The sequence below is a fragment of the Echinimonas agarilytica genome (genome assembly GCF_023703465.1).
Taxonomy (GTDB): Bacteria; Pseudomonadota; Gammaproteobacteria; order Enterobacterales; family Neiellaceae; genus Echinimonas; species Echinimonas agarilytica.
In genome coordinates, this window is the sequence record NZ_JAMQGP010000004.1 from 230687 (window position 1) to 288357 (window position 57671).

At 47.4% G+C, this 57671-nt stretch carries 50 protein-coding genes (2 of these 50 running past the window's edge); 30 read left to right on the forward strand and 20 right to left on the reverse strand.

The window, feature by feature from the left end; all coding sequences use genetic code 11:
- From NAF29_RS11085 to NAF29_RS11100, 4 genes are all read right to left on the reverse strand, one after another.
- Positions 1 to 179, reverse strand: the 5' end (the start) of a protein-coding gene (locus tag NAF29_RS11085) for a BMP family ABC transporter substrate-binding protein (protein WP_251261630.1). It extends 892 nt beyond the left edge of the window; 179 of the gene's 1071 nt are visible here — the first part of the coding sequence; the start codon lies at positions 177 to 179; its stop codon lies beyond the left edge, outside the window.
- Between the two features lie 77 nt (positions 180 to 256).
- A complete protein-coding gene (locus NAF29_RS11090; protein WP_251261631.1) occupies positions 257 to 1177 on the reverse strand; it encodes an ABC transporter permease in 921 nt (306 codons plus the stop codon).
- Positions 1177 to 2280 (reverse strand): ABC transporter permease, encoded by a 1104-nt coding sequence (locus NAF29_RS11095; protein ID WP_251261632.1) that lies wholly within the window; start codon positions 2278 to 2280, stop codon positions 1177 to 1179. Before NAF29_RS11095 ends, NAF29_RS11090 begins: the two co-directional genes overlap by 1 nt.
- Positions 2270 to 3769: an ABC transporter ATP-binding protein gene (locus tag NAF29_RS11100; protein ID WP_251261633.1), complete on the reverse strand. Its 1500-nt coding sequence runs from the start codon at positions 3767 to 3769 to the stop codon at positions 2270 to 2272. Before NAF29_RS11100 ends, NAF29_RS11095 begins: the two co-directional genes overlap by 11 nt.
- Positions 3770 to 4007: 238 nt before the next feature.
- On the opposite strand from NAF29_RS11100, the gene xdhA reads away from it, so the two are divergent.
- Genes xdhA through NAF29_RS11145 form a run of 9 tightly spaced genes read left to right on the forward strand, consistent with a single transcriptional unit; the run spans position 4008 to position 13330 of the window.
- Complete coding sequence (gene xdhA / locus NAF29_RS11105; RefSeq protein ID WP_251261634.1) at positions 4008 to 5444, forward strand: xanthine dehydrogenase small subunit; 1437 nt, start codon at positions 4008 to 4010, stop codon at positions 5442 to 5444.
- Complete coding sequence (gene xdhB, locus NAF29_RS11110) at positions 5437 to 7788, forward strand: xanthine dehydrogenase molybdopterin binding subunit (RefSeq protein ID WP_251261635.1); 2352 nt, start codon at positions 5437 to 5439, stop codon at positions 7786 to 7788. The genes xdhA and xdhB overlap by 8 nt, the downstream gene beginning before the upstream one ends.
- Positions 7785 to 8627 (forward strand): xanthine dehydrogenase accessory protein XdhC, encoded by an 843-nt coding sequence (gene xdhC / locus NAF29_RS11115; protein WP_251261636.1) that lies wholly within the window; start codon positions 7785 to 7787, stop codon positions 8625 to 8627. The genes xdhB and xdhC overlap by 4 nt, the downstream gene beginning before the upstream one ends.
- Complete coding sequence (locus NAF29_RS11120) at positions 8627 to 9151, forward strand: 2-oxo-4-hydroxy-4-carboxy-5-ureidoimidazoline decarboxylase (protein ID WP_251261637.1); 525 nt, start codon at positions 8627 to 8629, stop codon at positions 9149 to 9151. The genes xdhC and NAF29_RS11120 overlap by 1 nt, the downstream gene beginning before the upstream one ends.
- Positions 9148 to 9486, forward strand: a complete 339-nt coding sequence (gene uraH, locus NAF29_RS11125; protein ID WP_251261638.1) for a hydroxyisourate hydrolase — start codon at positions 9148 to 9150, stop codon at positions 9484 to 9486. Before NAF29_RS11120 ends, uraH begins: the two co-directional genes overlap by 4 nt.
- Positions 9487 to 9498: 12 nt before the next feature.
- Positions 9499 to 10821, forward strand: a complete 1323-nt coding sequence (gene guaD, locus NAF29_RS11130; protein WP_251261639.1) for a guanine deaminase — start codon at positions 9499 to 9501, stop codon at positions 10819 to 10821.
- A gap of 2 nt (positions 10822 to 10823) precedes the next feature.
- Positions 10824 to 12035 carry a urate hydroxylase PuuD gene (locus NAF29_RS11135; protein WP_251261640.1) on the forward strand — a complete coding sequence of 404 codons (1212 nt, stop codon included), beginning with the start codon at positions 10824 to 10826 and terminating at the stop codon, positions 12033 to 12035.
- Positions 12032 to 12343 (forward strand): DUF1330 domain-containing protein, encoded by a 312-nt coding sequence (locus NAF29_RS11140; protein WP_251261641.1) that lies wholly within the window; start codon positions 12032 to 12034, stop codon positions 12341 to 12343. The genes NAF29_RS11135 and NAF29_RS11140 overlap by 4 nt, the downstream gene beginning before the upstream one ends.
- Positions 12344 to 12364: 21 nt before the next feature.
- Positions 12365 to 13330: an alpha/beta hydrolase family protein gene (locus NAF29_RS11145; protein WP_251261642.1), complete on the forward strand. Its 966-nt coding sequence runs from the start codon at positions 12365 to 12367 to the stop codon at positions 13328 to 13330.
- Here the strand turns inward: NAF29_RS11145 and NAF29_RS11150 are convergent.
- On the reverse strand, positions 13294 to 13827 hold the full coding sequence (locus NAF29_RS11150; protein ID WP_251261643.1) for a cupin domain-containing protein: 534 nt from the start codon (positions 13825 to 13827) through the stop codon (positions 13294 to 13296). The two genes, NAF29_RS11145 and NAF29_RS11150, sit on opposite strands and share 37 nt — an antisense overlap.
- A gap of 71 nt (positions 13828 to 13898) precedes the next feature.
- A complete protein-coding gene (gene puuE, locus NAF29_RS11155; protein ID WP_251261644.1) occupies positions 13899 to 14828 on the reverse strand; it encodes an allantoinase PuuE in 930 nt (309 codons plus the stop codon).
- Between the two features lie 317 nt (positions 14829 to 15145).
- On the opposite strand from puuE, the gene NAF29_RS11160 reads away from it, so the two are divergent.
- The 14 genes from NAF29_RS11160 to NAF29_RS11225 all read left to right on the forward strand — a co-directional run bounded on the left by NAF29_RS11160 (position 15146) and on the right by NAF29_RS11225 (position 31778).
- Positions 15146 to 16618 (forward strand): adenosine deaminase family protein, encoded by a 1473-nt coding sequence (locus tag NAF29_RS11160; RefSeq protein WP_251261645.1) that lies wholly within the window; start codon positions 15146 to 15148, stop codon positions 16616 to 16618.
- A gap of 227 nt (positions 16619 to 16845) precedes the next feature.
- Complete coding sequence (locus NAF29_RS11165) at positions 16846 to 19296, forward strand: TonB-dependent siderophore receptor (RefSeq protein ID WP_251261646.1); 2451 nt, start codon at positions 16846 to 16848, stop codon at positions 19294 to 19296.
- A gap of 59 nt (positions 19297 to 19355) precedes the next feature.
- On the forward strand, positions 19356 to 20111 hold the full coding sequence (locus NAF29_RS11170; RefSeq protein WP_251261647.1) for a DUF3450 domain-containing protein: 756 nt from the start codon (positions 19356 to 19358) through the stop codon (positions 20109 to 20111).
- Positions 20112 to 20122: 11 nt separating this feature from the next.
- A complete protein-coding gene (locus tag NAF29_RS18420; RefSeq protein WP_251261648.1) occupies positions 20123 to 21502 on the forward strand; it encodes a MotA/TolQ/ExbB proton channel family protein in 1380 nt (459 codons plus the stop codon).
- Positions 21503 to 21519: 17 nt separating this feature from the next.
- Complete coding sequence (locus tag NAF29_RS11180) at positions 21520 to 22035, forward strand: MotA/TolQ/ExbB proton channel family protein (RefSeq protein ID WP_251261649.1); 516 nt, start codon at positions 21520 to 21522, stop codon at positions 22033 to 22035.
- A gap of 38 nt (positions 22036 to 22073) precedes the next feature.
- Positions 22074 to 22481 (forward strand): ExbD/TolR family protein, encoded by a 408-nt coding sequence (locus NAF29_RS11185; RefSeq protein WP_251261650.1) that lies wholly within the window; start codon positions 22074 to 22076, stop codon positions 22479 to 22481.
- On the forward strand, positions 22481 to 23113 hold the full coding sequence (locus NAF29_RS11190; protein ID WP_251261651.1) for an energy transducer TonB: 633 nt from the start codon (positions 22481 to 22483) through the stop codon (positions 23111 to 23113). The genes NAF29_RS11185 and NAF29_RS11190 overlap by 1 nt, the downstream gene beginning before the upstream one ends.
- 45 nt (positions 23114 to 23158) lie before the next feature.
- Positions 23159 to 24445, forward strand: a complete 1287-nt coding sequence (locus NAF29_RS11195; protein ID WP_251261652.1) for a tetratricopeptide repeat protein — start codon at positions 23159 to 23161, stop codon at positions 24443 to 24445.
- Positions 24446 to 24517: 72 nt separating this feature from the next.
- Positions 24518 to 25600, forward strand: a complete 1083-nt coding sequence (locus NAF29_RS11200; protein WP_251261653.1) for a purine nucleoside permease — start codon at positions 24518 to 24520, stop codon at positions 25598 to 25600.
- Positions 25597 to 26817 (forward strand): amidase, encoded by a 1221-nt coding sequence (locus NAF29_RS11205; RefSeq protein WP_251261654.1) that lies wholly within the window; start codon positions 25597 to 25599, stop codon positions 26815 to 26817. Before NAF29_RS11200 ends, NAF29_RS11205 begins: the two co-directional genes overlap by 4 nt.
- A complete protein-coding gene (locus NAF29_RS11210; protein ID WP_251261655.1) occupies positions 26810 to 28399 on the forward strand; it encodes a gamma-glutamyltransferase family protein in 1590 nt (529 codons plus the stop codon). Before NAF29_RS11205 ends, NAF29_RS11210 begins: the two co-directional genes overlap by 8 nt.
- Positions 28399 to 29235, forward strand: a complete 837-nt coding sequence (locus NAF29_RS11215) for a sulfite exporter TauE/SafE family protein (protein WP_251261656.1) — start codon at positions 28399 to 28401, stop codon at positions 29233 to 29235. The genes NAF29_RS11210 and NAF29_RS11215 overlap by 1 nt, the downstream gene beginning before the upstream one ends.
- Before the next feature lies 1 nt (position 29236).
- Positions 29237 to 30499, forward strand: a complete 1263-nt coding sequence (locus tag NAF29_RS11220; protein ID WP_251261657.1) for a pyridoxal-phosphate-dependent aminotransferase family protein — start codon at positions 29237 to 29239, stop codon at positions 30497 to 30499.
- A 10-nt stretch (positions 30500 to 30509) separates the two neighbouring features.
- Entirely contained in the window at positions 30510 to 31778 is a 1269-nt protein-coding gene (locus NAF29_RS11225) for an allantoate amidohydrolase (RefSeq protein WP_251261658.1), read from the forward strand.
- Between the two features lie 86 nt (positions 31779 to 31864).
- Here the strand turns inward: NAF29_RS11225 and NAF29_RS11230 are convergent, their stop codons facing one another.
- Positions 31865 to 35125, reverse strand: a complete 3261-nt coding sequence (locus NAF29_RS11230) for an alkaline phosphatase family protein (RefSeq protein WP_251261659.1) — start codon at positions 35123 to 35125, stop codon at positions 31865 to 31867.
- A 617-nt stretch (positions 35126 to 35742) separates the two neighbouring features.
- Here NAF29_RS11230 and NAF29_RS11235 point away from each other — a divergent pair.
- From NAF29_RS11235 to NAF29_RS11250, 4 genes are all read left to right on the forward strand, one after another.
- A complete protein-coding gene (locus NAF29_RS11235) occupies positions 35743 to 35988 on the forward strand; it encodes a YfhL family 4Fe-4S dicluster ferredoxin (protein ID WP_251261660.1) in 246 nt (81 codons plus the stop codon).
- Between the two features lie 83 nt (positions 35989 to 36071).
- Positions 36072 to 36464, forward strand: a complete 393-nt coding sequence (crcB, locus tag NAF29_RS11240) for a fluoride efflux transporter CrcB (protein WP_251261661.1) — start codon at positions 36072 to 36074, stop codon at positions 36462 to 36464.
- A gap of 2 nt (positions 36465 to 36466) precedes the next feature.
- Positions 36467 to 36880 (forward strand): universal stress protein, encoded by a 414-nt coding sequence (locus tag NAF29_RS11245; protein ID WP_251261662.1) that lies wholly within the window; start codon positions 36467 to 36469, stop codon positions 36878 to 36880.
- Between the two features lie 130 nt (positions 36881 to 37010).
- On the forward strand, positions 37011 to 37691 hold the full coding sequence (locus tag NAF29_RS11250) for a DUF3313 family protein (RefSeq protein WP_251261663.1): 681 nt from the start codon (positions 37011 to 37013) through the stop codon (positions 37689 to 37691).
- 61 nt (positions 37692 to 37752) lie between these two features.
- Here NAF29_RS11250 and NAF29_RS11255 read toward each other — a convergent pair whose 3' ends face one another.
- Entirely contained in the window at positions 37753 to 39441 is a 1689-nt protein-coding gene (locus tag NAF29_RS11255; protein WP_251261664.1) for an NAD-dependent malic enzyme, read from the reverse strand.
- 491 nt (positions 39442 to 39932) lie between these two features.
- Here NAF29_RS11255 and NAF29_RS11260 point away from each other — a divergent pair, with 491 nt between their 5' ends.
- On the forward strand, positions 39933 to 42605 hold the full coding sequence (locus tag NAF29_RS11260) for a TonB-dependent receptor plug domain-containing protein (RefSeq protein WP_251261665.1): 2673 nt from the start codon (positions 39933 to 39935) through the stop codon (positions 42603 to 42605).
- An 86-nt stretch (positions 42606 to 42691) separates the two neighbouring features.
- Here the strand turns inward: NAF29_RS11260 and NAF29_RS11265 are convergent, their stop codons facing one another.
- The 4 genes from NAF29_RS11265 to NAF29_RS11280 form a co-directional block, all read right to left on the reverse strand.
- The gene (locus tag NAF29_RS11265; RefSeq protein WP_251261666.1) at positions 42692 to 43168 is read right to left on the reverse strand and encodes a response regulator; all 477 of its coding nucleotides are present in this window, start codon (positions 43166 to 43168) and stop codon (positions 42692 to 42694) included.
- Positions 43155 to 44525: an ATP-binding protein gene (locus NAF29_RS11270; protein ID WP_251261667.1), complete on the reverse strand. Its 1371-nt coding sequence runs from the start codon at positions 44523 to 44525 to the stop codon at positions 43155 to 43157. Before NAF29_RS11270 ends, NAF29_RS11265 begins: the two co-directional genes overlap by 14 nt.
- Before the next feature lie 205 nt (positions 44526 to 44730).
- A complete protein-coding gene (locus NAF29_RS11275; RefSeq protein WP_251261668.1) occupies positions 44731 to 45705 on the reverse strand; it encodes an aldo/keto reductase in 975 nt (324 codons plus the stop codon).
- A gap of 88 nt (positions 45706 to 45793) precedes the next feature.
- Positions 45794 to 46615, reverse strand: a complete 822-nt coding sequence (locus tag NAF29_RS11280; RefSeq protein WP_251261669.1) for a mechanosensitive ion channel family protein — start codon at positions 46613 to 46615, stop codon at positions 45794 to 45796.
- A gap of 396 nt (positions 46616 to 47011) precedes the next feature.
- Between NAF29_RS11280 and NAF29_RS11285 the strand changes: the two genes are divergently transcribed.
- Both NAF29_RS11285 and mepK read left to right on the forward strand, forming a co-directional pair.
- Entirely contained in the window at positions 47012 to 48445 is a 1434-nt protein-coding gene (locus NAF29_RS11285; RefSeq protein ID WP_251261670.1) for a L,D-transpeptidase family protein, read from the forward strand.
- A gap of 66 nt (positions 48446 to 48511) precedes the next feature.
- Positions 48512 to 49075 carry a peptidoglycan L,D-endopeptidase MepK gene (gene mepK / locus NAF29_RS11290; protein WP_251261671.1) on the forward strand — a complete coding sequence of 188 codons (564 nt, stop codon included), beginning with the start codon at positions 48512 to 48514 and terminating at the stop codon, positions 49073 to 49075.
- Positions 49076 to 49140: 65 nt separating this feature from the next.
- Here the strand turns inward: mepK and NAF29_RS11295 are convergent, their stop codons facing one another.
- The 8 genes from NAF29_RS11295 to NAF29_RS11330 all read right to left on the reverse strand — a co-directional run.
- Positions 49141 to 49734, reverse strand: a complete 594-nt coding sequence (locus NAF29_RS11295; protein ID WP_251261672.1) for a TetR/AcrR family transcriptional regulator — start codon at positions 49732 to 49734, stop codon at positions 49141 to 49143.
- A gap of 182 nt (positions 49735 to 49916) precedes the next feature.
- Positions 49917 to 51176 carry a glutamate-5-semialdehyde dehydrogenase gene (locus NAF29_RS11300; protein WP_251261673.1) on the reverse strand — a complete coding sequence of 420 codons (1260 nt, stop codon included), beginning with the start codon at positions 51174 to 51176 and terminating at the stop codon, positions 49917 to 49919.
- A gap of 20 nt (positions 51177 to 51196) precedes the next feature.
- Positions 51197 to 52309: a glutamate 5-kinase gene (proB, locus tag NAF29_RS11305; protein WP_251261674.1), complete on the reverse strand. Its 1113-nt coding sequence runs from the start codon at positions 52307 to 52309 to the stop codon at positions 51197 to 51199.
- A gap of 126 nt (positions 52310 to 52435) precedes the next feature.
- Positions 52436 to 53749 carry a sensor domain-containing phosphodiesterase gene (locus NAF29_RS11310; protein WP_251261675.1) on the reverse strand — a complete coding sequence of 438 codons (1314 nt, stop codon included), beginning with the start codon at positions 53747 to 53749 and terminating at the stop codon, positions 52436 to 52438.
- 173 nt (positions 53750 to 53922) lie between these two features.
- Positions 53923 to 55161 carry an alpha/beta hydrolase gene (locus NAF29_RS11315; RefSeq protein WP_251261676.1) on the reverse strand — a complete coding sequence of 413 codons (1239 nt, stop codon included), beginning with the start codon at positions 55159 to 55161 and terminating at the stop codon, positions 53923 to 53925.
- Between the two features lie 19 nt (positions 55162 to 55180).
- Positions 55181 to 55663, reverse strand: a complete 483-nt coding sequence (gpt, locus tag NAF29_RS11320; RefSeq protein WP_251261677.1) for a xanthine phosphoribosyltransferase — start codon at positions 55661 to 55663, stop codon at positions 55181 to 55183.
- Between the two features lie 19 nt (positions 55664 to 55682).
- A complete protein-coding gene (locus tag NAF29_RS11325; RefSeq protein WP_251261678.1) occupies positions 55683 to 56978 on the reverse strand; it encodes an NCS2 family permease in 1296 nt (431 codons plus the stop codon).
- Positions 56979 to 57088: 110 nt separating this feature from the next.
- Positions 57089 to 57671: the final stretch of a M17 family metallopeptidase gene (locus NAF29_RS11330; protein WP_251261679.1), read on the reverse strand. The gene runs 971 nt beyond the window's last position; only the last 583 of its 1554 coding nucleotides appear in the window; its start codon lies off the right edge, out of view — the gene reads right to left on this strand; it ends in the stop codon at positions 57089 to 57091.

Below are 57671 nucleotides of genomic sequence, written 5' to 3' on the forward strand. Positions count from 1 at the left end.
ATCTTGTCGCCAAATTCTTCTGCAACTTGGAGTCGTCCTTTTTCATGCATATATGTCCATCCTGCATCTCCAATCGGACTAACATACACAAAACCAACTTTAAGAGGCTCTGCCGCTAAAGCTCCAGCAAACACCAGCGCAGCCAACCCTATTACACTCTTTAATTTGCTTAACTTCATTGTGATTCCCTCATTCTTATGTTGCCGTTATGGCCAAATTCTTATGTGTGACATGTTATCAAATCGCCCATTTCCCTTTAGCGGCTTGATGAGAATGGTTGTCCTAATGATCGCGGCGCATCGCTTTGTCCATGCTTTCGTTGCATCATCACTAACACAACAATGGTCACCACGTAGGGCAACATGGCCAATAGGTTTGGACTAATGGAATAGCCAGAACCTTGTAGCAATAAGTGCAAAATACTGGCAAAGCCAAACAGCCACGCCCCCAACAAAACACGCGTTATACGCCAACTTGCAAACACCACCAGCGCCAAGGCTATCCACCCTCGCCCTGCAGCAATCCCTTCGGACCACATCGGGGTATACGCCAACGACAAATAAGCGCCCGCCAATCCGGCCATTGCTCCGCCAAACAGCACCGCAACATATCTAATTTTTAATACGGGGTAGCCTAATGCATGGGACGCTTCTGGGTTCTCACCCACCGAACGGATGATCAACCCAAGACGTGTGCCTCTCATCACCCACCACAACAATCCAAACAAACCAAACGCCAAGTACACCAATACATCTTGCGCAAATAGAGCTTTGCCAATGAGTGGAATAGAACTCAGCAACGGCAGTTCAACCGGCGCTAATCCAATCATGGAATACCCCACATAGTCAGCACCTATAAAAGCACTCAAACCGGTTCCGAAAATGGTTAATGCAAGGCCTGTAGCAACTTGATTGGCCATCAAATTTAACGCGACAAACGCAAATAATACCGACACCAACATTCCAGCAAATGCGCCTGCCAATACACCCAACCCCATATGAGACGTAACATAAGACGCCATAAACGCCACTGCCGCGCCCATCAAAACCATGCCTTCCTGCCCTAAATTCAATACTCCAGCACGTTCCGACATCATGGCTCCCAAGGCGACCAACAATAGCGGTGTAGCAGTTCTGACTGTGGCGAACAAAACGTTTTCGATCAGTGTGATATCCATTATTCAGCCACCTTTGTAGATGTTGGCGTATGCATCGTTGGTGAAGTGCTCCAACGGTCGAAGACCACTCGATAATGAATGAATAAATCGCAGGCCAAGAGGAAAAACAGCAGCATGCCTTGGAACAAACCAATAATTGATTTGGGCATGCCTTGTTCAATTTGAACCATTTCTCCGCCTACATAGGTCAGCCCCAATAAGATACTGGCAAGTAGAATTCCCAGCGGATGCATGCGTCCCATAAACACCACAATGATCGCTGCGTAACCGTACCCAAGATTCAGTGTTGGAATCAGCTGCCCTACGGGACCATTGATTTCAGACACCGCTGCGATACCTGCCATTGCTCCACTAAAGAGCAACAACAACCAAATCAAACGGTGTTGATTAAATCCAGCAAACTTTGCTGCGGAGGCACTCTCACCCAAGACTCGAATTTGAAATCCAAAAAGTGTTTTACTCAATAAAAACCAAACCACAGCCAGCATGAACAGCGCAATAAAAATGGCAGCCGTCACCCGATAATCTTCAGATAACAATGGCAATAAAGTGTGTTCTGAAAATAAGGCAGACTCAGGAAAGTTATATCCATCAGGGTCCTTGAGTGGACCATGCACACCCCATAGCAATAAATTCAGGGCAACATAATTGAGCATAATGGTGGTTAAAATTTCATTGGCACCAAATTTAGTTTTAAGCACAGCGGTCACGCCCGCCCAGGCCATACCGGCCAATGCTCCACTGAGAAGAATCACAGGTATGACCCAAAAGCCCTCAACGTCAGCTAGCTCAAGCGTCACCATTCCTGCCATTAAAGCCGCAAACAAAAACTGCCCTTCAGCACCAATATTCCAAACTTGCCCTTTAAAGCACAGCGTTAAACCAATGGCGCAAAGTAATAATGGAGTTACCTTGACCAACAACTCCGTTAAGCCATACATATCGCTCACGGGGTTAATAAAATAGTTATAGAGACTTTCGCCCGGAGGATGACCCAATAATTGAAACAATGCGGCACCGGCCAGCAAGGTTAAAACCACCGCCAACACAGGCGACAAATAGATCATGTGTTTAGATGATTGAACTCGTTTCTCAATACGCATGTTGGTTCTCCTGATGTTCAAAAGAACCTGCCATCCATTGGCCTAGTTGCTCCAGTGATACTTTTGATTTGTTTTCTAAAGGAGATAGTCGGCCGGCACACAAAGCACCGAGCCTATCTGACAATAAAAATAATTCGTCGAGATCTTCACTCAGCACCAAAATTGCAGCCCCCTGATCACGTAAAGCGATGAGCTGCTGATGAATCAAATTTGCCGCTCCAACATCAACTCCCCAAGTTGGATGAAAGCACACTAAAATATTGGGCGACTGTTCAACTTCTCGGCCAATAATAAACTTTTGTAAGTTGCCTCCAGACAAACTACTTGCAATATCATCAGGGCCAATGGCTTTCACTGCATAGCGTTTGATAATGTCTTGAGCACGCTGTTTGACAAATTTCCAGTCAATCAATCCCCCGCGAACTCCGTGATTCACGCAGCCGGTCAGTAAGTTGTTTTCGCTTAAGTTCATGGTCGCAACCGATCCACGAGCGATGCGGTCAGCTGGCACCACTGCCAAGCCCATTCGACGCCGAGCTTGGACAGACGTATTGCCGATTTCACCCAATGGCACTCTTATATCGCCACTTGTGGGTGTGAGTTCGCCATTAATAAGATCGACAAGCTCGTCTTGACCATTTCCGGCAACGCCAGCTAAGCCCACAATTTCACCGGCATTTAAAGTTAAATTGATATCACGTAAATGAATCGAGAAAGTGTCCGACGGTTCAACCTCTACTCCCTTTAAAGCGAGCGCCATTTCTCCGCGTTTACCAGCAGCAAAGTCATGCTTCAATTCCAGCTCGTCACCTAACATCAACTTCGCCATGTCCGAAGGCGAAGAGTTTCGAGGTACGCAGCTACCGGTGACTTTACCTGCCCGCAGAACAGTCGCGCGGTCACACAGTGCATTCACTTCATGCAATTTGTGTGAAATAAACAAAATACTGCAACCTTTAGAGGCAAGCTGTTTGAGCACTACGATCAGGTGCTCGGCTTCAGCGGGCGTCAGCACTGCGGTGGGTTCATCCAGAATTAAGAGTTGAATGTCTTGTAACAAACACCGAATAATCTCAACTCGTTGCTGCTCTCCCACCGATAAAGTCGCCACGCACCGGTCTGGGTTTACATCAAGACCGTACTCGATTCCAACATCGATAATACGCTGGCGCAATGACGCCATATCCCCCACGTCTTGGGGATCCAGATACAGCGCAATGTTCTCCACTACGGTAAGGGTCTCGAACAATGAAAAGTGCTGAAATACCATCCCCATGCCTAACTTACGTGCATGTGCAGGGCCTTCGATAACGACTTCTCGATTATTCCACAGCATTTGTCCGCTATCGGGTTTGACGACGCCGTAGATCATTTTCATTAATGTACTTTTACCCGCTCCATTCTCTCCAAGAATGGCGTGAACCTCACCTGGAGCAACCTTCAAGCTCACCGAATCGTTCGCGATACAACCCGGGTAAGATTTGCTCACTGCTATTAGCTCTAACCGCATACTTAATCCACCACAAGCCTGACTCATTAGACAGAAGTTATCTGCATTTGAAGAGTTAAAAGGCAATATGCATGCCAGATAAAGACCGAAAACCACAATAAGCTAAACTTTATAAAATACTGTCTAGTTGGCCAGCCTTTTGCTTTGTAGATATCAGATAAGCATAAAAATCGGCCTACCACATCAGTGTTTATGGCCCGTTGGGAGAAGAATTGGAATGGCTCTTTACGTCAACAATATAAGAGTAGACACGGAAAAAATGGCGCCTGATATGACCTTGCTTCAATACCTTCGCCAACATCAGCAATTGACTGGAACGAAAGAGGGATGTGCATCAGGAGATTGCGGAGCTTGCACCGTTATGGCGATTGACAGCAATAAAGGCATGCAAGATGCAAAAGCAATTAACAGCTGTATTTCTCCGTTATCGAGTCTTGATAGGCACCACATCATTACTATTGAAGGATTAGCAGACGCCACATTCCATCCAGTACAAGAAAAAATGGTGGAATGTCACGGCTCTCAATGCGGATTTTGCACACCAGGTTTTGTTATGAGCATGGCCACTTTGCATACCTCGCGCACCGATTTAAGCACTGCCCCCACCAAGGAACAACGCGCAGCCGTACTAGATGCAATCTCGGGCAACTTATGCCGTTGTACGGGATATCGCCCTATCATTGAGGCTGGGTGTCAGTCCCTACAAAAACCTGCCCAAACAAACAAGTTTTTGCACAACAACGAACCAGATGCACCTTTATCGAGCGCAATATCGGTTCAGAAAACTGACCAATTTTACGTAAAACCAACCACCGAACTAGAGCTTCAGGGAATTTTAACAGAACACCCCGATGCTCAAATCATCGCAGGTGGCACTGATTTAATGTTAGAGGTGACACAAAAGTATAAGTCATTACCCAAGCTCATTGATGTGACGAGCATAGGGACATTAAATCAGGTACAGCACACTCCAACTAGTTTATTGATTGGGGCAGCCGCGTGTTACAGCCACATTGAAACTGAGCTGACTCATGTGTCCCCTTCATTTAAGGAGTTATTGCAACGCTTAGGATCTCGACAAATTAGAAACCGGGGCACCATCGGCGGCAATATCTGTAACGCCAGCCCCATTGCCGACACACCTCCCATCTTAATGGTACTGAATGCCATTTTGCATCTCACCAATCATCAAGGTCAGCAGCGTTCAGTCAATATCAATGACTTTTACCAAGGTTATAAAAAAACAGTATTGCAGGCCGGAGAATATCTCGCTCATATTGAAATTCCGCTTTCGGCACTTCATCAGCCGATTAAGCTTTATAAGGTCAGTAAACGCTATGAAGATGATATTTCGGCGGTAATGGGCGCGTTTACTCTCACGCAAGATGGGGCCATAAGAATGGCATTTGGAGGCATGGCCGCCACGCCGGTTCGCGCAGTCCAAACCGAAAGCATTCTAACGCTCGATGAGAATAATCAATTCAGCGCAGCCAGTCTCGACCAAGCACGCGCATGCTTAAGTAGAGAGTTTAGCCCCATCAGCGATGTGCGAGCCTCAGCTGAATATCGCTCTGAGATGGCATCAAACTTACTCGTCAAAGCCTGTCTTGAATTGACTTCTAACATCAGCATAGGAGCTTTTGAGCATGCGTAAATTGGTTCAACCAAACTCGTCAAATCAAGCCTCTGTGCAACAGGGTGTGGGGCAATCATTGCAGCATGAATCAGCGCGCAAGCATGTTACCGGAAGCGCAGAGTACATTGACGACATGCCAACCTCACCGCAATTGCTCCACGTAGCAACAGGACAATCTGCGCGCGCTCATGCGCGTATCGTCTCGCTCGATTTATCCGAAGTACAAACAGCTGCCGGCGTGGTCGATGTGATCACCCAACAGGACATTCCTGGCCAAATCGACGTAGGTCCCGTTTACGGTGGCGATCCGCTGTTGGCTGGCGACACCGTGGTCTATGCAGGCCAACCCATTTTTGCCGTCGCGGCTACCAGCATTGAAGCAGCTAAACGAGCCGTTTGTTTAGCAAAAGTGGAATATCAAGCTTTGCCTGCGGTGCTCACCATTGATGATGCGATTGCTGCCGATAGTTTTGTATTGCCACCTCATCAACATCTGCAGGGTGATCCCGAACAGGCAATTGATAGTGCGCCATTTCAAACCGAAGGCGAGATCTATGTGCGTGGCCAAGAACACTTCTATCTCGAAGGCCAAATCAGTCAGGCATCGGCAACCGAAGACGGAGGCATTCATGTCATCAGTTCAACGCAGCACCCCACAGAGATTCAAAAACTAGTCTCTGAGGTGTTAGGTCTTGGGCTGCACGAAGTTGTTGCTGAAGTCCGCCGTATGGGGGGAGGATTTGGTGGAAAAGAGAGCCAAGCAGCACCGCTGGCATGCATCGCTTCTTTGTTTGCTATTCGCCAAAGACGCCCGGTGCGTTACCGCATGCCTCGCCAAGACGACATGGTGCAAACCGGCAAACGCCACGACTTCAAAAATAACTGGCGTGCAGGGTTCGATAGCGACGGACGTTTACACGGGGTGTCTATGACGCTGGCAGGCAAATGCGGTTGCTCGCCCGATCTTTCTGAAGGAATTGTCGATCGCGCCATGTTTCATGCCAGCAATGCCTATTCGTTCAATGCCGCGCGCATTGTTGGGTTACGTTGCAAAACCAACACCGTCTCGAATACTGCCTTTAGGGGCTTTGGCGGACCAAAAGGCATGATGGCTGCCGAAACCCTAATGGATGATATAGCGCGCACGGTGAAAAAAGATCCGCTCGATGTTCGGCTCATCAACCTCTATCAACCGGGTCAAGACGAAACGCCTTATGGCCAAGTCGTGGAACAACATGTACTGCCTGAATTGATGCGCACACTAGAACAAAGCTCTGACTACCGTCAACGCAGAAACACCATCAATGCATTTAATAACGCCAACCGCTATGTGAAAAAGGGCTTGGCGATGACGCCTGTTCAATTTGGCATTTCTTTTACCGCCAAGCATCTAAATCAAGCCGGTGCACTACTGCATATCTACACCGATGGCACCATGCTGATCAGTCACGGCGGTACAGAAATGGGGCAAGGCTTGAATACCAAAATTCAACAAATTGTCGCCAGCGCATTCGACGTTCCGGTCGCCATGGTCAAGGTTAGCTCTACTCGAACCGATAAGGTTCCTAACACATCTCCCACTGCTGCTTCATCAGGCACCGACCTCAATGGCATGGCTGCATTAAACGCATGCAACAAAATAAAACGAGAACTCAGCAAGTTTGCTGCGACACACTTCAACATTGAAGAATATGAGCTGAAATATCACAACGGCCAAGTCACCGCTGGTGAGCAAGTCATGAACTTTAACGAGTTTGTTCAATTGGCCTACCTGAACCGAACATCGCTTTCAGCAAACGGCTTTTACAAAACACCGAAAATTCATTACGACAAAAACACCGGACAGGGCCAACCATTTTTTTACTTTGCAAATGGCGCAGCGGTGTCTGAAGTGACCATCGACACGCTCACCGGCGAATACAAAGTGAATCGAGTGGATGTGCTGCAAGACGTTGGAAAATCGCTCAATCCAGCCATCGACATGGGGCAAATTGAAGGCGGTTTTGTACAAGGAATGGGTTGGTTAACCACCGAAGAATTGCTCTGGGACAAACAAGGCAGCGTCATCTCTGATAGCCCTGCGAATTACAAAATTCCAACCGCGTTTGACACCCCCGAACAATTTAACGTGGCGCTCTATCGCCGCGAGAACACGGCTAACACCATTCACCAATCCAAAGCCGTGGGAGAACCGCCGCTGATGTTAGGCATATCGGTTTGGGCCGCACTCCGTGATGCCATCTCAAGCACCTCTAACTACCGATTAAGCCCCCAACTCGACACCCCAGCAACCCCAGAAAGAGTGTATTGGGCGCTGCAACAATGTGCTCAATACAATCAACAACATCAGGAGGCTTCATGAATTCATTGAATTGGAGTGATGCCATTTTACACTGCCAACATGCGGGGCAAGGTTATGTCATCGCAACCATTATTGACGCCCAAGGTTCCACGCCACGAGACGGCGGCAGCAAAATGGTCATCGACGACGCACATTGCTATGACACGCTAGGCGGCGGACAGCTGGAATTTCTGGTCACCCAACAAGCCAGAGAATTATTGGCCGCTAATCAAAGTTGTCAAATCATGCGTCCTATTCCACTGGCCGCAGAAGCTGCGCAATGCTGCGGTGGCAATGTACTGGTCATGCTTGAGTGCTTTGCCAAAGTGGACTGGCAAATCAATTTATTCGGCGCGGGGCATGTGGCACAAGCGCTAGTGAAAATACTAGCCGAGCTGCCTTGCCAAGTGAATGTCATCGATAGCCGCGCTGAGTACTTGCAGCATTTCAACGCCGCCAATTGTCGCGTGATACATCATGCCGACCCCACCCAAACTATTGCCGAATATGTTGATAACAGTTGGAACATCATTTTCACGCATGACCACCAACTAGATTACAAGCTATGCTCTGAATTACTCCGATACGACCGTTGGGCATTTGTTGGCCTTATTGGTTCTCGCACAAAAGCACAACGATTCCATCAACGACTCAAAGCTGATGGATTTGAGGAGCAGTACCTAACGTGCCCGATCGGTTTACCTGATGTTCGAGGCAAACGCCCTATGGAAGTTGCCGTATCCATCGCTGCTCAACTGCAAAGTTTGTATTACCAAGAACAACCTCGACACAAACGTAAATCCACATCATGGCGAACGATTAAAAAATTGATTGGCTCGAATCAGTTGGAGAGTTATTGATGACCTTGGATAGCTTTAATGCGCTCACTCACGCAGATGCCAAACATCAACTTCTTGGCTGTTGTCACTGCCAACAATGGGCAACGGCACTTGCCAACATGCGCCCTTTTGAGTCCCTTGAACAGCTGCTTCAGTTGGCTGACCAACTATGGTTACAAGCCAATGAAGCTCAAATTTTGGAGGCATTTTCCGGTCATGCTCGAATTGGAGATATTGAATTGTTACGTTCTAAATATGCTGGACGAGCAACCGGAGAGCAGGGTCAAGTGTTGGCCGCATCGGATGACGTGCTCAATGAATTACAACGCTTAAACGATCTGTATTTCGAGAAAAACCAATTCATTTTCATCGTTTGCGCCAGCGGCAAACCTGCCCATGTCATGCTCGAGCTACTTCAGCAGCGTATCCACAATTGTCGTGATACTGAACTGCAAAACGGCGCTGTTCAGCAAGGATATATAACGCGCCTACGCCTGCAACAACTGTTTATCAGCACCAACGCCCAAGCGAGGGTCCAACCATGATCAAATCTCCTATTACAACCCATGTTCTTGATACTGAGTCTGGACGCCCCGCACAACACATTTCAGTCACTTTATACGAGGCAAGCCACAATCAACTCATTGCCAATGGCATGACAGACGATGATGGACGCATCATGCAATGGCCAGAGCAGTTTTCAATTGCGCCCGGAGACTACCGCATTTGTTTTGAGCTTTCCGACTGGTTTTTAACGCAGCAACGCACTGGCTTTTATCCCAAGGTGAGCATCGACTTTTCAGTCACGGATCCCACACAGCACTATCATGTTCCACTGCTACTCAGTGCGCATGGTTACTCAACTTACCGTGGCAGCTAGGGAGCCCTTACTATGACTTCAAATTGCAAAGCTTTTCGCGCGCGTATCTTACATTTTACCGACATTCCTGATCCCAGTGCCGGCCAAGGCTTCGAGTACTATGACGATGGTGTACTTGTAATTGAGCAAGGGCTGGTAAAACAACTCGATAGTGCCAAAAATATGGCTGCAGGCGGGTTCGACCTTAGTCAGTGTGAGCATTTTCCGGATCATCTCCTCATGCCCGGGTTTATTGACAGCCATATCCACTCGCCTCAAACCGACGTGATCGTATCCTATGGCGAACAGCTGTTAGATTGGTTGAACAAATTCACATTCCCCAATGAATTAAAGTTTTCATGTCGTGAATTTGCCAGCCAAAAAGCCGAAGAATTTATCGATATTCTGCTTGAAAATGGCACCACCAGTGCCATGGTGTTCACCAGTGTATTTGCACAGTCCACCGATGCCTTTTTTGATGTGGCCAACAAACGCAATATGCGCATGATGGCCGGTAAAGTCATGATGGATCGAAACGCGCCCGAAGGCCTTTTAGACACCCCAAAGCAAAGTGAAACCGAGTGCCGAGCACTGATTGAAAAATGGCACAAAGTGGGCCGCATGCGCTACGCCCTCACGCCTCGTTTTGCACCCACCAGCAGCCCCGAGCAGTTAGCCGTTGCAGGCCAGCTATATCGAGATTATCCGGGGCTCTATTTACAAACGCACCTATCAGAAAACATTCAAGAAGTCGCTTGGATCAAAGAGCTATTCCCTTCGGCCAAAGACTATCTCGATGTGTATGACCACTATGGTCTGTTGGGAACCCGAAGTGTATTTGCCCACGGCATTCACTTGAACGACCGAGAAGTTCAACGTTTGGCCGATACCGGTTCAGGTATTGCATTTTGTCCCACGTCGAACCTTTTTATCGGGAGTGGTTTGCTCAATATGCAACGGCTCGAAGATGCTGGCATCCCCATTAGCATGGCCACCGACGTGGGCGGCGGTACCAGCTTTTCATTGCTACGTACGTTGGCTGAAGCCTACAAAATATTGCAAGTACAACAGCAAACCTTGCATCCTTTAAAGGGCTTATATATGGCAACGCTGGGCAACGCACGTTCATTGATGCTCGATGGTTACATTGGAAATTTTGAAACTCACAAAGAAGCCGATTTCGTGCTACTCAATCTAACGCCAAATCGCTTGCAGCGTGCCCGCCAAGCAGTGGCAAATTCGCTTGAAGACACCCTGTTCGCACTCATGATGTTAGGTGATGAAATGAATGTTGACCGAACATACATCATGGGCAAGCTGGCCTACCAACGCCATAACTCAGAGCAAGGAGAGTGATCATGGACGGCTTAGTTCTTGAGTGGTTAAACCTGGCATTTCGCTGGTTTCATGTCGTTGCAGGCATTGCTTGGATTGGCGCATCATTTTACTTTATTTGGCTTGATTTAAGCCTGCGCACGCCACCGCAGTGGAAATCCGACAAAGGTGTCAAAGGTGATTTATGGGCGATTCATGGCGGCGGAATTTACGAAGTTGCCAAGTATCAATTACGCCCAGAGAAAATGCCTGAAAACCTACATTGGTTTAAATGGGAAGCCTATTCCACTTGGCTCAGCGGTACCGGTTTGATGATTGTGTTGTACTACCTTCAAGCACAAAACTATTTAGTTGGTACTGACCGTTGGTTAGCCGAGCCGAGTATCGCAGTATTGGCCAGTGTTTCGTTTATTGTTGGCGGTCAATTGCTCTACGAAGGATTGCTACGAACACCGTTGGTACAGCGCGGACTCATATTTGCCGCATGTTTATTGGCCGTGTTGATGGCTGCAAGTTGGTTGGCTCACCAGTTATTTTCAGATCGCGCCGCATTTCTTCATGTCGGAGCCCTCATGGCCACATGGATGGCAGGCAACGTGTTCTTTGGCATTATTCCTGCGCAAAAGAAATTTGTAGCCGCGGTGTCTCATAACCAACCGCCCGATCCTCAACTCGCGTTGTTCGCTAAGTTACGCTCTACTCATAATAACTATCTGACTTTGCCTGTTATTTTTTGCATGATCAGCAACCACTACCCATTTCTATATGGCCATTCTCATGGCTGGTTAGCGGTTATTTTGATCGGCACTTTGCTCGCTTGGGGGCGTCATTTTTTCAACCTCAAACACCAAGGTCAAATCAAACCATTGATTTTAGTCAGTGCCGCCGTAGGCATGATAGGCGTGGCGGTTGGTCTGGCACACACCGACAAATCAAACATCATGCAAGCTTCGGCGGGTCATACCAGCGATGTTCAAATTCAACAATGGGTAACGACTCACTGCGCTAATTGCCATGCTCAAACGCCTACTCAGCCTGGGTTTAGCGCCCCACCAGCAGGGATTATCATTCAATCTCCACAGCAATTAGCAGCCCATGCAACGAAAGCCTTGCCTGCATTGCAGTCGGGCTATATGCCACTTGGTAACTTCCATCAATTCGACGCTCAGCAACGCCAACAAATGATGAACTGGCTCCTAAGCCAGCAGGATTCAACACAAGGAACTAAACCATGAGTGCTTATGTCATCGTCGATGTCGACGTTCACCAACCTGAGCTATACAAGGATTATTTAGCCCAAATAACACCCACAGTGATCGCCTGTGGAGGGCGCTATTTAGCGCGCGGAGCCGATGTAAGCGTGGTGTCGGGCGATTGGCAGCCGAAGCGAATTGTGATGATGGAATTTCCAGATCAAATGACTGCCGAACATTGGGTGACCGCCAAAGAGTACGCGCCGATTCATGCACTTAGAAATAAGTACGCAACCGCCAACATGGTCATTGTGAATGGCCATGTTGATGTAAAGCCAACGTCCAATTAGAGCATTATTGTGAGGTTTGTGATGAATCCAATCTCTGAAATGGGCCGCATAGGCTTATCCCACCCACGCAAGCTTGCTCACGCCATGAGTACTTGTTTGAGCGTGTTGATGATATTAGCAACCTCTTCCACCATTCAGGCTGCCGAGTCGTATCAGCTGATCAGCAACGGAGACTATGCAATCCCAACGCTTATTCATTGGCCAGATCAACCCACAAAAGCGCCGTTAGTGCTCATGCTTCATGGTACTGCTGGGCAAAAAAATGAAGTGGGTGGGCTTTATCAACGTTTGGCGAAAAAGTTAGCAACTAAGGGTATTGCCAGCGCGCGATTCGACTTTGCAGGCACAGGTCAAAGCCCTGTTGATTACCAACAATACACACTCACCAGTGCCGTCAGAGACGCCCAAACAGTGCTTAAATATCTCTTTGAGTTACCTGAGTTCGATTCTTCTGAGATAGCCGTAGTCGGGTTTAGTCAGGGTGGTTTGGTGGCGCAGCTACTGGTGACAGACTCGCTGTCTCCACGCATCAATCATTTGGTCACTTGGGCCACCATGGCCAGTAATGACCAGGGCGTGTTTTCTGACTTTTATGCGCAATATTTAACGGAGGCTCAACAACAAGGCTTTGCCAGTGTAAAATTTGATTGGCGTGATGCACCGTTGAGGTTTAGCCTGACATGGTTCAACGAGCTTGCTAACAACCAAAGTCTTGAGCGAATGAAGCGTTTCTCTGGCAATATACTTCTCATCGCTGGCAAAGAAGACCTGACGGTTCCTTATCAACAATCTGAGCGATTAAAACGTACCGCTGCGTTGGCCAACTCAACCTTGGTATTGATGGATGGCGCCAATCACCTGTTTCGCGTCATCGATTCCAGTGGACAATTAAGCCCCGACCAAACCATTCCAAATCAACTACTCAACACCACAGTCGATTGGCTCTCTTATCAATTGCTATCAGATGCTCCTTCCAAGGAGCGATAGCTTAAACGGTCAATCTCCTCAGCATATTCAGGATATTGCGCAACGAGTGAAGTCGTTTCGGCCAATGTCATATCGTCAAAATCAAATCCGGGCGACACCGCTTCGCTGATTAACCCATAACCGTGTTCGGCAGTTAATAATTCAGATGATTTCCAAACACCTGCCGGCACGGTGAGCTGCATTTGCTGTCCCGCAACAACATCATGGCCTAAAATGAACTGCTCTCGGCGGCCATCAGGCCACAACAGCACATACCGGATAGGATCACCGGAATGGTAAAAATGAAGAATATCCGAGCGGTTTTTATGGAAATGACCAATGGGCGAGTCGTCTGTCATCATGTAAAAAATAGAAGTCAGTAAAAATCGCTCACCATGGTCAGTGTCGACGGTTGGACGCTGGTCTGATTGATATGTGCGTCGAAAGTAGCCCCCTTCCACATGAGCCTCTAGCTTTAGGGCTTCGATAATTTGTGCTGCATTCGTGCTTTGCGTCATATTATATTCCTCACTATGCCCAATTCCGTTAGCTGCCAGCATTGCTGTTAATATCATCCATTGTTGTTGCCTCATTTTGCCTCCGGAGAATGATGCTCATGCCAATGACGCGCAATATCTTCTCGGCGACACACCCAAACATGTTGATGCGCCAAAACATGTTGAATAAAGCGCTCCAGCGCTTGAATCCTTCCTGGGCGTCCTATAATTCTGCAATGCAATCCAATGCTAAGCATTTTGGGCGCATATTCTCCTTCGGCATAAAGCGCATCAAATGAATCTCTCAGGTAGGTATAAAACTGGTCGCCACAATTGAACCCCTGAGGCGACGCAAAACGCATGTCATTGGTATCGAGCGTATAGGGAATCACCAAATGAGATTGCCCCTGATCGTTTGACCAATACGGCAAGTCATCTGCGTAGGAATCGGAGTCATACAGAAAGCCTCCTTGCTCAATGACCAACTGCCGCGTGTTGGGGCTATCTCGCCCGGTGTACCAGCCCAAAGGGCGAGCTCCTGTCACTCGTGTATGAATGTCGATCGCTTTTTCGATGTGCTCTCGTTCTTGCTCAACACTCATAAATTGATGGTCAATCCACCGATAGCCATGACTGGCGATTTCCCAGTTGGACTTAAGCATGGCCTCTACGGCTTGCGGGTTTCGCTCCAACGCCATTGCTACTCCATAAACGGTCACGGGTATGCGGTAACGGTTGAGTAACCGATGGATTCGCCAAAAGCCTGAGCGAGAACCATATTCATACAAAGACTCCATACTCATGTGCCGAGCCGGATAAGATTTCGCCCCTATAATTTCAGATAAGAAAGTCTCGGATCCCGGATCTCCATGCAGTACACAGTTTTCTGCTCCTTCTTCGTAATTCAATACAAATTGAACGGCGATGTTAGCACCGCCGGGCCAATTAACTTGAGGTGGTCTATCGCCATACCCAACTAAATCTCTTGGGTAGTGATCGTCGTTAGAAAACACGTGACTCATGAAAAACTCCATTCATTTTTCAATTCAAAGAAACGAACAACGAATGAACCCATCAATAATTGTGCCATTGGACAGACTTACAAATTACCCGCATAAACTCGAAAAAAACGCATCAAATAAGGGCGTAAAACAGACTTATCGCACCAAAAACAACCATTTCTGAACCAAGTGGTCAGCTAATTCATTCAGGTGAAGCCCAACATTCGCGGCTTGCAATGTGACTGGTATCACAATTGCATTCCACCTTGTAAATGAAATGGTTTCTCCCTCGTGGTTTGCCAATTTCATCACCGATAGCGCGATGCAAAGGAGCTTCTATGTCGGCGTATACACGCAAATTGAGTCTAACGACGACCGTGTTCTTACTTAGCCTGTGGCACAACACCAGTGTTGCCCAACCACCTCAACATTGGTTTGAGAAATTTAAGAACAGCGCTTCAGATACCGAGCTATATACTTTCTTGTATGCCATGCCAAAGGGAGGCGATTTACATCACCATATGACAGGCTCAGCATTGTCGGAATGGTGGTACGAACTGGCACTTAAACAACAAGAACATGGTTATCGGTATTACACCAAAGTAACCATTTCGAACTGCAGTGAATACGGCAGCAATGCCTTTGGATATCGCCCTTACCTGCTTCATTTCAACAACCTTCTCGAATCCTCATATCAACAGCTATCAGACTGTGAAAAATCAGAATATAAACGGTTAGAAGATTTATCGGAGCATGAACTCACCGCTTGGCTTAACAGCATTCGATTGGATGAAGATCACGAAGGACGAGACGAGTTTTTTCAAACTCACTGGCAACGTTTAGATGAGCTGATGAATAGCCCTTATTTAGTGGCTGAAATACTCGTCAAAAACATGCAAGCCTTTGGGGCCGAAGGTTTGATTTATATGGAACCGATGATGGGTGCATCAGGCTACACCACTCCAGATGGAGTGCCTATAAAACCCGATGACGTTGCCAACATTTATCGTCAACGACTGCAACAAAGTGACGCTCAAAAAACAGGGGTGACAGTCCGCCTACAAGAGTCAATTTTGCGTTTCGCAGCCAATGCAGAACAACAACTACGCAATTACTTTGATTTTGTCAGTCGCAATAACGATCTCTATCTCGCCGTCAATATGGTAGGCCGAGAAGATAATGACAAAGGACACCCTTTACGCTTCAAACAAACATTAAGAGAGCTCCGCCGCAGCTACAACAACGTCAAGCTTTCAATTCATGCCGGGGAAGTAGACGAGCCGAACTTCCATGTGCGCGACACAATATTGCTCGGCGCCGACCGAATTGGGCATGGTGTCAACCTCATTAGTGACGATGATCTATTGCGTCAAATGCGCTACGGCCCTTACCTAGTTGAAATTAATCTTATTTCTAATTTACTGCTCGAATACGTTGATCAATACAACCAGCATCCGTTTCCTGAGTATTTGCGCCTCGGAGTGCCTGTGGCGCTGTCCACCGACGATCGAGGGATGTGGGATTCCAACATCACTGACGAGTTCTTTGTGGCCGTGAAAGAATTCAATTTGAGCTGGGATGAATTGATGCAACTCAATCACAACTCGCTGCAATACAGTTTTATTGATGCTTCCAATAAAAAGGCGTTGATCGCGACATATGAACAGCGCACGGCTCAGTTTGAAGCATCGTTTGTTAAACACGGATTCGAGTCGTTAAAACACGTGTCGCCTGTCAGTTATGGCTTTATTTGCGATCAATATCAGCTCTGCGACTTTTCACAAAATACTAACAACAGACCCCAGCAATGATTCAAAACAGTGCAGCAAGCGCGAACAAAAACGATTAACAACAAAATAAATAATCATACGAACAAGTTTAAACTAAAAACATAACTTTGTTTTACAACAACTTTTTTTAAATAAATAAAATTACTAACCATTTGGACATGTTTTTGGCACAGCGATTGCTGACCACCTAACTGGCAAAACTAATTAACACATATATAGAAAATTTTGCATTCATGGAGAGCACTCAGATGTTGGAACAAAAACCATTTCGAATGACCAAGCTCGCTTTTTTAGTCGGGCTAAGTTTCGCCGCGTCACCATTAACTTTGATGGCACAAGAAACTGAAGAAACCACAGCAGCGCAAGAAGAAGTTGTAGAGCTAGAGACCTACACAGCAGAAGGCCAAGTCGAAGATAGTATGGGGATTATGCCAACAGAGCCTGTTAAATCAGTATTTGGTTTTGGCAAAACAATTCTAGAAACTCCACGTGGCGTGACGTCTGTCAGCGCCGATATGATGGAAAACTACAACATCACAGACATTGATGATTTGGTACTGGTTTCCCCCGGAGCCTTCACCCAATCATTCTTTGGTGTGGCCGGTTCACTCGATGTACGCGGTACTCCTGGAGAAGTGTACTTTCGTGGCGTACGTCGGGTGAACAACCCCGGTAACTACCCAACTCCTATTGGCGCAACTGACCGAATTGATATTGTTCGCGGTCCAGCTTCGCCTATTTATGGCCCATCCAAAATTGGTGGTTATCTCAACTTCCAACCGAAGTCAGCCCGCGCTGAAACAGGTCAGTACCTTGAGAAACCCAAAGGTGGCATGTCGTATACCACAGGCACATGGGACAAAAGCATACTCACCGCCGAAGTGGGTGGCCCCGCCGAAGTTGGCGGTAAAAGCCTCGGTTACTACATCTATGCGGAAGTAGAAAACTCAGATAGCTATTACGAAAACACCAGCACCGACAATACCATTGTTCAAGCTTCATTCAATATGGACTTAACGCCCTCAACACGCATTGAATTTGGCGGTATGCACCATGATTTTGATGGTAACCAAGTTGCAGGTTGGAACCGCGTCACTCAAGATTTAATTGACCACGGCACCTATATCACAGGCAAGGCTCAATCGATTGACACCGACGGCGACGGGTATAATTCCACATCTGAGTTTCTCGATTGGCAAGGTAGTTTCTCAGAAGATTCAAATAACTTCTGGGTTCCGGCTTCGAGCGGTACTGATGCAGCAATGGATCCATTGTGGGCACTGGAAGACGTTGGCACCGCGAAGCTTAAAGGCGACCAAGTTCTAGTGGCCCCCGAAGATCGCTTAGAAACTGAAGTCAACACGCTATATTTCGACATTATTCATGAGTTTGATTCGGGTCTCACTATGACCAACAAATTCTTCTATGAAGAACTAGAAAACATCAACGAAAATGCCTATGGATTCTCTCAATTTGCAGACACCTTCGTTGTCGAAGATCAGCTCATCTTTGCCTATGAAACCGACCATAACGATTGGCTAAGTGGTGCTTATCAAGTATCGCCGAGTATTCGCTATACCGACTTTAAACACGGTGATGATTTCTTTTTCGAATATTTTGACCGCCGCGACTTAACAGGTCCTTCAACAGCACTAGACCGAAAATTACATGCAACGGTAGCTGATGAAGGATACTCAAGTTATACCGTAGGTGACTTCACAGACTATGGCTTGGCCTTCTTAGCCGACTTTTCTATCTACGAAAACCTAAACCTATTACTGGGTGCACGTTATGACTACGTAGATATGAGCAGCACCGAGAAAGTCAGTAAAACAGCGTTTGCCTCACCGACTGATCCAGATGAAAAAGCCGACGATTCGGATGATGGCGTATCTTGGACGGCAAGTATTTCATACACAACGCCTTGGGGCATTACGCCGTATGCGACAGTGTCTGAGCAAACCACCATCATCATGGGTCAAGGTTCAGAAATTTCAGTTGGAAACATTGAAGAAGGCAACGCTCTGGCCGATTCAGAACTGACTGAATTAGGTGTGAAAGCAAGCCTACTGGATGATCGCTTGTACATGTCAGCGGCCTACTTCAAACAAGAACGAACCAGTGTCAATGCTCAGGATCAGGTAAGTAATAACACCACCGAAAGTGAAGGTTACGAGTTTGAAGCACGCTTCTTGGCCACCGAGCAATTCACGGTGACAGGAGCATGGACTCACATTGAAGTCACGAACCTAACAGCGAAAGATTCGGGCACTCAATTTGGCTTCCAAGGTGCTGAAGACATGACGGGCATTAGCGATCCATCACTGTTTTACGGCTACGTTCAACAAGGCTTGTATCTCGTAAATAGTGACTCTGACGCCAGAAAAGCTGGGATTCCAGAGAACATGTACAGTTTGACAGGGGCCTATGATTTCCAAAATGGCTTCAATGCAAACGCCAGTGCAGTTCATGCTGAATCAACCTACTCGGGTTTCTCCAAATCAGTGAAGTTGCCGTCTTACACCGTACTCAATGCGGGTGTGAGCTACTCAACTGACGACTGGACCATTCGGGTTCAAGGCAAGAACTTGACCGACGAAGAGTATTTCCGTTCTAACTTCCCTGACTTGTTTGGTAGCACCATCGTGTTACCCGAATTACCTCGTCATTGGAGTGCAACGGCATCTTACCGCTTCTAAATCCCCGTTCATCTGATATCGGAACCCGGCAACGGGTTCCGAGCAACAGAGGTTTTACTATGTTTTTTCGTAAGCCCCTTAGCTTAGCCCTACTGGCCTCCGTCAGCCTCGCATTCAATGCTACGGCAATTGAGGACAGCCTTGATAAACAGCAAGCTATCGACACAAGTGCAGCAGTCAGCCAAAGCCGTATTGACTCGATGGTTGAACAAACCACCAGCGACCTTCAAAGCTACCGAATCGCTTCTCAGCGCTTAGAGAGTCTCACTATTTATAACCAGCAGATGGCCAAGCTGATCACATCTCAAGAACAAGAGATCAGCAGCATCAGTAGTCAAATTTCAGAAATCGACAACATCGAAACCGGCGCTCTGCCGTTGATGCTGAAAATGACAGACACGTTAGGACAACTACTCGAAGCCGACGTGCCTTTCTTAAAAGAAGAGCGCCAAGACAGGCTTGCAAACTTACAAAGCCTTATTGACCGCGCCGATGTCACCGCCGGCGAAAAATATCGTCGAATCATGGAAGCTTATCAGGTTGAAATGGAATACGGACGCACGATCGAAGCCTACCGAGGCGTGCTACTCAAAGGCGACACACCCAGAACGGTCGACTTCCTCCGCCTTGGCCGTGTTGGCCTGTATTACCAAACTCTCGATGGCAGCGAAAGCGGCCGTTGGAGCAACCACCTCAAACAATGGGAACTGCTCGACAGCACTTACCGTACCAGCATTCGAGACGGTTTAAGAATCGCCCGTAAACAAACACCACCAGAACTGTTAACCCTACCGGTTAGCAGTCCAGCAAGCTGAGGAGTACCGACGTGAAAAAGATTTCCTTCAACTACGCCGGATTGAGCCGTGCCAGCTTATTGGGCCTAAGCTTATTCATCAGTCCCAATCTTCAGGCTGATCCGCTCAAAGACTTGTACCTACAAGTTAGCCAAGAAGTCAGTGAAGAAGCCAATCACAACAGCGAGCGTGAGAAGAAGTTTAAGGCCGCTGCGGGCGAGCAAAAAGCCATGTTAGCTGAGGTTCAAACCGAACTTGCACGACAAGAGCAACTGCGCGAAGAGATGCAACAAACCTTCGATCTCAACGAAACTCAATTGGCCGACTTAAGCACTCAATTGGACCGACGTACAGGCAACCTCGGTGAGTTATTTGGTGTGTTTAGACAAATGGCGGGCGATACAGAGAAACTTCTATTTGACTCATTAATTAGTATTGAGTACCCCGAGCGAAAAGCTCAGATTGAAGCGTTAGCCGCCACCACAGAAGTGCCCACCATTGCGCAAATGCAGCAATTATGGGCAATGTCACTGCAAGAAATTTCTGAATCAGCAGGTGTGACTCGTTTCAATACCGAAGTGGTCAAACCCAGCGGTGAAGCTTACACAGCGGAAGTAACCCGTATTGGTACCTTCAACATTATTAGTGAAGACAAATACCTCAATTATTCCTCTGACACGCAACAACTGGTTGAATTGGCGCGCCAACCCGACAGCAGTTTACGCAGCACTGCAGGAGACTTAAGTCAAACCAGCGGCGGCACGCCAGTAGGGTTTGCTTTGGATCCATCGCGCGGTGCTTTGTTAGGCCTGCTGGTGCAATCTCCAAGTTTGGTAGAGCGAGTTCAGCAAGGTAAAAGCGTGGGTTACGCCATTATCGCAGTGGGTATCTTTGGCCTACTCGTGGTCATTGAGCGCTTAATCAAGCTCGCGTCGATCTCCAAGAAAATGGCGAAGCAGCGCAAGGATATGGAACATCCGTCCGATGACAATCCGTTGGGCCGTATGTTGCTTGCATACTACGAAAACAAACACCTTCAAGACTTAGATGTCATTGGCAAAAAACTTGAAGAAGTGGTGTTTAAAGATCTCGCTGAATTTCGCAGAGGCTTAGCCACCGTGAAGGTTTTAGCGGCCATAGCTCCGCTCATGGGGTTACTCGGAACGGTGACCGGAATGATCGGTACCTTCCAAGCGATTACGCTCTTTGGAACCGGCGACCCTAAACTTATGGCAGGCGGTATTTCACAAGCGCTGATCACCACAGTTGAAGGCCTATGCGTCGCTATTCCACTCTTGCTTGCGAGCACTATTTTAAGCAGTAGAGCACAGCAAATGAGCAAAGAAGTGGGCGAACAAGCCACGGGTATGGTCGCACAGAAAGCGGTAGATATCGCAAGTGCTAAGGCTTAACTCAAAGGAGTGCCAGCATGGATATTAATTCGTACTTACTCGACTTTCTGAATACCGGCGGCAACGTGCTGTGGGCCATTCTATTGGTCACCATCTGGCTGTGGTTTCTTATTTTCGAGCGCTATTGGTTTTTCTTTCGAGAATATAAAACCCAACAACAATCGAACGTAAAGCAGTGGCAGCAATGTGCAGATAAGTCATCTTGGATTGCAACGCAATACCGCAGGCAACTGCTGTCGGAGTTGGACTGCATGATGGCAAGGAATCTGAAGTTGATTACTGGGCTGATTGCACTGCTACCCATGCTTGGCTTGCTGGGTACCGTAACCGGCATGATTCAAGTGTTTGAAGTCATGGCTTATTTGGGATCTGGAAATCCAAGAGCGATGGCCAATGGGGTGAGTGCAGCCACCATTCCAACCATGGCCGGAATGGTCATTTCATTACTCGCAATTCCATTTGCCACCGAACTCGACCGCCGTTACCGCCGCGAAAAACGCGAAACAGCATCAGCGATGCCAACTTACAGTTAACTGAGCCACGCTCAGTTAACGCTTAAAGGTGAAACTGTATGAACGATAATTCGTTTTTTATGAACCAAGAAGAAGAAAGTCAGATTGATTTAACGCCCATGTTAGATGTGGTGTTTATCATGTTGATCTTCTTTATCGTCACCTCGACTTTCGTCAAAGAATCTGGCGTAGATGTGACGCGTCCCGATGCCGAAACAGCCGTTGTGACCGAGTCCAATAGCATTCAAATTGGCATTACCTCGGCCAATCAAGTGTTCATGGACAAGCGTCAAATCGACAAACGCGCCATTCGCGCAAACGTCGAGAAATCATTGGCTGAAAACCCAGGCGCTGCGGTCATTATTGTGGCGGATCAAGACTCCAATACAAGCACCTTGATTGACGTAATGGATCAAGCTCGATTGGCTGGCGCAACATCTGTGTCGGTGGCGTCGGAGGACAAGTAATGGTCATCAAGTATCTTAGCAGCCTTGTCGCGGCCATCATTTTTGGTGTGGCTGTGTTTATTGGCATGCAGCTACTGATCGCCAACGATGGTCTTTTTAAAAAGCCGGATCGCAACAATACCTACCTGAATTTTGTTCGGGTAGACGCGGCCAAAGATGATGTAAATACCAAAGACCGACGATTGCCCGATCCACCGCCGCCGCCTGAAACACCGCCCGATGCGCCAGATATGAGTCAGCAGTTTGCCAATGTGAATGCCAACTTGAATATGAACATGCCCAAAATTGGGGTGCCAATGAACAAAGGCTCTGGCCCGTTTCTTGGCACGTTGCAAGCAGGAAATGGAATGGCAGGTTTCGATACCGACGTAATTCCTGTGGTACGCGTGCCGCCTTCTTATCCGCGAGGAGCGAAAGCCGCCAAGTTAGAAGGTTACGTCACAATGGCCGTGACAATTCGCCCAGATGGCTCTGTCGCAGACGTAGAAGTGCTGGAGGAAAATCCTCCACGACTCTTTACCAAATCAGCGATTAGCGCCATGAAACGATGGAAGTTTCGACCCAAAATTGTGAACGGCAAGCCCACCTCACAACGCGCTCGGCAGACCATTGAATTTAAGCTGGGTAAATAAACACATCGCGGACGATTAGAGCGTCCGCGTCGCTAGGACATGAATATGAAGGTTCAAACTTACCTCCATCAGGCTGTCATCTATGCCACGCGCCGATTCGCAATACCCGCGATAACAGCAGGCATATTGATGACAACACCTGTGCTGGCTGCCCCCGATTCAGTCAGCCCAGGTACTTATGAAGAGTTGACCACAATCCAAGAGCAAATTGGCAATAATCAAATCGATGAAGCCAACTCGGCATTATTGGCCTTGCATTCCGAAGTTGAAGTCGGCTCTCTGGATGAAGCTCTCGTGTTGCAAATGCTCGGGTATACCGAAATGTCTCGCGACAATTACGCCAAAGCAGTGGACTACCTTAGGCGCGCTTTAGAGCTTAATCGCTTGCCCGAAAAGGTGAAGTACAACGTCGGCTACATGGTGGCGCAGCTCTACGCCGCCCAAGAAAAGTTTGATGATGCCTTAGGCTTTGCCAGTGAGTGGTTTAAAACGTTAGAAAAACCAACGCCGGATCAGTACGTTTTTATGGCGAATATCTTTGCCCAAACAGGCAACTATAAAGGCGCTATTCCTTATGTAAACCAAGCAATCTCAAGCGTGTCTGAGCCTAAAGAAAGTTGGTATCAATTGCTGATAGCGAGCAATTTTGAGCTCAAACAATACACGCAAGCAGCCGATGCACTGCGCGGCGCAATCCAACATTGGCCCAACAAGCCGTCTTACTGGGAACAGCTAGCCAGTGTTTATGTAGTACTGGACAATGAAAAGCGCGCATTGGCCACGCTTAGATTGGCTTGGAAACAAGGCGTTCTGGAAAAAGAAAACTCAGTTAAATCAATGGTACAGCTGGCGATTTCTCGCGGTATCCCCGAACACGGAGCTCGCCTACTAGAAAACGCTATGGCCAAAGAAGTGCTGCCCAGCAACGCCAAGTATTTAGACTTGTTAGCCAATGCATGGGTTGCCGCTAAAGAACAACAACAAGCCATTCAAGCATTTGAACAACTTGCTCAAGTCACAGGAAAAGGTGACCCCTATCTACAAATTGCCAACCTACATATTGAACAAGCTCAGTGGCAACAAGCGCAACGAGCATTGAGTCGCGCGCTCGATAAAAAATTGAAGGAGCCGGGCAAAGCTTGGTTGTTACTAGGGATCGCCTATACCGAACAAAAAGAATTTGGTGATGGCATGGACGCGTTCCGCAAAGCTCAAGCCTTTAGTGCCTCTGAACGACAGGCCAAGAACTGGCTGAAATATGCAGAAGACTTAAAGCGCCAACACAATTGGGTGATGCGCAATCAACAACAATCTACTCACTCGGCTTCCTAGTGACTTCGGCTCATAGTCAGCCGCGACAAGTTTCTAGTGTGAGCCAACAATGGAATATTTTAGGGAATTAGTATGCAGAACTCGTTCACAGCGCAGCTGCGCTTTGTATTTGGCGCGACCGTATTGGCGCTAATGTTTGGGTGTTCATCTACATCGCAACCCCACACAGCCCCCATTGAAGTTAAATTTGTGGTGGTCACCATGTTTGAGATTGGAGAAGACACAGGTGATAAAGCAGGCGAATTTCAATTGTGGAAAGAACGCCAGAAGCTCGATACTCGATTCGAGTTCAAGCATTCTCATCATGATCTGTACATGAATCAAGAGACTGGAGTGCTGGCAATGGTGACAGGTATTGGCACTGCTCATTCAGCCGGAGCTGCAATGGCGTTAGGCCTCGATCCTCGGTTTGATTTGTCCAAAGCGTACTGGCTCGTTGCTGGCATTGCAGGCATAGACCCCGAAGATGCTTCGATCGGATCGGCAGCATGGGCCGAATACTTGGTCGATGGTGATTTAGCCCATGAGATTGATGCCCGAGAAATACCAAGTGATTGGAATACGGGTTACTTTGCGCGCCACACAAGCAAACCCAACGATCCTAAGAAACCAACGCCCAAAGGTGAAGTGTTCCAGTTGAACGCCGAATTAACCGAATGGGCATTTCAACTGACCAAAGACATAGAGTTGCCTGACTTCGAAGGGCTAGAAGAAACACGCGCACTTTATACAAACCACCCTAACGCCCAAAAGAAACCATTCGTTTTAAAAGGCGACCAACTGGCTGCGATGACATTTTGGCATGGCGATTTACTCAATGACTGGGCCAATGATTGGGTACATTACTGGAGCGATGGCAATGGCGAATTTGTCACCTCAGCAATGGAAGATACCGGCACATTTATGTCGTTGAGTTTTCTGCACAACATCGGCAAAGTCGACAAAAATCGAGTGATGGTATTACGGACCGGAAGCAACTATACGGTGCCGCCACCGGGCGTGAGTGCCGTTGACAATTTGTTAGCTGAAAATGATGGCTACGCTGGGCTTGATGCTTCGTTGGAGTCGGCATACATCGTCGGTACAAAAGTCATGGATACAATTCTGGCAGACTGGTCTCACTATGCAGACCAAATCCCCAAGGTAAAGCCATGATTACTCCTTACGCCGAAACCGATCTCAGTGTATTTAGTTGGCGCCACAGTGCGCCAACACCGATCTCCGAAGGCCCAATTTCAGGTCTCAGGTTAGGCGTTAAAGATCTCTTTCATATTCATGGAATTCCAACGGGAGCGGGTAACCCAGATTGGCTTAAAAGCCATGCGATTCCTAATAACACATCCCCTGCGGTGCAAGAGTTACTCGACGCAGGAGCACTGCTCGTGGGTAAAACTCAAACCGATGAGTTGGCGTACAGCCTTAACGGTTGCAACTGTCATTATGGAACACCTGCCAATACCGCCGCATCAGGCCGTTTGCCCGGCGGTTCTAGTTCAGGTTCAGCGGTAGCCACTGCACTCAATCTCGTGGATATCGGTTTAGGCACCGACACGGGAGGGTCTATTCGCGTACCCGCCAGCTACAACGGCTTGTTTGGCATTCGCACTAGCCACGGCATCGTTTCAACACAGCACATGGTGCCACTGGCCCCCCGCTTCGATACCGTAGGCTGGATGTGCCGCAGTGCTGAGCACCTCTTTCAAGCAGGCAAGGTGCTGCTGCCCAACACGATTCGTTATGCCGAGCGACCCATTCGAGTCGCAGTGATAGAAGCAATGATGCATGGCAAGTCACTCTGGACTGAATCTTGTCAGACTTGGCTCAACCAACAACCACAACTCACTGCATTTCACCATGTGCTGTTAGAGCAAGACTGGTTAGAAGGCGCAAGTGACTGCTTTCGAACATTGCAAGGCCGAGATATTTGGCAAACCCATGGCGAATGGATCAACCAACATAACCCAACGTTTGGCCCCGACATTCAACAACGCTTAGATTGGGCTGCTAACATCAATGATGGGCAACACAATAAAGCTGAATCAACACTCAAGGATTATCAATCGGTCATTGCATCATGGTTTCATCATACCGATGTGCTCCTTCTGCCAACCACCCCAGGAGCCGCACCTAAACTCGATGCATCCAGCACAACGCTAGAGAACTACCGCAAGAAGTTAATGGGGTTAACAGCGATTGCCGGATTGGCTGGCTTACCTCAAGTTCATCTACCCGTATTGATGCAGGACGGCGCTCCTGCAGGTTTGTCTATTGTGGGACGGGCGGGTTCAGATCTGGCATTACTCGAACTCGTTCACCGCCTATTTCCATCCTCTCCATTAAAAAATAATAATCAAGGAGATGCGCATGCATAACAACATCGCCTTCACGGCTCCTCACCAAGGTGCTGCTGAGATTGGTTTAAATGTTTTAAAGCAAGGCGGCAATGCCGTTGACGCCATGGTTGCTGCTGCCGCCGCAATTTCTGTGCTTTATCCACATATGAATAGTCTGGCTGGAGACGGCTTTTGGCTCATTCAACGGCCCGGAGAAGCGCCTCGGGCAATTGATGCCAGTGGCACCGCCGCTAAAATGGCAACACCGCACTGGTATCAGCATCAAAACTTCCAGTCGATCCCCCCCCGAGGGGGGCCTGCGGCACTCACCATTGGCGGCACGCTAGACGGTTGGCGTTTAGCCCGCCAAATTATATCGGAAACGCATACTCCCGCGGAGTTGTCTGAGTTACTCGCACCTGCGGTGAATCTGGCTAAAAACGGTATTAAGGTCACAGAGAGTCTTGCCTCGGCCAGCCGCAAAGTTGAATCAGACATGAGCGGATTGCCATTATACAAAGCGCTCTTTATGCCGCTCAAGCAGCCCTTAATCACCGGACAAGTTTTCACAAACACGGCATTGGCCGAAACTTTAGAGCGATTGGCCAATGAGGGAACCGACACGTTTTATCGTGGAGAGCTGGCAGCGCACATCGCGGCTTCACTGGAGCAGCAAGGCAGTCCAATACGCTACAGTGATTTAGCCAATTATCATGCACAAGAAGTAACACCACTGTCGGTGGAATTGAAATCTGCCACCTTGTACAACCTTCCAGCGCCCTCTCAAGGGATCGCGTCATTACTTATTTTAGCCATTTACGACGCAATATTTGATCCCCAATGGACTGAGGCTGAACGGATTCATGGCCTCATTGAAGCCACTAAACGCGCTTTTATCATTCGCGATGCCGAAGTGACTGATCCAAGCCGTGTGAGTGAACATTGGCCGCAATTACTCTCGTCTGAAACGATCAAAAAATTGGCCGATGACGTGACGGCTCAAGCCCTACCTTGGCCTCATGTAGCGGAGCCCGGTGATACCGTTTGGATGGGCTGCACTGACGCTGACGGCACCATGGTAAGTTTTATTCAAAGTGTGTATTGGGAGTTTGGCTCGGGTGTGGTGATTCCAGGTACGGGACTAGTTTGGAATAATCGAGGCGCGAGCTTCAGCTTAGAGCCCAATCATATTAATTCTCTAGCGCCCGGCCTGAAGCCATTTCATACCTTGAACCCTGCAATGGCAATGCTCAACAATGGCCACCGAATGAGTTACGGCACCATGGGCGGAGAAGGACAACCTCAAACCCAAGCCGCGCTTCTTAGCCGATATTTATTTGATGGCATGGAGATCAACGCTGCCATTGCGAAAGACCGTTGGTTACTGGGTCGCACATGGGGTGAAACCGATCATGACTTAAAAATGGAACACGGTTTATACCAAGAATTCGCTGAAACACTTCAACACATGGGGCACACCATTCGCCCCGTGCCTGCATGCAATGAATTAATGGGGCACGCTGGCGCCATTATCCGCCATTCAAATGGAGCGTTAGAGGCGGCTTCTGATCCGCGCAGTGATGGCGCAGGCCTTATATCTAAAGTCGAGGCGCACCATTAATGGAACAGAATTTAGCCGACATCATCCAAGCTTGGTTGCCCATTGCCGCAGCAATGATCGGCACAGGAGTCGTTGCCGGGATCCTCGCAGGGCTATTGGGAGTGGGAGGCGGAATCGTCATCGTTCCGGTCTTTTATTTTGTATTACAGAGCATCGGCGTGCCGCAAGCCACTGCAATATTAGTGGCAACCGGTACATCCTTACTGGTCATTATACCCACCAGTCTTTCGTCTATTCGTGCTCACCACCAGCGTGGCAATATTGATTGGCCCTTAATCAAGCGCTGGGCACCAGCCATGATCATAGGCGTTATTGCAGGTAGCCAAACCGCATTGTTAGTTGATGGCGCATGGGTCAGTGGCTTGTTTGGGATTATTGCGATTTTGGTCGCCATGAACATGCTATTTCGAGCCAAGGCTGCACCATTGGCTCATCAACTTCCGCCAATGGCGGGGCAACGTGTGATGGCCACCTGTATCGGATTTTTTTCGGTGATGATCGGTATTGGTGGCGGCACTTTAGGCGTACCTACCCTCACCTCATGCAACTACCCTTCACACAGGGCAGTAGGCACTGCTGCGGTATTTGGTTTACTGATTAGCATTCCCGGTGCCATAACCATGTTGTTAGCACATACGCCGGCCACCGCGCCCGATGGAATGGTTGGCCTAGTCAATATTCCCGGTGCGTTGGCGATTATGCCATTAACCATACTTTTAGCCCCCTTTGGCGCTTGGATTGGCAGCAAGCTTGATGCGGTGCTGCTAAAGAAACTATTTGCTGTATTTTTGTGCATAAGCGGCGGTCGCATGCTGATGCAGTTGTTGGGAGCTTAATATGTCTAATTCATACTCGGTTGCAGATCATTTGTTGCAGCCTTTTTCACCCCCACCCCGGTTATTAATGGGGCCAGGGCCCATTACTGTTGACCCTCGAGTATTACGCGCCATGTCGGCACAATTGGTCGGTCAATACGATCCAACAATGACGCAATGCATGAACGACACCATGGCGTTGTATCGCGGTGTATTTCAAACTCAAAACGAATGGACATTACTGGTGGATGGTACATCTCGGGCCGGAATTGAAGCGGTATTGGTATCGTTACTTGAACCGGGCGAGAAAGTTCTAGTGCCGGTATTTGGGCGCTTTGGACATTTGCTCTGTGAAATTGCTGAACGCTGCGGTGCAGAAGTTCACAAAATAGAAACGGCATGGGGAGAAGTATTTAGCCCAGAGCAAATCGAGCAAGCCATCATTAAAGTTAAGCCTAAGGTACTTGCCATCGTGCAAGGTGACACTTCCACCACTATGCTGCAACCACTTGAGGATCTTGGAGAGATTTGTCAGCGCCACAACGTACTCATGTACTCAGATGCCACAGCATCAATTGGGGGCAATCCATTTAAGTCTGATGAATGGCAGCTCGATGCGGTTTCAGTGGGCCTGCAAAAATGTTTGTGTGGGCCATCGGGCAGCGCACCTATCACGCTGAGCGATCGTGCCGTTGACACCATTCGTCGCCGTAAACATGTCGAAGCAGGCATTCGAGCTCAGCATCACGTTGATGGTGCAGGGCAACGTATTGCCTCGAATTACTTTGATTTAGCCATGATCATGGATTACTGGGGCGACGAACGCCTCAACCATCACACCGAGGCCACCACGATGCTATACGGCGCACGCGAATGCGCCCGAATCTTAATGCAAGAAGGGATAGACAATGCGATTGCTCGTCATCAATTGCATGGAGACGCAATGGCGCAAGGCATTGCTGGTTTAAATCTCAAACTGTTTGGCGATCAAACTCATAAAATGACCAATGTGGTAGGCGTCTATATCCCAGACGCTGTGCAAGGAGAGTCGGTCAGGCACTCAATGTTAGAAGATTTTGGCATTGAAATTGGCACCTCATTTGGCCCCTTACATGGCAAAATTTGGCGCATTGGCACCATGGGATATAACGCCAGAAAAGATGCGGTGTTACAAACTCTCAGCGCTTTAGAAGCAGTGCTTCGTCAACATGGACACCACATGACTCCCAATGGCGGAGTCGATGCAGCCATGATCCGATACAAGAACCAGCCCAGTAGCAGTTGAGGAGGCATCCATGGATCTAAGCACAGCTTTACACAGCCAAGCGATGGCGCAACAAATTATGCAATGGTGCGATCAATTGGCTCAGATCAGCGCTAAGCCCAATGGCATCCATCGATTTTATCTAACCCCAGAGCACAAAGCTTGCAACCAACAAGTTGCAAAGTGGATGGAGCAAGCGGGGATGACCGCCTTTGAAGATGCCGCAGGAAACTTGGTGGGGCGACTGACCAGTGCTGTACCGAATGCCAAAACGCTCATGATTGGCTCGCACTTAGATACCATTCCAAATGCTGGGCGTTACGACGGAATTTTAGGCGTACTCTTACCTATTGCCGCAATTCGTCAGCTCAATAGTTTGGGCATTGAACTCCCCTATCATATTGATGTGTTGGGGTTTGGCGATGAAGAAGGAATTCGGTTTGGCTCCACGCTATTGGGCAGCAGAGCCGTTGCTGGAACATGGCAATCAGACTGGTGGCAGCTTGAAGATACCAATGGCGTAACGATGGCCGAAGCCTTTGAATCCTTTGGCCTTGAGCCCGACTCCATTGGCAAGGCCGCATACCTGCCCCAGCAATTAATTGGCTACCTTGAAGTTCATATCGAGCAAGGCCCTGTATTGGAGCAACAACAACTTGCTGTTGGCATTGTTTCTGCCATCGCAGGAGCCCGACGCTTTCAGATTCATTTTGAAGGCTTTGCCGGACACGCGGGAACGGTGCCAATGACGATGCGACAAGATGCATTGGTCGCTGCCGCCGAAGCTATATGCCAAATTGAAGCAATGGCTAAAACAGCAGGCATTGTCGCCACAGTGGGACACATTGAATGCCGTCCTAACGCAGTTAACGTGATACCCGGTTCCGTTCGGTTTTCGCTAGACATTCGCTCGGTGGATGACCACCAACGAGATTCAACTCTAGACTCCATTGAACAGCAACTGGATGAGATCTGCGCGAAGCGAAACCTTAAATGGCATTGGCATTCCATTCACGATGCAGCAGCCGTGCATTGCGCGCCTTGGTTAATGGAGCAACAACAGCAAACATTAGAAGCGCTTGAACAAGAGCCTCTTTGCCTAATGAGTGGCGCAGGACACGATGCGATGGCACTGGCTGAAATTACAGACATTGCCATGTATTTCGTGCGCTGCAAAGGTGGAATTAGTCACCACCCAGACGAATCCATTACAAAAGAAGATGTGGTTGTTGCGCTCGACACCCTGCGCACTGCACTGGTTCAATTCAGCCAACAAGAACGTTTCTCTCAAGTTTTGTAGTGGAGTCACCAACATCAGTTGTGAGAAATAGATGAATCTTTATGCATTTTTTGTTGACCACTGTGGCGGGTATAATTGCCCGTACATCATCGACGCGATTTAACCGTTGGCCTGCCTAGTTGTTTGAGAGCAAAGGAAAAATCTTCGATATCCTCCAGCTCCCGATCAACGATTCTGCCGCTGTGACTTCGCTTTAACACAAGCTCATTCGCAAACGGTGCGGGGATTGGATCAGACGCGGCCTGAACTGGCCCATCGGCCAGTACTTCGCCTAAATGACGCGAGCGGCGCACGCGTTCAGGAATAATTGCCGAATTGAGAAATTGCGGGGCAAAACGTTGCAGTACAGTTTTAAACACACAAGCGTGATCGAATATATTGTGCGCAACACTGCCAGGCTCAACATGTGGCGAAACAACAAATGCAGGCACGCGAACCCCATAAGTCTCTGCCTGAGGATGTGATAACGAGATTGGGGAAACACCATTAACAGGCGGATGACTTGAACCCGGAGCCCCCGGAGGCGAAACATGATCAGCAAAGCCGCCATGTTCATCGTAAGTAATAACAATCATGGTTGACTGCCATTCTGGCATCGCTTGAATTTTAGTGACCACCTCATGAATAAAGGCTTGCCCCCGCATCGTATCGGTTGGCGGTTGATCATCATTATTATTTTCGTCACTTGGAAACCCGGTGAAGTTTGGGTCGATAAATGTAACCGCGGGCAACTCAGTTAGTTCTTCTAACGGTCTGATACGTTCACTTTCCAGACGATAACGTTCAAACACCCTCAAAAATGTAATATCGCTTTCAAAAACATTCCACTCAACACCAACATGATCCAGCACGTCAAACAATGTTAATTCGTTAAGATAGCCAAAATCGTCAATAATCTCGTCATTGGTCAGAGACCGCGTGACACCACTGTAATAACAAGATCGGTTAGGATAAGTACCGGCTGGAACAGAGCTAAACCAATGATCACAAACAGCAAAATGTTCAGCAAAGTGCGCATACGTAGTCACTATATTCGGGGTTTGAAACCTCAGCACGCGCTGCGGGTCATTATTCAATCCGGCCTTATTAATCGAAGTGGTTCGCGCCAACTTTCTGGCATATTCAGAGGCAAAACCATCCATTGCTCCGTTATTGATTTGCTTCACAATCGATTTATGAACATGAGGTAAGTTAGGGAAAAACGCTCGATTGGGTCCCGCCAATGGCGTGGCAACAGATCCAGTTAAATCTCCACCCAACACTCGAGCGCGACCATCAAGCCCTTCAACATCGTCTCGTGCGCCGAAATCAGGATGAGAAAGGTAACCCAGCATATGATCAAATGAGCGATTTTCCATCATAATGAACACCAAATGGTCAATGTTTTGTAATCGTTCATTAGGTGTTACTGCGGCGAACTCTGGCTGCTCCCCAAGCGGCTGATCGAGTGGCCTAACAGGCTCAAGTGATTCTTCAATACCAACTGTAGCAGGGCGACGACGATTAAAGTCAGGATCGTGTGGCACGCTAAGCTGAGCAGGGTTAATGGTTGCAACAACAATTTCCGAACGGTTCGCTGCGATCCGATGAAAAACGTGATCGCGATTGGCAATTCGGGTCAACGTTGCCGCTAACAAGTCGCCGTAGGCAGCGCCATGCTCGTCAATCACTGCATATATCGCCTTGGGCAGTGATGTTTCCAGATCATCTGCGAATGCATTAAGCAGCGCTTCACCGCCTTCAGCCAGCAGCAACGCACCGAGCGTCAGAGTGCCGGCGGAAAGAATATCGAGATGCAAAGGCACATCAATATCCAAATCAATATCACTAATCGCCAACTTAAAATGTATCGCAGGTCTAATACTTCCAACTGTCAGGCGATCATAAGGTAAATCCCCACTGGGGGCATTTTGTTGCTGTGATATTTGGTTAAAAGCAATAAAACAAACCGCCTGAATTTCATCTAACTCTAGGCTAATCGGTCCAGCATTTCCTTGTAACTCAGTTAATCGGTAACTGGCTTTCATGGCTAAATCGGCGGGTTTATGAGGATTGAGGTTGGTGAGCAATGGGTAGCTCTCCAACAGGGCGCTTAACTGAGCAAGTAAAATATTGCGGATCGATGTCGTTAGATCGGCAGGTGCCGCCAATCGCAATAGTTTGTCTTTAACCTTGGGCTGGACTTCAAAGTACTCTGTTCGTAACTCCCTAATAAAGTCATCAGACAAAACCACGGTATCACGATGGGTTCTAAGTGCTATTCGGTCGCTGTTTTCACTCACGGCTGAGCTAAGCGCTTTGGCGACATCCCGCTGCAGCAGAATCAATACCTGCCCAACCAATTCTTCCAGCCCCATAATTTCAATATCGCCCGGCGCGAATGTCACACCGCCATCGAACTCAAGCGGTAACTCCTTCGTCATGCGTTCTATGCCAAGTTCTTTTGCTATTTCTCCTTCAAATTGTGCAACAGCCAAACCGTTTTCAACTTTTACCATCGGGCTAAGCGAGCGAAAAGCACCATTAAATGCCCGTAGCAGCATCTCATTATCAATACTGACGGTATTAGTACGTACCTGGCGTTCAACACGCACTACACAGGTCTGACAAATAACCCCAACCTCATTTGGGTTAATGAAGGTCACATCAATAATGTCATTTACATCAATGCCTTCGACCGACATTCTCGCCGGAGATAAGCTATTGCTATCTGCATGCAGGGTAACCCGACGAATTTGATCGCCATCTCGAACACTGATCACCACATCGACTGGAAGCGTTTCTTCAATGCGCTCAGGCGGATCTGTATCTTCGATCGGGTCAGAGGGGTCAAATGGATCAAAGGGAGCGAAAACAGTATTGCCAGGTACTATTGCTCGGGCTCCGTGCCTAGACTTATTCAATGCCTTAGTCACAAGATCAGCAGTTAGAGGCTGATTAATGGCTACGCTATCGATAGATGGCGCTTTAAGTGAAGGAGAACTTTTTGGGGGCGTTGGCGTTGCTATTATGGCCTCTTCACTTGTCAGCCGAGTCTCGGAAGTGATGGGTATTCTGGGTTCAATTGATGCAAATGCCTCTTGTTCAACAGGGATACTGTGACTGGCATTCAGTAGTGAGATGTTCAGCCATTGGTGAGCCCGTAACATCACTTCAACAGCACAGTCAGGCGTCGCCCTGAATGAAAACCGGTGATGTTCACCGGGGCGCAACGTCAATTGAGTTAACCTCATTGTGACATCATCAGACACCAATTGTGATGCTCTTTGTTCATCACTAATCACAACGTCAACATCATTTAACGTGGCGGGTTTGAACTTGGCGGCAAGCTTATTTTTTGCAGACATACGCAGGTAATCTCCATTTACCAAACCATTTACACGGCTTGATGATTAAACGGGAACAGCGATAAAAGCCCAGACAAATTTATGAAATGGTTAAATAAAAACAGATAAAATATAAGGCAGGAGAAGTCGGTAAGTAATGACTTCTTTGTAATGCAACGGCGGCATATCCATAAGCCGTTTTCCTTTGCTCTAATTAATAGTAGGTATGGCTTTCACAAACTGTCAATAAATCCAACCAAATTGCATTGGTTAAATCATGCATGGCTTTTCGCTTTCTTGAAAGGGTTACCCACTAGAACTGGTGAAGGGCACCACAGAGCTCCATGTACAAACTTGTAAAGACTGGCTTACCCATTTTCCAAGGTTTCTTGATACTCTGACAGAGTCGGAATTTTTTGCTTTGTGATACACTTCGCCCATGCTTATCTCCTTCGCAACCCCCATTAGCACTAGATGACATACATGCCTCCTATTTGAACTGGCTAAAATTTTGTGGCCCTGAGCAAGTAAAAAACATGAGGGTTTCAGAGGGGGGGGTGACCAAGGTAACAACGAGGGGCAACTTAAAAACCTTATTACTGGTTGGTTTTATTAGTGTATTTGGAAATGATGACGTTATGGCTTTAATAATTCTCGACAGTTGCATTAACTGCGACATGTGTGAACCTGAGTGTCCGAATGATGCCATCGCTCTGGGCGATGAAATTTATGAAATCGACCCCGATCGCTGCACCGAATGTGTGGGACATTATGACAAGCCTACGTGTGAGTCAGTTTGCCCAATCGACTGTATTGAAGTGGATCAAAGCCGAATAGAAACAGAAGACCAACTGCTTGATAAGTTTTATAAACTTCACGGTTAAATAGCAATTGCCAGTACCTGCATTGGTAAACTTTGCCAATCCCCCATACACTAAGACCATCACTTCATAACCTGCATGGAATTATGGGTTATCTCTCTACTTTAAGTTTTGTGGCGGCCGGTGGTGCCATCGGTGCATGTTTGCGCTTTTTGATCTCGGAATTTAGTTTAGCGATGTTTGGTCGGGGCTTTCCTTATGGCACGCTAACGGTCAATATCATTGGCTCGTTTTGCATGGGCGCGATGTTCATTGCTTTAGAGCAGTCACAGATCCCAGGAAGCCCTTGGCGCGCACTCATTTCAGTGGGCATGTTGGGTGCCCTCACCACATTTTCTACATTTTCGATGGATAATCTTGCCCTGCTCCAGCAAGGCGCAATCGTTAAATTGGCGCTGAATATAATATTGAACGTGTCGCTATGTTTTGCTGCTGTGGCGGCCGGCTACTACTTGTTCCAAAAATCTCCAGTGAGCTAAACATGTACAAAATGATTTTAGTGCCCGTTGATTTAACCGCGCCGAGTCGGGCACTGCTGCAACGTGCTGTTGATTTTGCAAATACCTGCAACGCGTCTATTCATGTGACTTATGTTGAGCCTGGGGTGAGTAACTACTCGCTGGAAGACATCGAAATTGAGCTAGAATCTGTTCATGAAGCAAATCAGCAAAAACGACTGCAACAGCTCAGAGACTTGTGTGCCGATCTTCCCATCCCCCCCGAGCACATTTACATGACTCAGGGCAATGTTGCGGGGCACCTAATTCAACTCGCGAGCGCCATTCACGCTGATTTAGTGATCATGGGTGAGCATCATTCATTTTGGCACATGCAACACATCAATCGGCAAGTTGAAAAGAAGCTCAATTGCGACCTGCTCACAATGGTGCTTTAACGATCAATCGGCGTTGATTCAGCTTCTGTTCATCTGATCACGCAACAAACACGTTTTTGAGCTGTCCATAATTAATACAGAAACATTCAATCTTTCGTTCACTCAATATCCTGCTCTAAGGAGTCGACAAATGAAGTCTGCAATGAAAACCTTCGTTATTGCTGCGATTGGCATTGGAATGATCACATTATCAGGTGTGATTAATGCCGAGGAAGCCGATGTAAGCTTTGATCAACTCACCCGGGTTCAAAGCGATAAAGTACGTGGGCTCTATGTAAAGCCCGGCGCGGATTTTTCTCATTACGATGCTGTAATGCTCGATGACGCAACAGTCTCTTACCGCAAGAGCGTGTTGAGAACGAATAGCAGTGTAAGCCGCTCAGAAATGAAAAGGCGGATGGATAGAGCCTCAGAAAAGTTGAGCGAATCGTTCGGTGAACTTTATGCCGAAGAGATGAACGAATTAGGTACGTATAAGGTTGTGGATGCGGCGGGTGAAAATGTTTTAAGACTCTCGCCTTCCATTATCAATTTGTATTTGGCGAACCCCGATCCAATGAGGGCTTCAGGCAACACCAAAATTTATGCAGAATCAGCAGGCGAAATGACGCTAGTGATGGAAGTTAGAGATTCTCAGTCGGGTGAAATTCTTGCCCGAATTGTCGATCCACGTCAAGCAACGGACTGGAATCGCATGGAATGGCAAACCAGTGTCACCAATGCGCGTGAGAGTCGAAAAATCATTAAGCGTTGGGCGAAGGTGATGAGCGAAGGTTTGCTTGAATCTGCGCAGCAACCCGCGCAACCTTAATCCTGTTGATGGTAAAAAAAACGCGGCTCTGGGCCGCGTTTTTCAGTTCCCTTCCTACCCATTAAAACGATGTTCGTTTGTAATTACGATATTCAGGTGACCAAAAGTTACCTTCAATCGCGGCCAACAACACCTCGTCATCGGTTTCTAACGCGACTCCATCAGCCATTGCAGCCTTAGCTACGGCAAACGCAATGGAGCGACTCACCTCTTGAATCGATTCTAACGGTGGCAACAAGGGCCCTTCACCGTTCAAAGCCAATGGTGAACATTCGGCAAGTGCTCGACTCGACGCCATGAGCATATTCTCGGTCACTCGGTTAGCTCCAGCAGCCAATACACCTAAGCCAATTCCCGGAAAAATATAACTGTTGTTACATTGGGCAATTTCTATTTTTTGGTCATTATGCACCACTGGCGCAAATGGACTGCCTGTGGCAACGAGTGCGCGTCCGTCGGTCCAGTGAATGACATCAACCGGACGTGCTTCAACACGACTCGTAGGATTTGACAATGGCATTACAATTGGGCGTTCACAATGCTGAGCCATTGTTTTGATCACTTGTTCTGTGAACAAGCCTGGCGCCCCCGACACCCCAATCAAAACCGTGGGCTTGCCATGACTCATAACATCAACCAGCGACACGCTGGCAAAATCTACCTTCCAGTCACTCAGGCTTTCTTTGCGTTGTACCAGCTTTTGTTGGAATGGCAGCAAGTTGAGCATGTCATCCAACAGCAGCCCCCAACGATCCACCATGTAGACTTGCGATCGCGCTTTTTCATCCGACAACCCTTCTGCAACCATTTGCGCAATAATCGCTTCGGCAATACCACAGCCGGCTGATCCCGCGCCCAAGAAGCAAATCCGTTGTTCGCGAAGCTGCCCCCCCGCGGCCTTACATGCAGCGAGCAAAGAGCCCACGGTTACCGCTGCGGTGCCTTGAATATCATCATTAAAACAACAAATGTCGTTTTTATAACGTTCAAGAATTGGCATTGCGTTGTTTTGCGCAAAATCTTCAAACTGAACCAACGCGTCCGGCCACCGCACTTTCACAGCTCGGATAAATTTCTCAACAAACTCGGTATATTCATCACCAGAAATTCGCTCATGACGCCAACCTAAATACATAGGATCATCTAGGCGTTGTGGGTTATTGGTACCCACATCAAGCACAATAGGTAGCGTGTAGGCTGGACTAATACCACCACAAGCGGTGTACAAAGAAAGTTTGCCAATTGGGATTCCCATGCCTCCGATACCTTGATCACCCAAGCCAAGAATACGCTCGCCGTCAGTCACAACAATCACCTTCACGTTATGACGCGTTGCATTGTTTAAAATGTCGTCAATTCGGTCTCGGTCGGGATAAGAGATAAACAGCCCGCGTGCTCGACGATAAATATCAGAGAACATTTCACACGCATGCCCCACAGTTGGGGTGTAAATAATGGGCATCATTTCAGTGATATGGTCGTTCACTAAACGGTAAAAGAGGGTTTCGTTAGTATCTTGAATGTTGCGTAGATAAATATGTTTATCAACATCCGATTCAAAGCCTCGAAATTGCTTGTATGCACGTTTTTCTTGGGCTTCAATCGTTTCGATATCACTCGGTAACAGCCCTTCTAAATTAAAGTCTCTGCGCTCTTGTTCGGTAAATGCACTACCTTTATTGAGCAGTGATGTTTCAAGCAACACGGGTCCGGCATATGGGATATACAGCGGACGTTTTTTCTCATCCATAAACTTATCTGCGCTCTGAGTGGTATGATTTCAGCGAACCCCATTGTACGCAGCCCACTCACATTTTCGCTACCCCTGCGATACATCTACATGGCAACACCTTGGTAATCGAGCCATAAAGATGTAACACCATGATGAAATGTTGTGATCCACATATAATAATTTGGGGCAGATCAATTGAAGCACTCAGCAAAAAGTGATCTAGATCACGTAACATGTCAAATTACCCGCCCACGAACGTTAACATTTGCAACAGAATATTCACCTGGCACGAACTAGATTGAACAGCGGTTTATGTTGCCACTTTGCATTTTTACCATGCATTCATCCACGCGTTAAACAACCCTTTACCACTCATTAACAATACATTCACAAGCCACTGATAGTTATAACTTTTATTCCAATTGAACTTAATCCCAGAGATGAACACACTCAATCTCAATGCAACATTCGATTGCATCTTATGTAAAGAAATTTTAGGGAAGTAAACTATGTACAATGTGAAGCTTAAGCCGCTTGCAGTCGCAATTGTCAGCGCATTCAGTATTTCAGCTATCGCCCTCCCGGCAGCAGCACAAGATTCATCGGATAAGAATGTAGAAGATGTAGAGCAGATCTCAGTAACAGGCTCGCGCATTAAACGCACAGACATGGAAACAGCCAGTCCAGTGAGTATTATCACTGCTGATGATATCTCTTTAGGGAGTTACACCTCTGTTGAGCAAGTACTGCAACAAAGCACCGCTTCAAATGGTATCGCAACAGGCGCAGCGAGTAACAATGGTGGCGTGGGTGCTGCACGTGTGAACCTTCGCGGTTTGGGCTCTCAGCGCACTTTGATCCTCGTGAATGGCCGTCGTATGGTCAACTCTGGTGTGGGTGCTGATTCTTCAGTCGACCTGAACACCATTCCAATTGCCGCGATTGAGCGTATCGAAGTACTTAAAGACGGCGCATCTGCTGTATACGGCTCTGATGCAATTGCCGGTGTAGTGAACATTATCACTAAATCAGACTTTGAAGGTTTAGAACTTTCAGCAGGTTACTCTGGCTCACAAGAAGGCGACGGTAATACGGGCGAAGTTAGCTTAATTACCGGTGGCAGCTCCGACAAAGGTAACTTTGTAATGGGCATGAGCTACGTTGATAGGGGTCAAACTAAACAAGGCGACCGCGACTTTTCAAAATGTCCAGATAATGCCTTTGGCGAAGACGGTACGTGTCAGTCAGGTAGCTCGTTTATTCCAGGCGGCACAGTAAATACAGGTGATGGTTGGAAAGAGCTGACGCCAGGCGGCGATCCGCAAAATCCAGCGGACTGGGTCGACCAGTCGAACTACTATAATTACTCTGAACGCTCTTACTTGTATACGCCGCAGAAACGTGTAAGCGTTTTTGCCAATGGCCAATATGAAGTTGCACCCGACACAACCATGTTCGTTGAAACCATGTACACCAAACGTACATCGAACCAACAAATGGCACCAGAACCTATCAACGGCCTTATCATCTCAGGCGACAATGCATACAACCCATTCGGTGAAGACATAGAATACCGCCGTCGTATGACCGAAGCAGGCGACCGTGCTTACGATCAAACTGTTGATACCATTCGATTAGTAGCCGGCATTGAAGGTTACCTCGACATTGGTTCGGGCTACGATTGGGATTTCTCGTATATTTACGGCCGAAATGATTCAACCGACCGCTCCGACAACTACATCAACGTTAAAAAAGTGGGCGATACCCTCGACAATGAACGTTGTGCCGCCGATCCAAATATTCCATGTGGTGACTGGTTCGTACCAAATGGCGAGTTGTCTCAAGATCTCGTTGATTACGTCACTTACACCGACCAAGCCTCGGGTGGCAACGAGATGAATGTTGTGAACTTCAACATTTCAGGTGATGCATGGGAAATGCCAGCAGGCGCAGTGGGATTTGCATCGGGTGTGGAATATCGCCGTGAGAAAGGTTGGTATCAGCCTGATGCGGTCACGGTTGCCGGAGACGGTTCAGCCTCAGCACAAGATCCAACATCGGGTAGTTACGACACCACTCAAGTTTATGCAGAATTTGCAGTGCCGCTTCTAAGCGACATGGCCTATGCCGAAGAGCTAACCGCTGAATTTGCAGCACGTTGGTTTGACTACAGCACCTTTGGTTCTGATATGACTTGGAAACTGGGCCTAACATGGCGTCTCAATTCTGAATTGATGGTGCGTGGTGTGGCTTCAACCGCATTCCGAGCGCCAACAGTGGATGAGTTGTACGGCGGAAGCGTCGGTTCATTCGACTATTTAGCCGACCCTTGTTCAGAATACGGCAACTTAGATCCGTCAACTGCAACCTACAAAAACTGTCATGCGCAAATTGGGGATACAGGTTACAAGTACGAAAACTCACAGATTGAGAACACTTGGTTAACCTCTGATGAGCTAGGACCAGAAGAAGCCGATACCTACACCTTAGGTGTAGTGTACAGCCCTGAATTTTTGGATGGTTTCTCAGCGACAGTTGATTACTACCAAATGGAGCTCACGAACGCGATTAGCCGAATTGACACACAAGCGTACCTCAACAACTGCTACGCAGGCGTCGAATCAGCATGTGAAGTATTGAACCTTGAGCGTTCTGAATTCTCAGGTGAAATCTCGTACATGGAATCGCCTCTGACAAATATCGGTAATATCGAAACGTCTGGCGTAGATATGAACTTCGCGTACGGCTTTGAGTGGATGAATCTTGATTGGAGTGCCAATGTCGATTCAAGCTACCTCATCGAGTACATCGAAGATGACATTGACTACACGGGAAAAATTAGCGGCCTGAACGGCGGCTGGGCTGAGTGGAAAACCAATACTAGCCTTACAGTGGGTCAAGATGCTTGGGAAGCTTCGTGGCGCTACCGTTACATTGGTGGCATGACCGACGACTACTACGAAGAAGCCTATGGTTTGAGAACTGAAGTAGGATCTGTGTCGTACCACGATGTATCAGCTCGCTACTACATCAATGACACATGGTCAGTGTCTGGCGGTGTGGATAATGTGTTTGATAAAACGCCACCATACTTGTACTCATACAGCGACGCGAACACAGTTCCTGAAGTGTATGACGTGATGGGCCGTTACTTCCACGCTAAGGTCACTGCTCGCTTCTAAAGCAAGAGCATTACATCACTTAAAAGGCGACCGAATGGTCGCCTTTTTTATGTCAGCTCGAAACCGAGATGCGCCCATGCAGAAGGCTAGATCCGCCCTGCCTGATAGAGAGTTTGCACGTCTAGCACCCCAATCATGGCATCATAATCAAGGCCAGCGTCAAGTAAGTAATGAGTTAGCAATGACTTACAGGCGACAATTAGCTCGTTGGCGTTCCATGTCTTTTCAAAATAGCGATCGACACCTGCACCATTGATTGCGTCGATCGTGTCTTGATGACTTGCCAACCCTGTCAGTAAGATCTTACGTGTGTGTCGGTATCGCGCATCATTTGCGATTTCAGAGAGCATCACAACACCGCTTTTACCCGGCATTACATGATCTGAAATAACCAAGGCAATGTGCTCGCCTTGTTCGTCTAACTCTTCCATTAACGATAGGCACTCATCAGCCGATTCGCATTCTTCAATGGTGAACCATTCTGACAACGGTTGAAGATCTCGAACCACTGCGCTGAGCACTTCGCGTTGGTCATCAACACATATAATGTTAATTTTTTCCATAACCTTCTCTCACTGGTAAGGTGACAGAAAAAGTAGTTTTCCCTGGCACACTATTCACAACAATTCGACCGCCATAGCTTTCTACAAGCCGCATTACTATTGACAATCCCAACCCTAAACCAAACGACAAACCGTCTTTTTTAGTGGTGAAGTTCGGCTGAAAAATTTTGTCTTGCAGTTCTTTAGGAATACCTGGGCCATTGTCGGTGATCAAAATATCGACATGATATGGCCGAGCCTCAGTGGTTACGGCTACCATGGGAGCCTCCGTATGGGCTTGCTCCATGGCATCGCATGCATTTTTAATGATGTTGACCCAGATTTGAATTAACTCGGTCATATTGCCAAAAATGCTTGGCAACTCGGTGGCTTCATATTCCAACTGAACCGAACGTAAATTACTTTTGAGCAACGACAATGCTTGGTCTAATGATTCAGTAACAGAGACATCATCTGAACGTTCAAAATTTCCGCCTCCCAATATTTTCACCGACTTTACAATGCCAGACGCATGCTTGGCCGCCACTTGCATATCGTGAAAATCAACACCCAGTTGCCAAAAACGCGCCACTTCATCTAGGTTTTTAATGACGTTCTTCTCAAGCACGCTGGCATCTTCCATCGATGAGGCCATTTTCGCCAGCAGCTTGGCTGACTCTCGGCTGATGTTAAGCTTGCGCTCAAACTCACGCGTGCGTTGACGAATTTCGGAGCTATTGAGACGTTGGCCGTCTTGAACACCGCTATTGAAAAATGCAGCTTTTTTACGCTCGTGCTCCGCTAAGTACGCTTTAAAAAAATCACTAATATATTCTGACTTTCGCGCCAACACGCCAATTGAGTTATTCAGTTCATGCGCCAGCCCAGCCGAGAGCTGACCCAGCGTCGACATTTTCTCCGCTTGAGTTAAGCGGCGTTGAGTTCTTTGTTGCTCTATTGCCGCATGGGACGATCGTAGCTGGCGTGTGACCAGCGCATTCACAATCACAGGATTAAATTGTTCAATTAAAGAGCCGTATTGATATTCATCTTCGGCGGGTGTTGTCAGCTCAATGTATGCAAGCTGGCATTCGCATTCCGCAACAACTTTTGAGTAGCTACTATGACTGCGTCCAAAAAAGCTCTGCAACCCAATAAACATATCTGGCCCGGAGCGGAAAATTTCAATTTGCTCCCCCTCGATGGTTTGATATCCAACAATGGTGCCTTTCTTAATTAGGTAAAGCTTGTCGTTGTATTCACCTTGTTCTAATAAGGTCTTACCACTTTTGAGCGTAAAATGGCGGTCAATACGGCCAAAGTAAACTTCTTTGATACGCTGATATGCAGGATTATTTGCTAACTCGGATTCGTACATATGAACCTTATTCTCCACGTGTAAGGCGCAATTCCAGTGGTTGTGCAGAGTCTGTTCTACAGTCCAATGTAATCCAGAATGTTGCAACAACCCTGTATTGGATCAATGGATTGAATGACGATGTAAAAGAAATGATGCGAATTGGCGATGGATCACGAAAAAAGGGCCACTTAGTCGCGCCCCTCATTCATCTTCTTTGGGTGATTTATGGTACCTGACCACCCCGTGCAACCGTGAACAAGTCATACCAATGCTCTCGACTTAATTGGATCGAGCTAGCTTGAGCACAGGCCCGGATGCGATCTAAATGCACGGTACCAATCACCGGCTGAACCAGTGCGGGATGACGCATAATAAACGCCAACACGATGGCTTCACGACTCACTTGGTATTCCGCCGCATAATGCGCGACCCTTTCCGCCGTTGCATGAATGTGTTGGGGTTGTTGATCAAGCCCGCGTCCAGAAAATAACCCTTGCGAAAGGCTGCCCCAAGACTGCAATTGAATTTCTCGATTCCGACAATACTCAAGCGTTCCCGGAGCAAAGTTCACATTGGCACCTTCAGGATTGGCGACAAATACTCCTTCATTTAGCCACCCCAATTGACTCAGGCTCATTTCCAGTTGATTCACTACCAGCGGATCTTGCAAGTGAGATTGCAGAAATTTAATTTGGCCCACGTGCATATTGGACACACCAAAGTGCCTAACCTTGCCATTGTCTGTGAGGGTTGTAATGGCCTCTACAACATCCTCCTGCTCCATCAAAGGATCGGGTCGATGAATGAGCAATGTGTCCAGGTACTCAATATCAAGGCGCTGTAAAATGCCATCCACGCTCTGCAAAATCCAATCTTTAGATTGGTCGTAACGATGAGGCCCCGCTTCATCTGCAAACCGAATACCACATTTTGACTGAATAAAAAATTGTTCTCTGAGCTCTGGCCGTTGCTTGAAGACTTCACCGATCACAGCTTCAGATTTTCCGCTGCGATAAATGTCAGCATGGTCGAGATGATTAATCCCTAAATCCAGTAATGTATCAATCACTTGATGAGCCTGAGAGATGTCATCAACAGAATAATCTGTACCCTCCCAATGTGGGCCACCTAACCCCATACACCCGTATGACAGGCGGCTAACGCCGGGTAAATACTTTGCCAGTGCGATTGTCTTCATTGAGCCCTCTCTCAACTGGAACATCTAATCCTTACAGATACAAAAACGGGTGACCGAGGCCACCCGTTTAGTATACACACGCAAACAATTATCCGTTGGATACCTGATGCATATGAACGTCTTGCTGAGGGAATGGAATCGACACGCCTTTGGCGTCGAATGCTTTCTTCACAGCTTCAATGGTATCGAAGTGAACGCCCCAGTAGTCAGCGGCATCAACCCAAACACGCACAGTTAGGTTCACTGAAGAATCGGCAAGTTCACCCACCATAATGAAAGGTTCAGGATCTTTTTTCACACGAGCATCAGCTTGCACAATCTCGTTGATGATGCCACGAGCTTGGTCGATGTCATCACCGTATCCAATACCGAAGCTGAAATCGACACGGCGCGTTTGTTCAATAGAGAAATTGATCAACGAACCTGTTGATAAAGGAGAGTTCGGAATAATAATCGTTTTATTGTCTGGTGTTTTGAGGATTGTAATAAAGATTTGAATCTCACTTACCGTTCCCATGTAGCCTTGTGCTTCAATGAAATCACCCACACGAAAAGGCTTAAACAATAAGATGATCACGCCACCGGCAAAATTCTGCAATGTGCCAGACAACGCCATACCAACAGCTAAGCCAGCAGCACCAAGTACGGCAATAAACGCCGTCATTTCAATACCCACCATAGTGGCCACAGAAATAATTAATGCAACTTTAAGTAATGCCGAAACCATACTGCCCAAGAAGCCACGAAGAGATGCTTCAACATCTTTCTTCTCTAAAGCAATGTCGAACAGTTTGGTGACACGCTTAATCACCCACATACCAATCCAAAGAAAAACGATCGCAAGCAGTACTTTGGGCAAATACGCCATTGTTAAGTTCACGGCTTGATCCATGTATTGTTCTAGTTCCATATTGGAATCCTTTTTGTTATTTGTTGTGGTTTCAGTGTTGAGCACTGATTATTTTAATCAATCGACACTCGTTTGTTGAGCCGCGCTTCGCAAAGTTGCGATGCCCAATATGCACCGAACAGTCGAAATTACGATGGTAAAGCCTCTCCAAAAGCTTAGATCCTGCTCATAACACTAACTCTGTATTATTACACAGTGACTTCAACAAGTTATCAACCTTTCTTTGACTGTTAATTCATAAATAGCGATTTAAGGCTAAAATTAAACATCATTGACAAGGTATTAACTATGCATCTATTCAGGGCGTTAAGTTGGTTTTGGGTTGTATGTCATTTATGCCTGCCTGTTGTGTCCCAAGCCTCACCACAGCTTTTACATTCAATTGGCGCTGAGCGCTTGAGCCAACAATCACCAGACATTTGGCGACACTCAGAACTCCAACAAGAGATTCGCCAACTGGTGACTGAATCGTCGCTTGCTTTCGGCACGCCAGCACACATTCAAATTTTAGATAATATATTCAACTACCCAACGGCCCCCGAAGTCTATGCTGACGCGGCTCTGTACCTGTCAGCAATACAGCGTCACTTTCGACATGCGAACTATACCGAACAAATGAAGCTGACGCTGTCTGTTCACGATGCACGCGCCAACGCTCTCGAGTTATCGATGTGGAATGACGCCATGGAGTCTAACTCCGCCATTCAAATTGCGCACAAGCTGCGCCCACCACACCCTTGGTACGCCAGCTACCGCCAAGCGATTGTTCAACTATTGAGTCAATCGGCCGCCCCATGGCCTCACATCGAGGAAGGACCTTTATTCGACCTAAACTCACAAGACAACAGAACACAGCAAGTGCATCTCATACTTGAACGCTGGAAACTTAAAGGAACCTCAGGACTTCAACAATTTCAACAAATACACGGCCTGAAGGTGGACGGTATAATAGGCCAAAACACTCGATATTGGTTGAATATGTCGCCCGTTGCACGTGCTATTATACTTGCCCGAAACAGCCAACGTTTACATGCCGCGCCCAACACTAACTTTCAAAATACGGTATGGGTGAATGTGCCTTCATTTGAGCTCAACTATTGGCGCTACGGGGAACATCAAATAGCCAGCCGGGTTATTGTTGGTAAGAAATCTCGCAAAACGCCAATGTTGATTTCCCATATTGATCAACTCATCGCAAATCCTGCATGGAATGTTCCTTATCGAATCATGCGCTATGATATTCTTCCCAAAGCGCAAAACGACCCCTCTTACCTGGCCGAGCGTGGATTCCGCGTGATTAATAGTGACCGCAGTTACCGAGCAGAAACTGTGCCGCTAGAATCATTTGATTGGCCAAATGTCACAATTCTAAACTTCCCATTCCTGCTCCAACAAGCACCAGGTAAGAACAATGCATTGGGCAGTATCAAATTTAACTTCCCTAATCGCTACCGCGTTTATCTGCACGATACGAATCAACCTGAGCTGTTTGAAAATCATCATAGAGCGTTAAGCTCCGGCTGCATTCGAGTGGAAAAAGCCCAACAATTGGCTGAACTTTTGATGAGCCCCTCACAAAATATAAAATGGACTCAATGGCGAGAATCAATGCAAACAAGTGATTTGAGACCCGAACAAAATGCGATAATTCAAATTACCTATCTTACTGCATGGCCTGAAAAAAACGGGGAATTCAGCTATCGAAATGACATTTATCAATACGATGCAAGTTCGCTGAAAATGGCTTCAAACTGGCCTAAAGCCCTAGTTATGAATGACAACAATGGGTTGACTAATTTTTCACCAACCCGTATTTTCTCCAATCGATAGTGTCAGAATCCGGATGATAACCGGAGCCAGACTGATTCAGTAGTACAGCCAGGATCATGCGCAATTATGAGTTTTACTAATCTTTCGCGCCGCCGATTTATGCTCGGAGCAGGTGGTGCGGTTCTCTCGGGAGCATTTATGTTTCCCGCAGCAGCTTTGGCTGCTCAGACAAGGAAGACGAATAATCAACGCTCATTAGCGATGTCAAACATTCATACGGGCGAGTCTCTAAAACTCACCTACTTTGAGGACGGTGAATATATTGCCGATAGCCTAAATCGCTATAACCATTTATTACGAGATTTCAGAGCCAATGAGTCGATCTCAATGGACTATAACGTGCTAGACCAAGTATTTCTGCTCAGCCAGTTGGTGGGCCATAAAGGCACTGTAAATATTATCTCTGGATACCGTTCGCCCAAAACCAATGAACAGCTTCGTAAAAATGGCAAAGGTGTTGCTAAGAAGAGTTATCACATGAAAGGCCAAGCAATTGATGTGGCGTTTCCGGGCAGCTCTCTAGCCTCAGCACGTAAGGCAGCAATTGCCATGGGAGCCGGAGGTGTAGGCTACTACCCCAAAAGTGGTTTCTTACATTTAGATACAGGCCCTACAAGAAACTGGGGTTAACCTTCAAATTTCACCCTTAAAAAATCCGGCCACTGAGCCGGATTTTTTATCTTTAACAGACCACATTACAGCTTGCGCCAAGTCGTCGTCAGCAGGTCCAGTTGATCTTTGTAAGCATCCATCCACGAGGTCGTGATCTCAATGCAATTGCTGGTCACTAAGCCACGATAGAGCGTCACGAGAAAACGACTGGCTGAGTCTAAATCAACTGCGTCGCTTAGCCCCCCTCTTTGCTTTTCAATCATCAATGCATTGAAAAACGCTTTTTGCAGTTGTTCATGAGCATCAGCGGTCAGGCGAGAAACTTTGTCATCGCTGAAGCCCAACTCAATAGAGGAGTTGCAGATGAAACAGCCCAAACGCTGGGGTTGAGTTGCATAAAAGTCTAGACAGCCTTCAAAAAAACCTTGAATTGAGTCCAAACCACCGGTTTCGGACAACCCTTTAATTGCAGGCTCGAAAACAGTAGAAATATAAAGCTGAAGCGCATCTCTATACAGCTGCAATTTGTCGCCAAATGCATTATAGATACTAAAACGCTTTAGCTTGAGTTCTCGTTCTAGATCTTCCAAAGAAGTGGCATTAAAGCCCTTTCTCCAGAACAAGTTCATGGCATCAGCAAGTTTCTCTTCTGGATCGAATGACTTTGTTCTAGCCAAGGACGCCACCACCCCTAAAAAAATGTTAAATATATGTAAACAACATTAACAGCCGCGCCCGCTATATACAAACGCGACTGATTATTCTTTACATTTTCTTACATTTTTGGCCAGTCAAAAATACTCGATAAACAGGGCCTTCATCTACTTTTTGATAAAAGTGATGAATACAGCCCTATGCATTAACTGCGAGCGAGCATATCGCCTTCACCAATCCATTTGTAGGTTGTCAGTTCGGACAACCCCATCGGCCCACGAGCATGCAGTTTCTGGGTAGATACGGCAACTTCAGCACCCAAACCAAATTGAGCACCATCCGTAAAGCGAGTGCTCGCATTGACATAAACCGCAGCCGAATTGACTGAGTTTACAAAACGGTTTGCAGCACTCAATGTGGACGTTAAGATGCCATCGGAATGTTGCGTACTGTGCTGTCGGATATGACTGACCGCTTCATCGAGATCGGCCACCACTTTCACTGACAACACCAAAGACAACCATTCCTGATCAAAATCTTCCGCTTGCGCGGCTTGAGAGTCAATGGAATGATTGGCCAAAATTACCTGAGATGCAGGATCTAAACGTAAAGAGACAGCTGACTTTGCCAACTCATCAGCTAACTGGGGTAAGAATTCTGCCGCGACTGCTTCATGCACCAGTACCGTATCGAGCGAGTTACACACGCTCGGACGCTGAACCTTAGCGTTTTCGACAATTTTTACAGAGCCAGATAAATCCGCAGACTCGTCCACAAACAAGTGACAAATACCGATGCCACCAGTAATCACAGGAATGGTGGCTTGCTCAATACATAATTTGTGTAAGCCTTTGCCGCCACGCGGAATAATCATGTCAACGTAAGCATCTAGTTTAAGCAACTGCGCAACCAAAGCCCGGTCAGGATCATTGATTGACTGAACCGCAGCGGCATCAACGCCGTGCTGTTTCAATACCGACTGAATAATTTGCGTAACGGCCGCATTTGACTGAGTCGTTTCTTTACCGCCACGTAAAATACACGCATTCCCGGTTTTAAGACTTAACGCAGCAACATCAATGGTTACATTGGGGCGGGCTTCATAGATAACTCCCAAAACCCCCACAGGAACACGGCGTTTACGCAAGCGTAATCCATTTTCTAAAATTTTAGCGTCGAACTCTTCGCCCACGGGATCTTCAAGCCGGGCGACCATACGGACATCTGACGCAATGGCCGACAGGCGTTCTTCAGTTAACAACAGGCGATCGATTAATGCTTCGGTTAGGCCATTGGCTTTGCCCTGTTCAATGTCTTTTGCATTCGCAGCCAAAATTGCGGGACTGTTTTTCTCAAGCTCATCAGCTAACGTGTTCAGAAGAGCATTCTTCTGAGGCGCAGTGAGTTCGGCAAGTTGATAGCTCGCATGGCGGGCAGACAAGCCCATGGCATTTAAATCAGTCATTTTTCTCTCGCAATTGGTGTTTAAACTAAGATGAGGTCATTTCGGTGAATCACAACATCGCCGTATTCATAACCCAACACAGATTCAATTGAATTTGAGTGTTTTTGTTTAATTTTTTTCAAATCATTCATGCTGTAGCGGCTGATCCCGCGCGCGATGATGACGCCATTTTGATTGATAATACGAACCGTGTCACCACGAACGAAATTGCCGGCAACATCCACAACGCCTTTGGGCAATAAACTACTGCCTGTTTGTTGTAGAGCTTTCACAGCGCCATCATCAACCACCACGTCTCCGCCGGCACTGGAGCCGGCTAAAATCCAACGTTTACGGTTATTGGAAGGCTCATCCAATGCAGGAAAATGCGTTCCAATCCGCATACCGCCAGCCAATTTTAGAACATTCTCGGCGCTTGCTCCTGCAGCAATGACGACATCAATGCCTGAGCGACGTGCAACATCAGCCGCTTGCAACTTGGTGGCCATGCCCCCAGTTCCCAAGTTCGTGCCGCTATCACCAGCAAGTTCTCGGAGCGAATCGTCAATTCTTTTCACTTCGCATATTAATTCAGCGTCGGGGTTGCTTCGGGGGTCGGCAGTAAACAGACCGCTTTGGTCAGTCAATAGCATCAATAAATCTGCTTCCGCTAGCACCGATACTAAAGCCGATAAATTGTCATTGTCACCCACTTTAATTTCTTGCGTCGCAACCGCATCGTTCTCGTTTACAATGGGCACAACTCTGTGCTCTAACATAGCATCTAGCGTATCTCTGGCGTTTAGGAAACGCTCTCGATCATCCACATCTTCACGGGTCAACAAAATTTGTCCCACGTGAATACCGTATGCATGAAACAGTTGATCCCAAAGCTGTATTAGTTGGCTCTGCCCTACGGCGGCCAACAGCTGTTTGGAACTCATGGTACTTGGAAGCTCAGGATAATCTAAACATTCCCGTCCAGCGGCGATCGCCCCAGAAGTACAAACGATAATATCAATTCCACTTTGATGTAATTCAGCCATACAACGAACAAGTTCAGCCATGTGAGCCTTGTCGAGTGATTGACTACCGCCCGTTAAAACACTAGTCCCTAGCTTTACGACTACGCGGCGATAAGGTGATTGTTCCATAACTTCCAATTGATTTGCAGAATAAGAGAGAGAAGGTTTTGATAAGCCCAACAGGGTATGCGATAGAGCGGATTCAGGCAAGAATTAAGTCACCCAACATGCATAATTATTCAGATTTAGCGAATTTTAGTCAGGATCGATATCGCAACACAAAACACGGGCACCTTGGCCACAACGATAATAAATAGACAATGTTTGGCAAACGTTACCGTCGCTTACCGATAGGTACGGTTTGGAAATGTGAATACGATCTTTATTTTCTACAGCCACTCTAAAATATGGGCGTCGTCCCCAGTTACAGCTTTTGGTTTCACTTAACGGCGATATATGCGAAGTACAGCGCGACGCATTTTCTTGAAATAACTGGCGACCGTGCTCGTCAAGTACGAAACAACGGCGAACACGACTCAAACGCAATAATGAACGACAGGATTCTCGTAGTGCTCGATTTGCTTTAAGGCCTTGTAATGTTTGATTAATATGATGATTAAACATATCAAATAAACGACGCCTACGTTCACAATCTCGATTCCATTGGCGGTGGGACTGATTTGATAAATTTGCCAATTGCAAAGCAAGGTGCTCACTGTCGGGCAGTTCAGTGCGCGGAAAACCAAACAGGTACCCCTGAGCCATGTCTGCGCCCGAATCCCAAATCATTAACGATTGTTCAACGGTTTCAATCCCTTCAGCCAATACCAAAGCGCCCGATTGATGAATAAGTTCAACCAATCTTGGTAGCATCTGCCCTATACAGGCATCGTTATTGGCTCTTAGTACCATATTGCGGTCTAGTTTGACGATATCTGGCTGCAAAGACCAAATACGCTCAAAATTGGAATGGCCTGCACCAAAATCGTCGATTGCTATCTGGCACCCCAAAGCGCGGTACCGTGCAACAGCTTCCACTAAGCCATTGGGTTCATATGTGGCTTGCTCCGTCACTTCAACAATGACACGTTCAGGAGCAACACCTGCCCATTGTAGCGCTGCAGCCAAATCTTCAGCGTCTTCTTCAATTGACAGTAGTTGAGGTGACAGGTTGATAAACAACCACCCTTCAAACCCCTCACACTCTTTGAAGCTGGCAATATGAAGCAGTCGAGACAAGCGCTCAAGTAACCGAAGTTCACCTTCCATCACTTCATCTGGCTTAAATAGCTCTGATGGCATGATCGTAGAGCCATTAGAATCTTCACCACGGACTAGGGCTTCAACGCCAACAAAATGTTGATGTGAATAACTCACGATGGGTTGGAGTAAAGAATAAAGAGAGATGCCGTTGTAGCTGGCGAACCAGCGGCCGTCATATTTTTTAAAGCGGGTGGCCAGCATTTCAACATTTCTGCGCGCCAAAGCGCCCACCTCATCTGGTGAACCACTTACACGCGAACTAGCATTGTTGATAATGTCTAACTTGACACTGTTTGATGAATCCATGACCCCAACTCTTATTCTTGCGGGCTAGCAGAATAACTATGCTTTGCAAGCTTATATGGCCACTTTTACATATTGCTAACAATTAGAAAAGCCTTCTGTTGAAAAAAAGCTTTTTAAAAGTTAGTTATTCCATAATAAAAACAAGGATATTCCTTACATTTAAAGGAGGAAATCTAGGTCAAGTGACGGGTGATCCAATCGCATGCTTTTGCAAAAGCCGCATCATAGGCTGAAGCAAATGTAGGCCGTTTGAGTAAATGTACTTCTCCGCCATAACTGCTCTGCGCAATAAGTTTTGCATCTTCAACCGTGCCAAATAAATCTTGCGGATGAGCAATACCTAGCATCGGCACATTTATTTTTCTGAGACCCAACAACCCCTGACGCCTCAATGAGTAATTGGTCAGTGTTGCTGCCAATAAATGAGGACGAGCCGAGTCAACACCCAAACGTGATGCGATTTCATCAATCAACATTTGAGACACTCGGGTCTCCACTTTAGGTTCAACTAATGCATCATGCACAACCGCACCTATGGCAGCAACTGCGGCAACTTTATCTGGCATCATCACCGCCGTTCGAACCGCAGCGTGACCACCAATTCTTAGTCCCATCAGAGCTATCTTATCGGCTAATACATAAGGCGACTCACTCATATGCTCAACAACCGCTTCATAAAGCGCTGATGTTTCTTGTGATAGCGTCCAATGTGCTGAATAACCAATGCCAGGCATATCCACCGTGAGCAAGGCGACACCTTTCGGCTCTAGGAAGTCTTGAAACACTCGAAGATAGTCGGTTTGAAGCGCATCTCCGCCGCCAGCCATAATCACTAATGGCACTGGATCATCGGTTTTAGGCAAATGCAAATAGCACTGAACTTCGCGTCCCTGAAATGGCACGCGTTCAATTTTGAGCGGGTTGGGCAGTAGCAGTCCTGCCTGCTGATAAGCTTGATTTGCCAACAAGTGAGCATCATTAGCAAGCTTGTCACCCCGCAAATGGGGGTGTCCAGCCACCGTGTAGAGTAGGCAAGATTGCAAGAAATGGTGCTTTGCCAATTCCAGGTCGGCAACCTCAAGTGCTCGCTTACCGTCCATCATTCGAAGCGCTGCTTCTTGCGACCATTCGTAAATCCAGTTTCCAGGACGATAGCCCTTTACAGTATCGATAAGGTCGGCATGTGTGCGCTCATTATTGGACACCGCGATCCGTGCTTGAACTTCCTGAATCAGCAATGGAGAAAGGCCTTGCCATGACCATTTGAAGACTCTCATTTCACGGTACCAGCCCGGTTTTACCGAATGCTGGCCCGCTTCGCTATTGACCACTCCTGATGTCTCTAGCGCTTGCTTGCGCTGCATTGAATTAATAGTCGCGGGGCTATCTTCTTTCATATCGACCATTGGCATGCAGCGCCTCCTTAACCGGTTAGGCTTTATGTGATTTTTCGAGTGGGTCAATGTAGTTAAGCTGCATATCCCAAGGCAGCTCAATCCAAGTATCCTGCTCTACATCAGCGACGTATTCGTCCACCAATTCTCGGCCTTTTGGCTTCGCATACACAGTAATAAACTTAGCCTTGGGGTACATTTCTCGAATGGCTTTTGCTGTTTCGCCAGTGTCCACCAAATCGTCCACAACGAGCATACCTTCGCCGTCACCGTCTGCTTCATGCAGAACTTGTAATTGCTTTTGCTCGTAATGATCGGTGTAGCTTGAGATACACACAGTTTTAACCAACCTCAAGTTTAACTCGCGCGCCAAGATGCACGCTGGCACTAAGCCACCTCGGCTTACCGCAATAATTCCTTTCCATTGTGATGCTGGCAGCTGTCGCTGCGCCAACTCGCGTGTCGCGCGATGTAGTTCTTCCCAGGAAACAAAAAATTGCTTGTTGCTAGCAAATCCCATCTTGGGTTCCTCTTAAAATTTAGTGACCAAATATAATTAATTTAACGACGAATAATCCTGCCAATACCCAAACCGCAACCGAAACATCTTCTCGACGTCCGCTTAACAGTTTAATCGCGGCATAACTTACAAACCCCAACGCGATCCCATTCGCAATGGAGTATGTCAGTGGCATCATAATCGCTACAACCGCTGCTGGAGCCGCTTCTGTAATGTCGTCCCATGCAACTTTTGTCAGCCCAGAGAGCATCAATACAGCCACGTAAAATAACGCACCCGCGGTTGCATACGCAGGAACCATTCCTGCAAGGGGCGCAAAGAATAACGACAGTAAGAACAAAATGCCAACAACTACCGCAGTTAAGCCAGTACGCCCGCCTTCAGCAACACCCGCTCCGCTTTCAATATAACTCGTGGTGCTAGACGTTCCCAATACCGAACCTGCAACCGTGGCGGTTGAATCTGCCAACAAAGCTTTACTCAAGCGAGGCAATTTGCCATTGGCATCAAACAACTTTCCTCGCTGAGCCACGGCCATCAAGGTGCCTGCGGTGTCAAATAAATCAACAAACAAAAAGGCAAAGATCACGCTGATCATGGCCACGTCGAACGCGCCCATAATATCGAGCTGCAAGAAGGTAGGGCTTGGATCAGGAGGCATAGAGAAAATGCCGCCGTACGGCTGATAACCCAATAATACCGCCAGTAATGTGACCGCAAGAATAGCAATCATCACACCACCTTTTACGCGACGGTATTCCAGCGCAACAATGAGCACAAAGCCAAGCGCAGCAAGCAATACCGTTGGCGAGGTGATATCCCCTAGCGATACCAGTGTGGCATCATGAGATACCACAATACCGGCACTTTGCAGTGCAATAAACCCTAAAAATAAGCCAATACCAGCACCAATTCCTATTCGCAAAGGTTGCGGTATTGCTTCAATAATCCATTCGCGGACTTTAAACAGGCTCAGCAGTACAAAACAGATACCGGAGAGAAAGACAGCTCCAAGCGCAACTTGCCACTCATAACCCATGCCTAATACAACACCATAGGTGAAGAAGGCATTGAGCCCCATTCCCGGCGCTTGAGCAATGGGGTAGTTCGCGTACAACCCCATAATTAAACAGCCAATTGCGGCTGCTAAACAGGTTGCAACAAACACGGCTCCACTGTCCATTCCGGCAGCTGAGAGGATATTTGGGTTGACGAAAATGATATACGCCATCGTGAGATAAGTGGTGACCCCAGCAATGATCTCCGTGCGAACATTTGTTCCATGGGCACTCAATTTAAACAATTTTTCCAACATGTGATCGTTCCGTTACATTCTCATCTGGCGATTTAAAGTCGCATAGCTTACGCAAGTGGTGCGATTTTCCAACTTCTGTTGCCGGTTATATTGATTTGTATCAGTTCATTTTAGTTCGTTGCTAAAACATAGCGACCTAACAGCATTAACACTGCTGCAGCTGTTGGCTTGCCGTGTTGCCAATCTCCTCGCTCAACGCCACTACCTGCGATATCAATATGGGTGTAGCTCAAAGGTTGCTCACTTTGATAACCATGCTTGTTTAAGCCGCTGGCAATGGCCAAAAACGCCATGGGATATTGGTGACCGCGCGCCGTCACACTCGACGGTGCATTATTACTGCTCAATACATCATCGGCGGTTGTTCGCGGTTGCACAAAGTCATAATCTTCGCGACGCACTCGGCTGATCTCGGCCGGATCGGCCCACAAGTCGCCTGACAATTGTAGATACTGAGCAGAATGTTGCTCGCGCGCAGGGCCATTTTCTACTAAAGCGGTATACGGCCCCACAGCGCGGGCTGCATGGCCGGTCAACGTGGCGACTGAAAATAGTTCAGGACTTGCAGCTGCCTGTGCTTCTGTTTTTAGGTGTGTTAGCAAATCAGCTAATACCAATCGTCCTTCGGCGTCGGTGTTGCCAATTCTGACTCGAACGCCAGCGGCACTTTCGATAATTTCATCGGGAACAAAG

Coding starts and splice junctions, on each gene's coding strand:
- NAF29_RS11210 (WP_251261655.1), top strand. CDS start 26,810: ATGCATAACAACATCGCCTTCACGGCTCCTCACCAAGGTGCTGCTGAG.
- NAF29_RS11325 (WP_251261678.1), bottom strand. CDS start 56,978: ATGTTGGAAAAATTGTTTAAATTGAGTGCCCATGGAACAAATGTTCGC.
- NAF29_RS11225 (WP_251261658.1), top strand. CDS start 30,510: ATGGATCTAAGCACAGCTTTACACAGCCAAGCGATGGCGCAACAAATT.
- puuE (WP_251261644.1), bottom strand. CDS start 14,828: ATGAGTCACGTGTTTTCTAACGACGATCACTACCCAAGAGATTTAGTT.
- guaD (WP_251261639.1), top strand. CDS start 9,499: ATGACTTCAAATTGCAAAGCTTTTCGCGCGCGTATCTTACATTTTACC.
- NAF29_RS11310 (WP_251261675.1), bottom strand. CDS start 53,749: ATGGATTCATCAAACAGTGTCAAGTTAGACATTATCAACAATGCTAGT.
- NAF29_RS11170 (WP_251261647.1), top strand. CDS start 19,356: ATGTTTTTTCGTAAGCCCCTTAGCTTAGCCCTACTGGCCTCCGTCAGC.
- NAF29_RS11265 (WP_251261666.1), bottom strand. CDS start 43,168: ATGGAAAAAATTAACATTATATGTGTTGATGACCAACGCGAAGTGCTC.
- NAF29_RS11090 (WP_251261631.1), bottom strand. CDS start 1,177: ATGGATATCACACTGATCGAAAACGTTTTGTTCGCCACAGTCAGAACT.
- NAF29_RS11145 (WP_251261642.1), top strand. CDS start 12,365: ATGAATCCAATCTCTGAAATGGGCCGCATAGGCTTATCCCACCCACGC.
- NAF29_RS11230 (WP_251261659.1), bottom strand. CDS start 35,125: ATGTCTGCAAAAAATAAGCTTGCCGCCAAGTTCAAACCCGCCACGTTA.
- NAF29_RS11255 (WP_251261664.1), bottom strand. CDS start 39,441: ATGGATGAGAAAAAACGTCCGCTGTATATCCCATATGCCGGACCCGTG.
- NAF29_RS11135 (WP_251261640.1), top strand. CDS start 10,824: ATGGACGGCTTAGTTCTTGAGTGGTTAAACCTGGCATTTCGCTGGTTT.
- NAF29_RS11205 (WP_251261654.1), top strand. CDS start 25,597: ATGATTACTCCTTACGCCGAAACCGATCTCAGTGTATTTAGTTGGCGC.
- NAF29_RS11235 (WP_251261660.1), top strand. CDS start 35,743: ATGGCTTTAATAATTCTCGACAGTTGCATTAACTGCGACATGTGTGAA.
- NAF29_RS11180 (WP_251261649.1), top strand. CDS start 21,520: ATGGATATTAATTCGTACTTACTCGACTTTCTGAATACCGGCGGCAAC.
- NAF29_RS11280 (WP_251261669.1), bottom strand. CDS start 46,615: ATGGAACTAGAACAATACATGGATCAAGCCGTGAACTTAACAATGGCG.
- NAF29_RS11315 (WP_251261676.1), bottom strand. CDS start 55,161: ATGCCAATGGTCGATATGAAAGAAGATAGCCCCGCGACTATTAATTCA.
- NAF29_RS11220 (WP_251261657.1), top strand. CDS start 29,237: ATGTCTAATTCATACTCGGTTGCAGATCATTTGTTGCAGCCTTTTTCA.
- NAF29_RS11245 (WP_251261662.1), top strand. CDS start 36,467: ATGTACAAAATGATTTTAGTGCCCGTTGATTTAACCGCGCCGAGTCGG.
- NAF29_RS11190 (WP_251261651.1), top strand. CDS start 22,481: ATGGTCATCAAGTATCTTAGCAGCCTTGTCGCGGCCATCATTTTTGGT.
- NAF29_RS11195 (WP_251261652.1), top strand. CDS start 23,159: ATGAAGGTTCAAACTTACCTCCATCAGGCTGTCATCTATGCCACGCGC.
- xdhC (WP_251261636.1), top strand. CDS start 7,785: ATGAATTCATTGAATTGGAGTGATGCCATTTTACACTGCCAACATGCG.
- NAF29_RS11275 (WP_251261668.1), bottom strand. CDS start 45,705: ATGAAGACAATCGCACTGGCAAAGTATTTACCCGGCGTTAGCCGCCTG.
- NAF29_RS11185 (WP_251261650.1), top strand. CDS start 22,074: ATGAACGATAATTCGTTTTTTATGAACCAAGAAGAAGAAAGTCAGATT.
- crcB (WP_251261661.1), top strand. CDS start 36,072: ATGGGTTATCTCTCTACTTTAAGTTTTGTGGCGGCCGGTGGTGCCATC.
- xdhA (WP_251261634.1), top strand. CDS start 4,008: ATGGCTCTTTACGTCAACAATATAAGAGTAGACACGGAAAAAATGGCG.
- NAF29_RS11260 (WP_251261665.1), top strand. CDS start 39,933: ATGTACAATGTGAAGCTTAAGCCGCTTGCAGTCGCAATTGTCAGCGCA.
- NAF29_RS11120 (WP_251261637.1), top strand. CDS start 8,627: ATGACCTTGGATAGCTTTAATGCGCTCACTCACGCAGATGCCAAACAT.
- NAF29_RS11270 (WP_251261667.1), bottom strand. CDS start 44,525: ATGTACGAATCCGAGTTAGCAAATAATCCTGCATATCAGCGTATCAAA.
- NAF29_RS11095 (WP_251261632.1), bottom strand. CDS start 2,280: ATGCGTATTGAGAAACGAGTTCAATCATCTAAACACATGATCTATTTG.
- xdhB (WP_251261635.1), top strand. CDS start 5,437: ATGCGTAAATTGGTTCAACCAAACTCGTCAAATCAAGCCTCTGTGCAA.
- mepK (WP_251261671.1), top strand. CDS start 48,512: ATGAGTTTTACTAATCTTTCGCGCCGCCGATTTATGCTCGGAGCAGGT.
- NAF29_RS11250 (WP_251261663.1), top strand. CDS start 37,011: ATGAAGTCTGCAATGAAAACCTTCGTTATTGCTGCGATTGGCATTGGA.
- uraH (WP_251261638.1), top strand. CDS start 9,148: ATGATCAAATCTCCTATTACAACCCATGTTCTTGATACTGAGTCTGGA.
- NAF29_RS11200 (WP_251261653.1), top strand. CDS start 24,518: ATGCAGAACTCGTTCACAGCGCAGCTGCGCTTTGTATTTGGCGCGACC.
- gpt (WP_251261677.1), bottom strand. CDS start 55,663: ATGGGATTTGCTAGCAACAAGCAATTTTTTGTTTCCTGGGAAGAACTA.
- NAF29_RS11150 (WP_251261643.1), bottom strand. CDS start 13,827: ATGACGCAAAGCACGAATGCAGCACAAATTATCGAAGCCCTAAAGCTA.
- NAF29_RS11140 (WP_251261641.1), top strand. CDS start 12,032: ATGAGTGCTTATGTCATCGTCGATGTCGACGTTCACCAACCTGAGCTA.
- NAF29_RS11300 (WP_251261673.1), bottom strand. CDS start 51,176: ATGACTGATTTAAATGCCATGGGCTTGTCTGCCCGCCATGCGAGCTAT.
- proB (WP_251261674.1), bottom strand. CDS start 52,309: ATGGAACAATCACCTTATCGCCGCGTAGTCGTAAAGCTAGGGACTAGT.
- NAF29_RS11215 (WP_251261656.1), top strand. CDS start 28,399: ATGGAACAGAATTTAGCCGACATCATCCAAGCTTGGTTGCCCATTGCC.
- NAF29_RS11160 (WP_251261645.1), top strand. CDS start 15,146: ATGTCGGCGTATACACGCAAATTGAGTCTAACGACGACCGTGTTCTTA.
- NAF29_RS11165 (WP_251261646.1), top strand. CDS start 16,846: ATGTTGGAACAAAAACCATTTCGAATGACCAAGCTCGCTTTTTTAGTC.